The 57,671-nt window shown below is 43.2% G+C and carries 51 protein-coding genes, 7 tRNA genes, 1 rRNA gene and 2 pseudogenes (1 of these 61 running past the window's edge); 54 read left to right on the forward strand and 7 right to left on the reverse strand.

Features of this window, described 5'->3' with window-relative positions:
- The 19 genes from Selli1_RS08275 to Selli1_RS08365 form a co-directional block, all read left to right on the forward strand.
- A 23S ribosomal RNA gene (locus Selli1_RS08275) occupies positions 1 to 176 on the forward strand; the annotation flags it as partial.
- A 79-nt stretch (positions 177 to 255) separates the two neighbouring features.
- Positions 256 to 329 (forward strand) — tRNA-Asp (locus Selli1_RS08280).
- 4 nt (positions 330 to 333) lie between these two features.
- Positions 334 to 406: transfer RNA gene (locus Selli1_RS08285), tRNA-Val, on the forward strand.
- A gap of 44 nt (positions 407 to 450) precedes the next feature.
- Positions 451 to 523, forward strand: a tRNA-Thr gene (locus Selli1_RS08290).
- A gap of 22 nt (positions 524 to 545) precedes the next feature.
- A tRNA-Tyr gene (locus Selli1_RS08295) sits at positions 546 to 627 on the forward strand.
- A 51-nt stretch (positions 628 to 678) separates the two neighbouring features.
- Positions 679 to 752, forward strand: a tRNA-Met gene (locus Selli1_RS08300).
- A gap of 29 nt (positions 753 to 781) precedes the next feature.
- Positions 782 to 854: transfer RNA gene (locus Selli1_RS08305), tRNA-Phe, on the forward strand.
- Between the two features lie 16 nt (positions 855 to 870).
- Positions 871 to 943, forward strand: a tRNA-Lys gene (locus tag Selli1_RS08310).
- A 186-nt stretch (positions 944 to 1,129) separates the two neighbouring features.
- The gene (locus Selli1_RS08315) at positions 1,130 to 1,672 is read left to right on the forward strand and encodes a hypothetical protein (protein WP_087253941.1); all 543 of its coding nucleotides are present in this window, start codon (positions 1,130 to 1,132) and stop codon (positions 1,670 to 1,672) included.
- A gap of 70 nt (positions 1,673 to 1,742) precedes the next feature.
- The gene (locus Selli1_RS08320) at positions 1,743 to 3,152 is read left to right on the forward strand and encodes an aminotransferase class I/II-fold pyridoxal phosphate-dependent enzyme (RefSeq protein WP_087253939.1); all 1,410 of its coding nucleotides are present in this window, start codon (positions 1,743 to 1,745) and stop codon (positions 3,150 to 3,152) included.
- The gene (locus Selli1_RS08325) at positions 3,145 to 3,729 is read left to right on the forward strand and encodes a nucleoside/nucleotide kinase family protein (protein ID WP_087169564.1); all 585 of its coding nucleotides are present in this window, start codon (positions 3,145 to 3,147) and stop codon (positions 3,727 to 3,729) included. The genes Selli1_RS08320 and Selli1_RS08325 overlap by 8 nt, the downstream gene beginning before the upstream one ends.
- 64 nt (positions 3,730 to 3,793) lie before the next feature.
- Entirely contained in the window at positions 3,794 to 4,783 is a 990-nt protein-coding gene (gene holB / locus Selli1_RS08330; RefSeq protein WP_191434831.1) for a DNA polymerase III subunit delta', read from the forward strand.
- Positions 4,784 to 4,786: 3 nt separating this feature from the next.
- Positions 4,787 to 5,698 (forward strand): PSP1 domain-containing protein, encoded by a 912-nt coding sequence (locus Selli1_RS08335; RefSeq protein WP_087169566.1) that lies wholly within the window; start codon positions 4,787 to 4,789, stop codon positions 5,696 to 5,698.
- Positions 5,691 to 6,443 (forward strand): tRNA1(Val) (adenine(37)-N6)-methyltransferase, encoded by a 753-nt coding sequence (locus tag Selli1_RS08340; protein WP_087169567.1) that lies wholly within the window; start codon positions 5,691 to 5,693, stop codon positions 6,441 to 6,443. The genes Selli1_RS08335 and Selli1_RS08340 overlap by 8 nt, the downstream gene beginning before the upstream one ends.
- Positions 6,444 to 6,453: 10 nt before the next feature.
- Entirely contained in the window at positions 6,454 to 7,302 is an 849-nt protein-coding gene (rsmI, locus tag Selli1_RS08345) for a 16S rRNA (cytidine(1402)-2'-O)-methyltransferase (RefSeq protein WP_087169568.1), read from the forward strand.
- 141 nt (positions 7,303 to 7,443) lie between these two features.
- On the forward strand, positions 7,444 to 8,556 hold the full coding sequence (locus Selli1_RS08350) for an ABC transporter ATP-binding protein (protein WP_281872713.1): 1,113 nt from the start codon (positions 7,444 to 7,446) through the stop codon (positions 8,554 to 8,556).
- Between the two features lie 324 nt (positions 8,557 to 8,880).
- Entirely contained in the window at positions 8,881 to 11,487 is a 2,607-nt protein-coding gene (locus Selli1_RS08355) for a calcium-translocating P-type ATPase, PMCA-type (RefSeq protein WP_191427990.1), read from the forward strand.
- 12 nt (positions 11,488 to 11,499) lie between these two features.
- The gene (locus tag Selli1_RS08360) at positions 11,500 to 12,672 is read left to right on the forward strand and encodes an AI-2E family transporter (protein ID WP_138373950.1); all 1,173 of its coding nucleotides are present in this window, start codon (positions 11,500 to 11,502) and stop codon (positions 12,670 to 12,672) included.
- A gap of 47 nt (positions 12,673 to 12,719) precedes the next feature.
- Positions 12,720 to 13,307, forward strand: a complete 588-nt coding sequence (locus tag Selli1_RS08365; RefSeq protein WP_087169572.1) for a nucleoside recognition domain-containing protein — start codon at positions 12,720 to 12,722, stop codon at positions 13,305 to 13,307.
- Between the two features lie 15 nt (positions 13,308 to 13,322).
- On the opposite strand, the gene Selli1_RS08370 is transcribed toward Selli1_RS08365, so the two are convergent.
- The 3 genes from Selli1_RS08370 to Selli1_RS08380 all read right to left on the reverse strand — a co-directional run bounded on the left by Selli1_RS08370 (position 13,323) and on the right by Selli1_RS08380 (position 15,824).
- Entirely contained in the window at positions 13,323 to 14,585 is a 1,263-nt protein-coding gene (locus Selli1_RS08370) for a sensor histidine kinase (protein ID WP_281872717.1), read from the reverse strand.
- Positions 14,586 to 14,651: 66 nt separating this feature from the next.
- A complete protein-coding gene (locus Selli1_RS08375; protein WP_087169574.1) occupies positions 14,652 to 15,359 on the reverse strand; it encodes a LytR/AlgR family response regulator transcription factor in 708 nt (235 codons plus the stop codon).
- Between the two features lie 114 nt (positions 15,360 to 15,473).
- The gene (locus Selli1_RS08380) at positions 15,474 to 15,824 is read right to left on the reverse strand and encodes a helix-turn-helix domain-containing protein (protein ID WP_182466596.1); all 351 of its coding nucleotides are present in this window, start codon (positions 15,822 to 15,824) and stop codon (positions 15,474 to 15,476) included.
- A gap of 262 nt (positions 15,825 to 16,086) precedes the next feature.
- Between Selli1_RS08380 and Selli1_RS18670 the strand changes: the two genes are divergently transcribed.
- The 12 genes and pseudogenes from Selli1_RS18670 (at position 16,087) to Selli1_RS08435 (ending at position 27,334) form a co-directional block, all read left to right on the forward strand.
- Positions 16,087 to 16,278, forward strand: coding sequence for a cyclic lactone autoinducer peptide (locus tag Selli1_RS18670; RefSeq protein ID WP_182466597.1), 192 nt, complete (start codon positions 16,087 to 16,089; stop codon positions 16,276 to 16,278).
- Positions 16,247 to 16,819 (forward strand): annotated as a pseudogene (locus tag Selli1_RS08385) (accessory gene regulator B family protein). The gene Selli1_RS18670 and the pseudogene Selli1_RS08385 overlap by 32 nt, the downstream one beginning before the upstream one ends.
- 105 nt (positions 16,820 to 16,924) lie before the next feature.
- The gene (ccpM, locus tag Selli1_RS08390; protein WP_118637918.1) at positions 16,925 to 18,373 is read left to right on the forward strand and encodes a Cys-rich peptide radical SAM maturase CcpM; all 1,449 of its coding nucleotides are present in this window, start codon (positions 16,925 to 16,927) and stop codon (positions 18,371 to 18,373) included.
- On the forward strand, positions 18,360 to 19,055 hold the full coding sequence (locus Selli1_RS08395) for a hypothetical protein (protein ID WP_118637920.1): 696 nt from the start codon (positions 18,360 to 18,362) through the stop codon (positions 19,053 to 19,055). The genes ccpM and Selli1_RS08395 overlap by 14 nt, the downstream gene beginning before the upstream one ends.
- 5 nt (positions 19,056 to 19,060) lie before the next feature.
- Positions 19,061 to 19,318 carry a hypothetical protein gene (locus tag Selli1_RS08400; RefSeq protein WP_118637922.1) on the forward strand — a complete coding sequence of 86 codons (258 nt, stop codon included), beginning with the start codon at positions 19,061 to 19,063 and terminating at the stop codon, positions 19,316 to 19,318.
- A gap of 42 nt (positions 19,319 to 19,360) precedes the next feature.
- Positions 19,361 to 19,498, forward strand: coding sequence for a hypothetical protein (locus Selli1_RS08405; protein WP_182466598.1), 138 nt, complete (start codon positions 19,361 to 19,363; stop codon positions 19,496 to 19,498).
- Positions 19,499 to 19,567: 69 nt separating this feature from the next.
- Complete coding sequence (locus tag Selli1_RS08410) at positions 19,568 to 21,241, forward strand: ABC transporter ATP-binding protein (protein ID WP_087253925.1); 1,674 nt, start codon at positions 19,568 to 19,570, stop codon at positions 21,239 to 21,241.
- Entirely contained in the window at positions 21,238 to 23,874 is a 2,637-nt protein-coding gene (locus Selli1_RS08415; protein ID WP_087169575.1) for an FtsX-like permease family protein, read from the forward strand. The genes Selli1_RS08410 and Selli1_RS08415 overlap by 4 nt, the downstream gene beginning before the upstream one ends.
- Before the next feature lie 77 nt (positions 23,875 to 23,951).
- Positions 23,952 to 24,248, forward strand: a pseudogene (locus Selli1_RS08420) (nucleoside recognition protein); the annotation flags it as partial.
- Between the two features lie 101 nt (positions 24,249 to 24,349).
- Positions 24,350 to 24,565 (forward strand): helix-turn-helix domain-containing protein, encoded by a 216-nt coding sequence (locus Selli1_RS08425; RefSeq protein WP_087169588.1) that lies wholly within the window; start codon positions 24,350 to 24,352, stop codon positions 24,563 to 24,565.
- Between the two features lie 43 nt (positions 24,566 to 24,608).
- Positions 24,609 to 25,601: a PDDEXK nuclease domain-containing protein gene (locus tag Selli1_RS08430; RefSeq protein ID WP_087169576.1), complete on the forward strand. Its 993-nt coding sequence runs from the start codon at positions 24,609 to 24,611 to the stop codon at positions 25,599 to 25,601.
- 485 nt (positions 25,602 to 26,086) lie between these two features.
- Positions 26,087 to 27,334 (forward strand): ABC transporter substrate-binding protein, encoded by a 1,248-nt coding sequence (locus tag Selli1_RS08435; protein WP_281845867.1) that lies wholly within the window; start codon positions 26,087 to 26,089, stop codon positions 27,332 to 27,334.
- 81 nt (positions 27,335 to 27,415) lie between these two features.
- Here the strand turns inward: Selli1_RS08435 and Selli1_RS08440 are convergent, their stop codons facing one another.
- Entirely contained in the window at positions 27,416 to 28,738 is a 1,323-nt protein-coding gene (locus Selli1_RS08440) for an MATE family efflux transporter (protein WP_281872719.1), read from the reverse strand.
- 182 nt (positions 28,739 to 28,920) lie between these two features.
- On the opposite strand from Selli1_RS08440, the gene Selli1_RS08445 reads away from it, so the two are divergent.
- From Selli1_RS08445 to Selli1_RS08455, 3 genes are read left to right on the forward strand one after another with little or no spacing between them, the layout of a single operon-like run.
- The gene (locus Selli1_RS08445) at positions 28,921 to 29,403 is read left to right on the forward strand and encodes a GNAT family N-acetyltransferase (protein WP_281872721.1); all 483 of its coding nucleotides are present in this window, start codon (positions 28,921 to 28,923) and stop codon (positions 29,401 to 29,403) included.
- The gene (locus Selli1_RS08450; protein WP_204864452.1) at positions 29,400 to 30,908 is read left to right on the forward strand and encodes a glycoside hydrolase family 31 protein; all 1,509 of its coding nucleotides are present in this window, start codon (positions 29,400 to 29,402) and stop codon (positions 30,906 to 30,908) included. The genes Selli1_RS08445 and Selli1_RS08450 overlap by 4 nt, the downstream gene beginning before the upstream one ends.
- A gap of 21 nt (positions 30,909 to 30,929) precedes the next feature.
- Entirely contained in the window at positions 30,930 to 32,900 is a 1,971-nt protein-coding gene (locus Selli1_RS08455) for a hypothetical protein (RefSeq protein ID WP_204864453.1), read from the forward strand.
- A gap of 148 nt (positions 32,901 to 33,048) precedes the next feature.
- Here the strand turns inward: Selli1_RS08455 and Selli1_RS08460 are convergent, their stop codons facing one another.
- Positions 33,049 to 34,209, reverse strand: a complete 1,161-nt coding sequence (locus tag Selli1_RS08460) for an Rpn family recombination-promoting nuclease/putative transposase (RefSeq protein ID WP_281872724.1) — start codon at positions 34,207 to 34,209, stop codon at positions 33,049 to 33,051.
- Between the two features lie 570 nt (positions 34,210 to 34,779).
- Between Selli1_RS08460 and Selli1_RS08465 the strand changes: the two genes are divergently transcribed.
- The 7 genes from Selli1_RS08465 to Selli1_RS08495 all read left to right on the forward strand — a co-directional run bounded on the left by Selli1_RS08465 (position 34,780) and on the right by Selli1_RS08495 (position 43,154).
- Positions 34,780 to 35,082: a hypothetical protein gene (locus Selli1_RS08465; protein WP_281872725.1), complete on the forward strand. Its 303-nt coding sequence runs from the start codon at positions 34,780 to 34,782 to the stop codon at positions 35,080 to 35,082.
- A gap of 76 nt (positions 35,083 to 35,158) precedes the next feature.
- A complete protein-coding gene (locus tag Selli1_RS08470; protein WP_281872726.1) occupies positions 35,159 to 35,350 on the forward strand; it encodes a hypothetical protein in 192 nt (63 codons plus the stop codon).
- 35 nt (positions 35,351 to 35,385) lie between these two features.
- Positions 35,386 to 36,648, forward strand: coding sequence for a hypothetical protein (locus Selli1_RS08475; RefSeq protein ID WP_281872727.1), 1,263 nt, complete (start codon positions 35,386 to 35,388; stop codon positions 36,646 to 36,648).
- Positions 36,649 to 36,820: 172 nt separating this feature from the next.
- Positions 36,821 to 37,966 carry an MFS transporter gene (locus tag Selli1_RS08480; protein WP_281872736.1) on the forward strand — a complete coding sequence of 382 codons (1,146 nt, stop codon included), beginning with the start codon at positions 36,821 to 36,823 and terminating at the stop codon, positions 37,964 to 37,966.
- Positions 37,967 to 37,971: 5 nt separating this feature from the next.
- The gene (locus Selli1_RS08485; RefSeq protein ID WP_281872728.1) at positions 37,972 to 39,348 is read left to right on the forward strand and encodes a hypothetical protein; all 1,377 of its coding nucleotides are present in this window, start codon (positions 37,972 to 37,974) and stop codon (positions 39,346 to 39,348) included.
- Positions 39,349 to 39,350: 2 nt separating this feature from the next.
- Positions 39,351 to 40,397, forward strand: coding sequence for a glycosyltransferase family 4 protein (locus tag Selli1_RS08490; RefSeq protein WP_191427742.1), 1,047 nt, complete (start codon positions 39,351 to 39,353; stop codon positions 40,395 to 40,397).
- A gap of 513 nt (positions 40,398 to 40,910) precedes the next feature.
- The gene (locus Selli1_RS08495) at positions 40,911 to 43,154 is read left to right on the forward strand and encodes an alpha-galactosidase (RefSeq protein WP_118637179.1); all 2,244 of its coding nucleotides are present in this window, start codon (positions 40,911 to 40,913) and stop codon (positions 43,152 to 43,154) included.
- Here Selli1_RS08495 and Selli1_RS08500 read toward each other — a convergent pair.
- Positions 43,118 to 43,987 (reverse strand): AraC family transcriptional regulator, encoded by an 870-nt coding sequence (locus Selli1_RS08500; RefSeq protein ID WP_242960217.1) that lies wholly within the window; start codon positions 43,985 to 43,987, stop codon positions 43,118 to 43,120. The genes Selli1_RS08495 and Selli1_RS08500 overlap by 37 nt on opposite strands.
- A 145-nt stretch (positions 43,988 to 44,132) precedes the next feature.
- Between Selli1_RS08500 and Selli1_RS08505 the strand changes: the two genes are divergently transcribed.
- From Selli1_RS08505 to rd, 3 genes are all read left to right on the forward strand, one after another.
- Complete coding sequence (locus Selli1_RS08505; protein WP_087169019.1) at positions 44,133 to 45,482, forward strand: MATE family efflux transporter; 1,350 nt, start codon at positions 44,133 to 44,135, stop codon at positions 45,480 to 45,482.
- A 52-nt stretch (positions 45,483 to 45,534) separates the two neighbouring features.
- Positions 45,535 to 46,059 carry a spore maturation protein gene (locus Selli1_RS08510; RefSeq protein ID WP_087169020.1) on the forward strand — a complete coding sequence of 175 codons (525 nt, stop codon included), beginning with the start codon at positions 45,535 to 45,537 and terminating at the stop codon, positions 46,057 to 46,059.
- 115 nt (positions 46,060 to 46,174) lie between these two features.
- The gene (rd, locus tag Selli1_RS08515; protein WP_024733984.1) at positions 46,175 to 46,333 is read left to right on the forward strand and encodes a rubredoxin; all 159 of its coding nucleotides are present in this window, start codon (positions 46,175 to 46,177) and stop codon (positions 46,331 to 46,333) included.
- Between the two features lie 73 nt (positions 46,334 to 46,406).
- Here rd and Selli1_RS08520 read toward each other — a convergent pair whose 3' ends face one another.
- Entirely contained in the window at positions 46,407 to 48,203 is a 1,797-nt protein-coding gene (locus Selli1_RS08520; protein ID WP_191434375.1) for a DUF885 domain-containing protein, read from the reverse strand.
- A gap of 143 nt (positions 48,204 to 48,346) precedes the next feature.
- Here Selli1_RS08520 and Selli1_RS08525 point away from each other — a divergent pair, with 143 nt between their 5' ends.
- The 10 genes in view from Selli1_RS08525 to Selli1_RS08570 are tightly spaced (at most 33 nt apart) and all read left to right on the forward strand, a layout consistent with a single transcriptional unit that may run on beyond the window.
- Positions 48,347 to 48,658, forward strand: a complete 312-nt coding sequence (locus tag Selli1_RS08525; protein ID WP_087253885.1) for a hypothetical protein — start codon at positions 48,347 to 48,349, stop codon at positions 48,656 to 48,658.
- Between the two features lie 3 nt (positions 48,659 to 48,661).
- A complete protein-coding gene (locus tag Selli1_RS08530) occupies positions 48,662 to 49,708 on the forward strand; it encodes a V0D/AC39 family V-type ATPase subunit (protein ID WP_191434377.1) in 1,047 nt (348 codons plus the stop codon).
- A complete protein-coding gene (locus Selli1_RS08535) occupies positions 49,705 to 51,645 on the forward strand; it encodes a V-type ATP synthase subunit I (RefSeq protein ID WP_191434380.1) in 1,941 nt (646 codons plus the stop codon). The genes Selli1_RS08530 and Selli1_RS08535 overlap by 4 nt, the downstream gene beginning before the upstream one ends.
- A 14-nt stretch (positions 51,646 to 51,659) precedes the next feature.
- Positions 51,660 to 52,091 (forward strand): ATP synthase subunit C, encoded by a 432-nt coding sequence (locus Selli1_RS08540; RefSeq protein ID WP_087169025.1) that lies wholly within the window; start codon positions 51,660 to 51,662, stop codon positions 52,089 to 52,091.
- Between the two features lies 1 nt (position 52,092).
- Entirely contained in the window at positions 52,093 to 52,401 is a 309-nt protein-coding gene (locus Selli1_RS08545) for a V-type ATP synthase subunit F (protein WP_087169026.1), read from the forward strand.
- Between the two features lie 15 nt (positions 52,402 to 52,416).
- Complete coding sequence (locus tag Selli1_RS08550; RefSeq protein ID WP_242959050.1) at positions 52,417 to 53,004, forward strand: V-type ATP synthase subunit E; 588 nt, start codon at positions 52,417 to 52,419, stop codon at positions 53,002 to 53,004.
- Positions 52,997 to 54,763 carry a V-type ATP synthase subunit A gene (locus tag Selli1_RS08555; protein ID WP_330616830.1) on the forward strand — a complete coding sequence of 589 codons (1,767 nt, stop codon included), beginning with the start codon at positions 52,997 to 52,999 and terminating at the stop codon, positions 54,761 to 54,763. The genes Selli1_RS08550 and Selli1_RS08555 overlap by 8 nt, the downstream gene beginning before the upstream one ends.
- Positions 54,764 to 54,783: 20 nt before the next feature.
- A complete protein-coding gene (locus tag Selli1_RS08560; protein ID WP_191427737.1) occupies positions 54,784 to 56,220 on the forward strand; it encodes a V-type ATP synthase subunit B in 1,437 nt (478 codons plus the stop codon).
- Between the two features lie 13 nt (positions 56,221 to 56,233).
- On the forward strand, positions 56,234 to 56,851 hold the full coding sequence (locus Selli1_RS08565) for a V-type ATP synthase subunit D (RefSeq protein ID WP_087169029.1): 618 nt from the start codon (positions 56,234 to 56,236) through the stop codon (positions 56,849 to 56,851).
- A 33-nt stretch (positions 56,852 to 56,884) separates the two neighbouring features.
- Positions 56,885 to 57,671 carry the 5' portion of a DegV family protein gene (locus Selli1_RS08570; protein WP_087169030.1) on the forward strand. 86 nt of this gene lie beyond the right edge of the window, so the window shows 787 of its 873 coding nt (coding positions 1–787); it begins with the start codon at positions 56,885 to 56,887; the stop codon falls past the right edge of the window.

Raw genomic sequence — 57,671 nt, forward strand, 5'->3', positions numbered from 1 at the left:
GCCAAGCCGGGAAGGGATAAACGCTGAAGGCATCTAAGCGTGAAGCCCCCCTCAAGATGAGATATCCCATACGGAAGTAGTAAGACCCCTTGAAGACGACGAGGTAGATAGGGCAGAGGTGGAAGTGCAGTAATGCATGGAGCTGACTGTTACTAATAGGTCGAGGGCATAACCAAGGAATGGTGGATAGGAAAAAGCAGGATGACAAAGAAGTGGACTTATATGTGGTTTTGAAGGTACATGGAAGTATCAAATGGCCCGGTGGCTCAGTTGGTTAGAGCGCCGCCCTGTCACGGCGGAGGTCGTGGGTTCGAGTCCCATCCGGGTCGTTTTGGGATCTTAGCTCAGCTGGGAGAGCATCTGCCTTACAAGCAGAGGGTCATAGGTTCGAGCCCTATAGGTCCCATTGCCAATCTGGCATTTTGCCAACGTGGCATTTAAATTAAAAACGCCAACGTGGCTCAATTGGCAGAGCAGCTGATTTGTAATCAGCAGGTTATCGGTTCGAGTCCGATCGTTGGCTCTACCAGGTTAATTGGTATTCTGGATGGATTCCCGAGTGGCCAAAGGGGGCAGACTGTAAATCTGTTAGCAACGCTTTCGGTGGTTCGAATCCACCTCCATCCACTTGCATATTTCATAGGAAATGTGCTATAATATATAATAACTTCATAATAACGCGGGGTGGAGCAGTCTGGAAGCTCGTCGGGCTCATAACCCGAAGGTCGTAGGTTCAAATCCTGCCCCCGCAATTTTTTTTGTCCTTTTTTATTGAGGATAGGCCCAGATAGCTCAGTTGGTAGAGCAGAGGACTGAAAATCCTCGTGTCGCTGGTTCGATTCCGGCTTTGGGCATTGAAATTATATTTATGGAGCATTAGCTCAGTCGGTAGAGCACTTGACTTTTAATCAAGTTGTCCGGGGTTCGAATCCCCGATGCTTCACTGAAACAGACCTCATATGAGTAATAACTCATATGGGGTTTTTGTATTGCAGAATTTTCTGAAAGCCAGGATATGAAAGTGGGTTCTATTATAAAATATGTAAGATTTTAGTGAAAAAACTGAAATAAGTTTGACATGGAGGTCTTCTGACGATAAACTGAAATTAGGAAAAGAAGGAGAGAGAATATGAGGAGAATCTACGGTAAGATAAGGGCTGCGCTGATGATTGCCTGTTTCTTTGCCATAATTGCTGCAGGTGGATGTTCAGGCGGCGAAGAGACGGATCAGAGTATCATATCAGAAAATGTTTATAAGTTGGGGACTCAGGAAGTACAGATAGATTTGCCTGGAGATTTTGAGTGTACAGATCAGAGTGACGATAGTGTTGTACTGTCCGGAGATGTTGGAGAAGTCAGAATTGAATATAAAGAAGAAGGTGTATCCTCGGAGCAGTTTCCAAAAACAGAGCAGGAGTGTGCAGCCTTGTATGAAGAGATTATCGGAAATATGTCTTACCAGATTGAAGAGTTTCGCTCCTATGAAAGTGAAGGACTTTATTATGCTACGATTAGATATGATCTTGAAAATGAAATAAAATATCTGATTGCATCCGGAAACTTTGGAATGGAGTATGGATGTCAGATTTCAGCGGTTTTGAATACGGGAAACAGGGAAACTGCAGAGGAAATTCAAAATGCAGTTTATAATGTGAAGGTATTCGCAGAGTAAAAACAGGACCATGAATATGGAATGAAATCAGCTGCCCTTTAAGGAAGGGCAGCATTTTTTACAGGAGGGAATTATGACGTTGTATGAAAAGCTGGATGCATATGGAAAGTCGGATTATTACGCATTTCATATGCCGGGGCATAAGAGAAATGTAAACTTTATGGAGGAAAATCTTCCTTTTGGGATCGATATTACGGAGATAGAAGGATTTGATGATCTGCATCACTGTGAAGGAATTCTAAAGGATGCGCAGACGCGGGCGGCCTCTGTCTACGGGGCAGAAGAGACCCATTTTCTTGTAAATGGAAGTACGGTCGGCATTTTGAGTGCGCTGGCGGGGTGTACAAGAAGAGGAGATGAGGTGCTGATCGCGAGAAACTGTCACAAATCGGTTTATCATGCGGTGGAAATCTTCGGGATGAAGCCGGTCTATATTTATCCGAAAAAGCAGGAGAATGAGGAAGCAGTACTAAGCGGCTGTATTGATGCGGCAGATGTGGAGCAGATTTTGGAACAGAGGAGAGAGATCCGCGCGGTAATGATTGTTTCTCCCTCTTACGATGGTGTAGTTTCTGATATAAAAAAAATTGCCGGAATCGTACACAAATACGGGATTCCGCTGATTGTGGATGAAGCACACGGCGCACATTTTGGATTTCATGACTATTTTCCGGAAAATGCGAATAGACTAGGAGCAGATATTGTAATACACAGTGTACATAAGACGCTGCCTTCCCTGACACAGACGGCGTTGCTTCATATGAACGGATCAATAGTGGATCGTAAAAGAGTGGAGCGGTATCTTCACATACTGCAGTCAAGCAGTCCATCGTACGTTCTGATGGCCGGGATTGATGCATGCATTCATATGCTGGAGACAAGGAAGGACGAGGTTTTCGGTAATTATGCAGAAAATCTGGACAGCCTGCGGGAAAAGCTCCGGAAAATGACACATTTGAAATTGTGTGAATCCACATCGTATGACAGATCCAAAATTGTTATCTCTACAGAGGGGACGGACTGGTCAAGCAGAGAGCTTTCCGAAAAGCTTTTCCATACCTTCCATCTTCAGATGGAGATGACAGCAGGAAATTATATTCTTGCAATGACGTCTGTGGCGGATACAAAAGAAGGATTTGATCGTCTGGAGAAAGCGCTTCTTGAGATTGACAAACAGGTTAAAACCTGTCAGGATAGTAAAAAGATACGGACGGAAATTCCGAAAGCTGAGCAGGCCAGAATCCCGTGCTGGCGGGATGAGGTCAGCGAAGAAGAGAAAGAAAAAGTACGCTTTGAAGAGTGCGCAGGCAGGATTTCGCTTGACTTCGCATACCTGTATCCGCCGGGATGTCCGATCGTTGTTCCGGGAGAAAGAATTTCTGCCCGGGCGGCAGAGCTGCTCTGCCAGTACCGGGATATGGGATTTACTATTGAAGGAACAGAAGAGGAAAACAGAATAGGAGTGTGGATAAATGGGTAAGATTTTCTATCTGATGGGGAAAAGTTCCTCCGGAAAAGACACGATTTTTAAGGAACTGAAAAAGAGAATGCCATTTCTTCATACCGTGACGATTTATACGACAAGACCGATGCGTGAAAACGAACGGGACGGGGAGGAGTACTTTTTTGTAGATGATAAAGTTCTGGATGCGTTTCAGAAAGAAAACAGGGTGATTGAACTGCGGGAATACCATACTGTTCACGGCATCTGGAAGTATTTCACGGCTGATGACGGAAAAATCCGGCTGGAGGATCAGGATTATCTGATGATCGGAACGCTGGAATCATTTGAAAAGATGTGCGGTTATTTCGGGAAAGGGCAGATTGTACCCGTCTACGTGGAAGTGGAAGATGGAGAACGTCTTTTCAGGGCACTTTCAAGAGAGCGGATGCAGGAGAAGCCGAAATATGCGGAAATGTGCAGGAGATTTCTGGCAGATACAGAAGATTTCTCCGAGGAAAACCTCAGCAGATGCGGCATACAGAGGCGGTTTCAAAATATAGTACTGGAAGACTGCCTCAATGAAATAATGCTATATATTCAGAAATGTTTGTGATATAATTATATTGGATTAAATTTACCAGAATCGGGGATTGACATAGAAAAAGAAGGTGAAAATAATGACGGGATTTAAAGATGTTGTCGGGCGTAAGGATTTAGTATCTTATATTCAGAAAGCTATTACGCAGAACCAGATTTCCCACGCCTATATTTTAAATGGAGAGCGCGGATCAGGAAAAAAGATGTTTGCACAGCTGTTTGCGATGACGCTTCAATGTGAACGGGGCGGAGCAGAGCCGTGTAATGAGTGTCATTCCTGCCGTCAGGCTCTATCTGGAAATCATCCGGATATTATCAGGGTGGTTCACGAAAAGCCGAATACGATCAGCGTGGATGAGGTACGTGTACAGATTAATAATGATATTATGATCCGGCCTTACAATGGAAAATATAAGATCTATATTGTGCCGGATGCGGACATGATGACGCCTCAGGCACAGAATGCGTTGTTGAAAACCATAGAGGAGCCGCCGGAATATGCGGTGATTTTTCTTCTTACAGAAAATGCGGACAGCCTTCTGCCTACGATCTTATCACGGTGTGTTATTTTAAAGATCAAGAATGTAAAGGATGCGCTGATAAAAAAATATCTGATGGAGCAGATGGAGATACCGGATTATAAGGCGGACGTCTGCACTGCTTTTGCTCAGGGAAATATGGGAAGAGCGATCATGCTCGCGACCTCAGAGCATTTTAATGAGATCAAAGAAGAGACGCTCCAGATGATGAAATACATCAAGGACATGGAGCTTCCGGAGCTTTTGAAGGCGCTGAAAAGCCTCTCCTCGTACAAGATAGAGGTAGATGATATCCTGGATCTGATCAGTGTATGGTATCGGGACGTTCTGCTTTACAAGGCGACGAAAGATATCAACGGAGTGATATTCTCAGATCAGATGAAGTACATCAAAGAGAGGGCAAATACAAGCTCCTATGAAGGGATCGAGACGATTCTCAAGGCACTTGAGACAGCCAAGACAAGACTGAAAGCAAATGTAAATTTCGATCTGGTGATGGAGCTTCTGCTACTGACTATAAAGGAGAACTAAGATATGACAAGAATTATAGGAGTTCGATTCCGTCCGGCAGGGAAGGTTTATTACTTTGCTCCTGGAAAATTCCATATAAAAAAAGGTCAGCAGGTAATCGTTGAAACGGCTAGAGGAATCGAATTTGGAAATGTAGTGATCGGACCGAAAGAGGTGGAAGACGATCAGATTACACAGCCTTTAAAGTCTGTCATCCGCCTTGCGACGAATGAGGACCGGAGAATAGAAGAGCGAAACAGGGAAAAAGAAAAAGAAGCATTTCAGATCTGTCTGGAAAAAATCAGAAAGCATAAGCTTGAGATGAAGCTGATTGATGCAGAGTATACGTTTGATAATAATAAAGTGCTTTTCTACTTTACAGCAGATGGAAGAATTGACTTCAGAGAACTTGTAAAGGATCTGGCAGCGGTTTTCAGGACAAGGATTGAGCTGAGACAGATCGGAGTGCGTGATGAGACGAAGATCCGTGGAGGAATCGGAATCTGCGGAAGAGAGCTTTGCTGCCATACATATCTGTCGGAATTTGCTCCGGTATCGATCAAGATGGCAAAGGAGCAGAATCTTTCCCTTAATCCGACAAAGATTTCCGGAGTATGCGGAAGACTGATGTGCTGCCTTACAAACGAGCAGGAGACTTACGAAAAGCTGAACAGCAGACTTCCGTCTACAGGAGATACGGTAACGACTCCGGAGGGATTAAAAGGAGAAGTACAGAGCTTAAGCGTTCTGCGCCAGCTTGTCAAAGTCATTGTAACACTGGAGAATGATGAAAAGGAAATCCGGGAATACAAGGCTTCGGATCTGAGATTCAGACCAAGAAGAAAGAAGAGCGACATGAAATTGTCCAAAGAAGAAATGAAGGAACTTGCGGCACTTGAGAAAAATGAAGGAGCGTCGAAACTGGACAATGTGTAAGTTAAAAGAAGGCGAGAGACTGGACGATCTTCAGACACGTGGATATGAGATCATCCAACATCCGGGGAAATTCTGTTTTGGAATGGACGCGGTCCTTTTAGCCAGTTTTGCAAAAGTCAAGAAAGGTGAACGTGCTCTTGATATCGGAACCGGAACAGGCATTATTCCGATTCTGATGACAGTCAAGACTGACGGAGAAGACTTTACAGGGCTGGAGATCCAGGAGGAGAGTGCTGACATGGCAAGAAGAAGCGTAAAGCACAATCATCTGGAAGATAAAATCACTATAAAGACAGGCGATATCAAAGAAGCGGCAGACTATTTCAAAGCTGCTTCTTTTGACGTCATTACCACCAATCCGCCGTATATGATCGGGCAGCACGGGATTACAAACATAAACAGCGCGAAGACGATTGCCCGGCATGAGGTGCTCTGCACTCTGGATGACATTCTGCGCGAAAGCGCAAGACTTCTGAAATTCCACGGCAGATTTTATATGGTGCACCGGCCATTCCGGCTGGTGGAGATTTTCACCAAAATGGCGGCTTACGGCATTGAACCGAAGCGGATGCGCCTGGTTCATCCTTATGTGGACAAGGAGCCGAATATGGTTCTGATAGAGGGGAGCAATAAAGGAAAATCCAGAATTCAAATAGAGCCGCCTTTGATTGTCTACGAAAAAGATGGAAGCTATACAAGGGATCTTCTTCTCAACTACGGGATGGGAAGAGCAGGAGAAGAATAAAGGAGAAACCATGTCAGGAATATTATATTTGTGCGCTACTCCAATCGGAAATCTGGAGGATATGACGTTCCGGGTGATACGGACATTAAAAGAAGTGGATCTGATTGCAGCGGAAGATACGAGAAACAGTATTAAGCTCCTGAATCATTTTGAGATCCATACCCCTATGACGAGTTATCATGAATATAACAAGATCGAAAAGGGTCGAAAACTGGTGGAAAAGCTGCAGGAAGGAATGAATATCGCCCTGATTACAGATGCAGGGACACCGGGAATTTCGGATCCGGGAGAAGAGCTTGTAAAAATGTGCCGGGAGGAAGGAATTACTGTGACGTCTCTTCCGGGAGCGTGCGCGTGTATCACGGCTCTTACGATATCCGGCATGCCGACCAGAAGATTTGCATTTGAGGCGTTCCTGCCGCAGGATAAGAAGGAGCGGCAGCAGATTCTTTCGGAGATGAAGGAGGAGACAAGGACGATCATCCTCTATGAAGCGCCTCACAGGCTTGTAAAGACAATCAAAGAACTTGCGGAAACTCTCGGAGGGGACAGGAAAATCACGATATGCAGGGAACTCACGAAAAAACATGAAACTGCTTATATGGATACGCTCGACGGGGCATGCCGTTTTTATGAGGAGAATCCTCCGAAAGGCGAATGTGTGCTTGTTCTGGAAGGAAAAAGCCGCGAAGAGATGGAGGAAGCAAAAAAGGCCAGATGGCTTGCGCTTTCCGTAGAGGAGCATTTTCAGATCTATCTGGATCAGGGACTCGAAAAGAAGGAAGCGATGAAGCGGACGGCAAAAGACAGAGGAGTCAGTAAGCGTGATATTTATCAGAAACTTATCCGGAAAAACTGACAAAATATGTCAAAAAAGTGTTGGTCACCTTGTACAGAATCCTAAAAAATGTTTGTGCAATCATGCACTAGCGTTTTTTGGGATTTTTTTTTATACTAAATACATCGAAAAAAACGGTTTAAGATTTAGGAGGAAGCACCAATGGCAAGTTTATCATTGAGACATATCAATAAAGTTTATCCAAACGGCTTTGAAGCTGTAAAAGATTTCAACCTTGAAATCGAAGATAAAGAATTCATCATTTTCGTAGGACCTTCAGGATGTGGTAAATCTACTACACTTCGTATGGTTGCAGGTCTGGAAGAAATTTCTTCAGGAGAATTAAGAATCGGCGATAAAGTTGTAAACGATGTTGAGCCGAAAGACAGAGATATCGCGATGGTATTCCAGAACTACGCTCTGTATCCGCATATGACAGTTTACGATAACATGGCATTCGGACTGAAATTAAGAGAAGTTCCGAAACCGGAAATCGACAAAATGGTTCGTGAAGCAGCTAAGATCCTTGACCTTGAAAAACTGCTTGATCGTAAACCGAAGGCTCTTTCCGGTGGACAGAGACAGCGTGTTGCTATGGGACGTGCGATCGTTCGTAATCCTAAGGTATTCCTTATGGACGAACCTCTTTCCAACCTGGATGCAAAATTAAGAGGACAGATGCGTATCGAGATCTCCAAACTTCATCAGAGACTTGGTACTACAATCATCTATGTAACACATGACCAGACAGAAGCTATGACACTTGGTACAAGAATCGTAGTTATGAACGCTGGTGTTGTTCAGCAGGTAGATACTCCAAGAAAACTGTATGATGAACCATGCAACCTGTTTGTAGCTGGATTCATCGGATCTCCTCAGATGAACTTCCTTGATGCACAGTGTGAAGTTTCCGGAGACAAGGTTCTGTTAAATGTAGGACCTGCAAAGATCGAACTTCCGCCTGCAAAAGCTAAGAAACTCATCGATGGAGGATACGCAGGAAAGACAGTTGTACTTGGTATTCGTCCGGAAGACGTACATGATGAGCCAATGTTCATCGCATCTTCTCCGAATACAGTAATCGAAGCTACAATCCGTGTATACGAAATGCTTGGTGCAGAAGTTTACTTACACTTCGATTACGAAGGAGCAAACATGACAGCTCGTGTTGATCCAAGAACAACAGCAAGAAACGGAGATACAGTTAAATTCGCATTCGATGCTGAAAAGATCCACGTATTCGACAAAGAAACAGAAATGACAATTACAAACTAATCTGTTTTGAAAATAAGATTTCAGAGCGGCTGCCGTACAGATTTTGTGCGGTAGCCGTTTTTTCAAATTTGAAAAGAATAGTGGTTGACATTTCAAACAAAAATAGGTATATTATTAATTAATAAAAGGGAGTAACTGGCGCTTGGAAAGAGCGTTACAGGTTCGTCAGTACGGCAGATTATCTGCCCGGATCGAGTATGAAACAGTGAGACTTTTATTGCATGAGCGAAATGCAGTAAAAGCCTCTTTTTTTATACTTTATTTTTCTGCATGAATCGCGAAAGAAAAAATGGTACACCCTATAAGAAAGTAAGGAGGAAGAAAATGAAACAGTATTATCAGATGGGGTCTGATGAAACCAGGATGGACATCAACGGCTCACTGGAATCACTCTCCAGTGAGAAAGCCCGGGAAAATCAGAAAAAATATGGCCCAAATGAGCTACAGGAAGAGAAAAAGAAAAGTGTTGGAATGATCTTTCTGGAACAGTACAAGGATTTCCTTGTAATTATTCTGATTATCTCTGCAATTATTTCGGGATTTCTGGGTGACGCGGAGAGTGCGATCGTTATTCTGATCGTTATCACGATTAATGCAATTCTTGGAACGGTACAGACTGTCAAAGCAGAAAAGTCTCTGAACAGTCTGAAAAAGCTTTCCGGACCGGAAGCAAAGGTAGAGCGTGACGGGATTGTGACACAGATTCCGTCCAGAGAAGTAACAGTAGGAGATATCGTCATTCTGGAAGCAGGTGATCAGGTTCCGGCAGACGGAAGAATTATTGAGCAGGCAAGTCTGAAGATTGATGAAAGTGCACTGACAGGAGAAAGTATTCCTGTTGAGAAAAGTGAGGATACGATAGAAAAGGAAGTACCTCTTGGAGACAGAGTTAACATGGCATTCTCAGGAAGCTTTGTCACATACGGAAGAGGAAAATATGTTGTGACCGGAATCGGTATGGAAACGGAAGTCGGTAAGATTGCATCTTTGTTAAAGACGACATCAGAAAAGAAAACTCCTCTTCAGGTCAACCTGGATCAGTTCGGACAGAAGCTGTCCATCCTCATTCTGATTCTCTGTGCGATTTTGATGGGAATCAATGTATGGAGAGGAGAATCTTTTGGTGACGCATTTATGTTTGCGGTAGCACTTGCGGTAGCAGCAATCCCGGAGGCATTAAGCTCTATCGTGACGATCGTACTTTCTTTCGGTACTCAGAAAATGGCAAGGGAACATGCGATTATCAGAAAGCTGCAGGCTGTAGAAGGTCTGGGAAGCGTATCGGTTATCTGTTCTGATAAGACAGGAACACTGACACAGAACAAGATGACAGTAGAGGATTATTACGTTGCAGGACGAAGGATGGCAAAAAGTGAAGTATCCCGGGAAGATGCGGACACGAAAAAGCTGATGTTTGCAAGTATTCTCTGTAATGACGCAAAGAATGTCAATGGTGAGGAGATTGGGGATCCTACGGAGACAGCGCTTGTCACATTCGCGGGAAACTGCGGCATGGACGTGGAAAAAACCCGTGAAATATATGCAAGAATCTCTGAAGTTCCTTTTGACAGTGACAGAAAGCTAATGTCCACAGTACATGAAACAGAAGAAGGGACCATCATGCTTGTCAAAGGTGCGGTAGATGTCCTTTCACAGAGAATGGAACAGATCCGCAAAAACGGCGAGGAAAAGCCGATGACGGATAAAGACCGGGAAGACATCGCTGAAATGAACCAGGAATTTTCCAGACAGGGACTTCGTGTTCTTGGATTTGCATATAAGAAACTGGAAGGCAAGAAGGGAATTACAGCCGAAGATGAAGATCATCTGACATTCCTTGGACTGATCTCGATGATGGACCCGCCGCGTGAAGAGTCAAAAGATGCAGTAGCAGAATGTATCCGCGCAGGAATTAAACCTGTTATGATTACAGGTGACCATAAAGTAACGGCAGCAGCTATTGCAAAGAGAATCGGAATTCTCAAAGAAGAGTCCGAGGCATGTGAGGGTGCGGATATAGAAAATATGTCCGATGAAGAACTGAAAAACTTTGTAGAACATATTTCTGTTTATGCCCGTGTTTCACCGGAACACAAGATCCGGATCGTAAAAGCATGGCAGGAAAAAGGAAACATTGTTTCTATGACCGGTGACGGTGTCAATGATGCACCTGCTCTGAAACAGGCAGATGTCGGAGTGGCAATGGGAATCACAGGAACCGAGGTGGCAAAAGATGCAGCCTCCATGGTACTGACAGATGATAACTTTGCAACAATTGTCAAGGCAGTAGAAAACGGAAGAAATGTATACCGGAACATCAAGAGTTCCATTCAGTTCCTGTTGTCAGGAAACTTCGGAGCAATCCTTGCCGTTCTGTATGCGTCTATCGCAGGACTTCCGGTTCCGTTTGCACCGGTACATCTGTTGTTCATCAACCTGTTGACAGACAGTCTTCCGGCGATCGCTCTTGGACTGGAGCCTCACAGAAAAGATGTTATGGATGAGAAACCGAGAAAGAAAGACGAGTCGATTCTTACAAAAGACTTCCTTCTTAAGATTGTGACAGAAGGTCTTTCCATCGGTGTCATGACCATGATCGCGTTTATGATTGGATATACAAGCGAAGGCGCTCTTCTCGGAAGCACTATGGCATTCGGAACACTCTGTCTGTCCAGGCTGTTCCACGGATACAACTGTAAAGCCGACAAACCGGTTCTGTTTAAGAGAGGTTTCTTCAATAATATCTACCTTCAGGGAGCATTCCTGATCGGGTTTGTCCTGATTACAGCCGTATTGACAATACCGGCACTGGAAGGTATATTTAGTGTAACTTCATTAAGCATAACACAGCTTTTGACGGTTTATGGACTTGCAATTTTAAATATTCCGGTTATTCAGTGTATCAAAGCAATCCGTTTCGGAGTAAAATAAAGGGGACTTTATATGGAATTAAACAACGAGAATATGAAAAAAATAAGACACCTGATCGTTTTTACAGCACTTATTATTCTGTGCTTCTGGAAATATGAGATGGTGATTCAGGCAGTAAAATTTGTGATCAGTGTGCTGTTTCCTTTCATTCTCGGTGGTGCGATTGCATTTGTGTTTAATGTACCGATGCATTTTATTGAGAACCGGCTGATTCAGGAAAAGTGGAAAAAGAAATATAAAGCCGTGCGGAAGCTTGCAAGACCTGCCAGCCTGATTCTTACGATTATCTTTGTGATCGGCATTGTGGGAGGCGTTCTCTTTGGAGTCCTCCCGCAGCTGACCGGAACGATCGCAAAACTTGGCGCCAGCATCCAGGCGTTCATTCCGAAAGTACAGGAATGGGCAGATAACTGGTTCCACAACAATAAAGAAGTGATGGCCTATTTCAATCAGCTGGAGTTTAACTGGCAGAAGGTGATCGAGGTTGCTGTAGACTGGGTATCAAACGGCGCGGGAAACATCGTGGAATCCGGTGTGACGGCGGCAATGAGTATTGTAAGTGGGTTTACTACGTTTTTTATCGCGTTTGTATTTGCATGCTATATCCTTCTACAGAAGGAGAAGCTTTCTGTTCAGGCTAAGAAAGTGCTGTTTGCATTCGTGGAGAAAGGAAAGGCAGAAGCGGTCATTGAGGTCTGCTCGCTGACATACCGCACTTTTTCCAACTTCCTGACTGGACAGTGTGTGGAAGCAGTGATTCTCGGAACCATGTTTGTCATTGCAATGAGTATTTTCAAGATGCCGTACGCATGGCTGATCGGTATCCTGATTGCCTTTACGGCACTGATTCCGATTTTCGGAGCATTTATCGGATGCGCAATCGGAGCATTCCTGATCTTTATGATCGATCCGATTCAGGCATTCTGGTTTATTGTTCTCTTCCTTGTATTGCAGCAGATTGAAGGAAACCTGATCTATCCTCATGTAGTAGGAAATTCCGTGGGCCTGCCTTCGATCTGGGTACTGGCAGCAGTCAGTATCGGCGGAAGCCTGATGGGAATTGTCGGAATGTTGATCTTTATTCCGATTGTTTCTGTCCTTTATGCCCTGTTCAGGGAGGTTGTTTACCTGAAACTGAAGAAAAACAATATTAAAATGAAAGATATTCAGCAGAGCGGAAAATAATCTGCCGGATTCCCACATATAATGTGAAAAAAGAAGTGTGGGAATCGATGCTGAATTATTTATGGGCGGGGATGATTCTGATTGGAATCATCTTCGCTGCGTTTACAGGGAAAATACCGGACATTACAGACGCGGCGCTTGACTCTGCCGGGGAAGCTGTGACACTTTGCATTACCATGATGGGTGTGATGGCCTTCTGGATGGGGCTGATGGAGATTGCCACAAAGGCCGGCATGATCGAAAAAGGCGCAAAGATTCTGAAACCCTTTGTCCGGTTCCTGTTTCCGGAAGTACCGGGAGGACACAAGGCAGGAGAATACATTACGACGAATATCATCGCCAACTTTCTCGGCCTCGGATGGGCCGCGACACCCGCAGGTCTAAAAGCCATGGAGGAGCTTGGAAAACTGAATCACGGAAGTACATCGGCCAGCAACGCCATGTGTAACTTCCTCATCCTGAATATCTCGTCCCTTCAGCTGATCCCGGTCAACGTGATCGCCTTCCGCAGCCAGTACGGAAGCGTGGAGCCCACGGCGATCGTTGGGGCGGGAATTGTGGCGACGACGATCAGCACGGCAGCAGGAATTGTGTTTTGTAAAGTGATGGATCGGAAAAAGACCCGGAGAGCGTGAGGCTCTCCGGGATTTTTAATTTTCTTCCTTTGAATTCGTTAGTGTAATAACAGTAGAGAAAACATGACTCTGCTCATCGTAGGATAATTCGTAGTTTCCTTCATATTTTTTCACTACACGGAGAACACTTTTCAGTCCAGTACCGTGAATGCCATTTGGAGATTTTTGCGTTTTTAAACGGCCTTTTGTATCTATGGCCGGTTTCTGAATACACGAATTTTTCACGGAAAGCAGAAGCAGATTATGAGACTTTGAAAAACCAGCATATACTTCGATAAAAGAATCCGGGCAACCGGTGGCAGCTTCTACTGCATTATCAAGCAGGTTACAGAAAAGGGAAATCATGTCGTATTCATCCATAAACGACAAGGCCTGCTTTCGGATATCGATATCCAATGTAATATGGAGATGCTCACATCTTTGCAGATAACGGTTGAAAATTGCGTTCAGGAAGTCATTCTCGCAAACACGCATAGAAACCTTGAGTTGAGAAGAATGAGTAAGTCTTTCTATGTAGTCGCTGATTTTTTGATTTTCATGTTCATTATTCAATAAAGAAATCGCATAAAGGTGTTTCTTGATATCGTGAATCACAAGTTTCTGGGCATCTGTTTGTTCGGCCAGCATCTGATAAAAATGGACCAGATCGGATTCCTTTTGCATTTGTAGATGCATTTGTGTAAACTCCTCGTTTTTCCGCTGGGTGTAGGAGAAGAGGAAGTAGATGAAGATATTGACTATCAAAAGCAAAAGGCTGCTAAAAGCCATTAAGTATCCAAAATGAGAAGGTAATTCAACATAATATCCGATAACCAATAGTGTAGAAGTAACTCCAAAGCATAAAAAAGAAATCAAAATAAATGCGATAGAAATATTAGGTGGGATATTAGAAGACTTTGATTTATATATATGGGACAGGCCATATAATATAAAGAAATATAGTTGTTTGCTTACAACACCTAAAAGTATGACATTTTGCAGGCTGTTATTGGAAGTATATAGGTGCAGTGCAAGCTGATGGAAGGCATTTGAGACTATGAATTCACTTAATCCCATAATGGTAGTTACCATAACTGCATGAAAAAGGGCATAGTACCATCGTAGATTATAAGAAAATAAAATATAAATCCAGTTCATTAAGCAAAAGGCAAAAACATTAAGAAGAACATTTTTTGCAAAGGAGAGTAGGAATAAAATCATATAAAGTAAGAAAAGAACACTCCATTGCTTTGCCGCCGAGCGCCTTGGCACAAATAATGAGTTACAATATTGCTTCAAAATGCAGGCTTCTATACAGTAAATGAGAAAATAGAATAGAGAAATCAACATAGTAGTTTAAATCCTTTATTTAGTGCTATCTAGATATAATAAATAAGTGTTTTTAAATAATGTATATTTTCTTCGGGTTAAGTAAGCTTGAAAGCGGTTATCGTATAAATAAACTGTGTCGTGAGTAAAGTGACATACATATTTAAGATTGATGAGAAAACTTTTATGTGTTTGGAAAAAAGATAATCCATTTAATTTATTCACCCAATAATTCATAGAATGAATAGAACTATAAGAGCCATTAGTTGTATAAACAGTTATCTTGCGGTCACGAGCTTCAATAAAAATAATATCATTGGTATAAACAGTATAAACTTCCGATTTTGTTTCAATTGCTATCTGGAGAGATTGAGCATTATAAATGCGAAGCGCATCTTTTAAGTTGCGAAAAAGACGTAACTTGTCTATGGGCTTATTTAAGTATCGAAACACATGAATTTCCATTGCACTATCAAGATATTCCATAAAAGAAGTAACGATAAAAATAATAACACGCGGATTTAATTCTTTTAATTTGGCAGCGGTGGTAATTCCACTCATCCCCGGCATTTCAATATCGAGAAACACAATGTCAGGATGCTGCTGACTTGAAAGAAGAGTTTCACCTGAGCAGCAGGGAATAAGGGCAGGACACTTTAATTTGTTTTTTTTGAAATATTCCTGAATATAAGTAGAAAGCTGGTTAATGATATTTTCGTCATCGTCACATATAAAAATATTCATAATATCCTCAACCTTTCTGTGGTATCTGGATTTATTTTACATAAGTTTTTTTAAAATAGCAATTAAAAAGCGCAGACATAATGAAATGTTATTTTGTCTACGCTTTCTTTGAGTTTATAAAAGATTTCGATTGTTCCAGTCTTTATGGTTTCTCTTAATTAAAAGTTCTATCATATTACGAATTAAGAGGACGTCTTCCTCGGCACAGAGTCTTAAGCCGGTAAGAATGTCTTGAGAAATATCATTCGTATGCATATTTCCTAACAATAGATAATCAGGGGTTACATTTAATAATTCGCATATATTTAAGAGAAGTTCCAGACTTGGCTTTTCTCTTCCGTTCTCGACAGAAGACAAATGATTATTGGAAATATTCAGTTTTTCTGCAAGTTCATTTTGCTTGATATTTAGTTCTTTCCTTCTCAGCTTGATTCTTTTTCCAATAGATTTATATTGTACATCCATAATATCACATCCTTTGACTTATTCTAACAAGTTTTAAGAGAATTTGAAAGAATAAACTACAGAACTGATCAGGAATTATAGATAAATGAAAAGAGATAACCAATAAAATACATAGAAAATTCTGCATAATATTATTTTTTTGCACGATTTAGTGTGATTTTGCCAAAAAAGTAAAAGATTATACCTTAGAGCCTAAAGGTAAGATTTTAAGAATAAAATTTGATAGAATAAAATCAGAATTTAAAATGAGGAGTTGATAATTGTGAGACAAAATAATTTGAATGAAAGAATTTCACGGAGGATAAAAAAATGTTTGGATCAAGTGTTACATATTGAGGCAAACACTTCGTCATGTGCATATATTTTTCAACCGAAAGCCCCGGAAGAACTGAAGAACTTTAAGAGGCAGAGAAGGTGCAAAGATGAGAAAAAAAATTGTGACTTGGATGATTGATAATGGGAGCATAGATGAAGAAGAAAGAGAAATTTATGAATATGCGATTCAAAGCTTGAAGCTACTAATCATGCCAGTTTTTTATGCGGTATTTATGGGATATATACTACAGGAATGGAGGATTACAGCCTGTTTCGTTTTTGTATTTGCTATAGTACGAAAATTCAGTGGAGGTTATCATGCTAAAACGGAATTACAGTGTACTTTCTTTTCTATTTTATCAATTTTTGCGGGGGTTGAAATTACAAGAATGATAGTGCCAGGCTGAGGTTTGAGAATTGCTTTTTTAATTTCTGTATTAATTATTTTGATATTTAGTCCTATTGATTCACCAAATAAAAGAATAGATAGAAATGAAAAAAGAGATCTTTGTAAAATAGTATTTATAATAGAAATAATTATTTGTGTGACTGTTTTGATTTTAGAAAATAGCAAATGTGATAATTGTATGAAAAGTATTATGATAGCAAATATTTTTGTCGCATTATTTCAAGTGCTTCAAATAGTAATCAACATATTACAAAATACTATTTATAATTAAAAAATAATGAATTAAATATTATAAAATTATATATTGAAGAGATAAGTAAATATATAGAAAGATAAGAATAAATTTGAGCAATTAGTTAATGCAGAGGTAAAGGATATGGAAGTACAAAATTTTAGAAAGCCTTTTATTCATTTATTTTCCTGTTCCACAGGATATTATTTGTATGATGTAAATACGGATTCAATTTTAAAAATTAACAGTGATACGTATGATAAGCTAAAAATAGATGAAGGTGAGGCAGAAAATGAACAGATTCAAAAATTAAAAACTTGCGGATACTTAAAAAGTTCCCGTGTGCAGATCTCAGAACATCCAGCAACAAAACTTTTACCTTCACTTTATAAAAATCGTGTGGGAAATTTGACTCTGCAGGTTACACAACAGTGTAATTTAAGATGTGATTATTGTGTATATTCTGGAAAATATTATACGAGGACACACACGAATAAAAAAATGAGTTTTGAAACCGCAAAAAAGGGGATGGACTTTATTTTATCACATTCGGATTCTTGTGAGGAGCTCCGAGTTGGATTTTACGGAGGAGAGCCGCTATTAGAATTTGATCTGATAAAAAAATGCGTAGAATATTTGGAGGATAAGGTAAAAGATAAAGTAATTCATTTTCTTATTACAACTAATGGAACGTTACTAAAGGATGAAATCTTAAATTATCTTATCGAAAAAAAGTTTCGAATAACTATTAGTTTTGATGGTCCTAAAGAAATTCATGATAGATATAGAAGGTTTGCGGGAAGTGAAAAAGGAAGTTACGATATCGTTATGAAAAATGCTCGATATATAAAAGAGCATTATTGGGATTTCTTTATTTCTAATGTAGGATTTAATACAGTAATCAATCCAGAAGAAAGCTATGCGTGTATAGGAAACTATTTTAAGGGTGAAGAATTATTTCAGGATGTATATTTCACTTCTGGATTAGTCAGAGACGAGGGGAAAAAAGAAAAAACTACATCATCAGATCAATTTGTTGAAGAATATAATTATGAGTATTTTAAACTGTTAATGAACAAATTGGGCAAAATAAAAAAAGAAAATACTTCTGTAATTTGTAGAGACCAAATTGAGTATTTAAAATTATTGCGTGGAGGAAAGCAACAAAATGAAAATATAGAGTTACCAGCAAAATGGCATCATGGCGGACCTTGTCTTCCAGGGATAAGAAGCTTATTTTTGACAGTAGAAGGAGATTTATATCCATGTGAAAAGGTTTGTGAAAATGTGGAGTTGGCAAAATTAGGAACGATCGATTCTGGAATAGATATTCAGAAAGCCACTAGAATCTTAAATATTGAAGATTTAACATCTGATCAGTGTAAAGGATGCTGGGCATATCGTTACTGTGATTTTTGTATACGGTATGCGGAAAAAGACAAAAACGAATTAAAGCAATGTTTATTACAGAATTGTTCAAACGTAAGAAAAAAGATTGAAAATATTTTTAAAGATTATTGTATATTACGTGAACTGGGATATGATTTTGAAACAGAATCTTTGAGAAAGGGAAATCAAAATGAAAGAAGTTAATAGAGAGCTGTTTGATATTGATACTTCGATAGTATATGTGATAGGACTTTCTGAAGTACTATATAATTTCCAATTGTTATTTGATTTAAAAAATTGTTTTGAGGAGAAAGGGTATAAAGCAGCATTATTTACTGATACATTGACTAAAGATGAAATGGATGATGTATATAGTCTTCACGAATATTTAGATCCAGAAATATCATCTGAAAAATTAGTGATAGCGAATCGCTATATGAAAGAAATTGAAATAACCCATAATTATGATCTGTTTCTTGTTGGGATTGAAAAGGGAACCGTTTCATTTGGGAGAGAGATTTTAGAAGATATGGGGCTTACTGTGTATAGCATATCACGAATCCTTCATCCAGATTGTGTAGTGTTACAAATTTTTTGGGGAGATTATGAAAAAGAAGATATTAAAAAAATAGAACAAGAAACAGAACAAATATTAGGAGAGGAAATTGACTTTATTAATATAAGAAATAAAGCGGTAGATTTAAATGAATCTCTGAAAAAGAATGAAATTATTTCGTTTGAAATTGAAAAAAAATTGGTTGATTCTACGATGAGAGGACTAAAAAATGAATGTATTTTTGCATTAGATAGTCAAAACGAAATCGAAAGATTAACAGAAGCAATTATTACAAGACTGCAAAATTATGTGGAAATAGAGAGAGTATAAAGAAAATGAAAGAAAATATTAGTAATAAATTAAATGAGATTTTTCTTAAAAGAACAGGGATAAATTTCCAAAAACAGCCTCAATTAAAAGAGGAAAATTTGTTGGGGAAAAAATTGAGTATACCTCCAAGAGAGTTAGTTATGATTTGTGCTGATATAGAAAGGGAGTTTAATATCTATATACCGGAAACAGATTATATAGATGGAAATGTAAAAAATTATGCAAAAATAGAACGGATGATACGTAGACTGTTAAAATTCTAAGAATTAACAGTAGATAGCTAAAATAAAAAGGAGGTGAAAAGTATGGAAAAAAGATTAGGGAAAAAAGTATATCGTAAAATGCCAACGATGCAGGTTATGACAGGATGTTTGTGCATTACAGTATGCAATGATGCAGGAGTCGATATGGGTCAGTTGCTTTTTATCATGATTGCACCATAAGGCAAAAAGAAGAGGGGATTACAAATTTGTAATCTCCTCTTCTACACAAGGAGTAAAGGCATAGTATTTATGAATACATTAAAAATTGATTTAAAAAGAATTATTTTTATGTGCAAGAAGTACCTCTTGTTACTTTTGGCATGCATAATTATAGAAAGCATCATAACCTATATTCAACCGTTTTTAGTAACAAAAATTACAGATGATGGAATTATTAAAGGTAATTTTACAGTACTATTGTATTCTGTTATTTTATTTTTATTAGCTAAAGTCATAGGTGCCGGAAGTGGGGTACTGCGGTCATATGGATTTATGAAAATACATAACAAGATGTTTGCTTTATTAAATGAAAAAATGTTTCAAAAATTATATCGGTGCCCTATGAGTTTCTATAAAGACAAAAATGGAATGGAGATTATCAATGCGCTACAGACAGATATACAATATCTGTCTGCGATTTTTGATGAAATAGCAGCAGTTTCTGTAGGGGCAGTATTTCAAGTACTGGCAGGTGCGTTGGGTTTATCAGTTGTTAATAAAAATATGACAGTGCTTTTATTTGTAATGATTGGGGTCAAATATGGAATCGTCACTTTGTTTTCAAAAAGAAAAAGAGATATCCTAAGAGAAAACTTAATTGTAAATAATCAATTTATGTCTTGGTTAGAAGAACAAGTAAACGGAATGAGGGAAATGAAGTTATGGACGTTATATAACTTTAAAAATAAAGAGCTAAGGAAGGTACGGAAGATTCTGCTTGATTCTTATCAAAAAAATGTTATGTGGGATCAAAAATATTCTTTCTGTGGAAATATTCTAGACGCACTTGTAATAGGAATAATTTACCTAGTGGGAGGATATTTCGTAATACAAAGACAAATGACAGCTGGGAGTCTGTTAGCATTTGTTACATATTGTGGAACTATCAATTCGTCTATTACATTATTGATTGATGTTAAGTATTATTTTGCGAAGATAAGACCTTCTGCGGATAGATTTTATACTTTTTTAAATAGAGAAGAAGAACCTGCGCTCTTTACAAAAAGCGTAAATAACTATATGGATGAACAAGGAAAAACACCAATAATTGAATTTAAAGATGTGAAATTTTCATATGATAGACAAAAAAAAGTTATAGATGGTATATCATTTCAGATTTATGAAGGCGAAAAAGTCGCAATTATTGGAAAAAACGGAGCGGGTAAAACAACAATTTTTAATTTGATTACAGGTATATGCCATCCGGATTCAGGAGTAATTAAAATAGAAGGTCAAGAAATCCAGAAAATTGGAGTAGAAACCATTAGAAATAATATTGCTGTAGTAAGCCAGAATCCTTTCTTTTATAATGCATCAGTTTGGGATAATATAGACTTAGGTAGAAAATATAGCAAAGAAGAGATTGTAAGGAGTTGCCGGAAAAGTGGTGCAGATGATTTTGTTTCTCAAATGAAGGAAGGATATGAAACCATCCTTGGAAACGGTGGACAGAAGTTGTCGGGAGGAGAAAGGCAGAAAATTGCTGTTTCAAGAGCATTATTAAAAAAAGCTAAGATTGTGCTTCTGGATGAGGCGACAACAGGATATGATATGGAGTCACGTAAAGTATCAATGAAAGAACTATTCCCAAATCAGACTGTAATTGTTGTAACACATCATCAAGAAGAATTGGAAGGTATGGACACGATATATAGACTGCATCAAGGAGAAATAGAAAAATTGAACAGAGGTGGGGGGAAATGACGTTTCAGAAAAAAGAGAAACTGATTAAGCATATACAGATCGCCAGTGGGATTCTTACAATTCCGCCATTGTTTTTCATGAAATTTCGTGCCCCTGGGGAATCGCTTTACTGGTCGGGAATGATTATCAGGATGTTTAATGAAGAAGAGTTTCATCCGGAATATATAATTTTCATATTGGTTTCTCTTTATGTGTTCGCATCGGTCATTCGAACAACTTTTATTTTGCGTGGGAAAAAACAAGAGTGGTTAGAATATCTTCCTGCGATCAGTATGGTTTTGTATGGAGGGCTTCTTGCAGTACTTACTAATACTATGGATCTTACACTTTATGTCAATTTTCCATTATATTATATGGCAATTTCGGCAGTGGAATTTGTGAGTGTGAAATATCTGGAACAGCAGGAAGAAATCAATGAACGGTATGAGACGCTTAAGGAGGATGAACGAAAAGAAAGAGCCCATCGAAAGAAGGCAAATTATTTTCCGGGTAAATATCCAAAAGAATTTTATCAGGTTATTCGAAAGAATTTTCGTTATCGAGGAAAAAATCAGGTTATTTTTGTTATGGCAGCGATGCTGCTTGCAGCAATCTGTTACATTGTTTTTTCCATGTACCAAATGACAGATAAACTTTACGGAGGAAAGGAAGAGTCCGATTCTGCGTTGGCAAGTGTCATGTTTGGAGAGGGAATTCATGGACTTTTTCAGAGTCTGGCGTTGATCTTAGGAATTTTAAGCGTTTTGATGATGGTCATGGTCATTTCCTGGTACATAAAGGAACAGAAGAAAGAATACCGGTTGATGGTTATTCTTGGTATCCGGAAAAATACAGCGTATCTTATTTTCCTTGTGGAATTTTTTATCAACATTCTGATTGCGGCAATGATTGGAATTCCTGCCGGAGCTGTGGGAGCGGTTCTCATGAGAAGGGCATTTACAAAGAACTTTCATGGAAACGTAGATCTGCCGGGAGTGGTAAGTGCTCCGCAGATTTTCTTTGGCTTTTTGGTTTACCTTGTACTGATGCTTTTGGCGCTGGGATTTAATCAGGAGAATTTCATTGCACTTGGAAATTCGACTAATCTGACAGAAGAAAAGGCGAAGGAAAGAAGACCGAAAAGAAATCTGTTTTTACGTATCATGATTGGAATATTTCTCTATGTGCTTGGAATGGCATGGTTTTCCATTCGGGGATGGGCGGAAATGAAAGTGGTTTACTGTCTTCCGGTACTGGGAATCCTCTGCTTATTGATGGGAGGACTGGCGCTTTGGCTGCAAAAGCGAGAGCACAAGGCAGGATATTATCAGGGAATTTTCCGGTGGAATACATTTTATTACCGGTTCTGGAAAAATGTATGGCTGCTGTTCTATCTCTCTGTTGCTCAATTTTTGCTTCTGGCAGTATTTTCCCCAGCGTTTATCAGTTCTATGATGAAGCAAAATGTAGAAGGTATGTATCCATATGACATTGTATGCATGGCGTATGAGGCGGATATCCCTGATCTGGAAAAGATTGCAGGGGAAGCAGGGGCAGATATTATCGAGTACCCGATGGTAAGAATGACCTCTATTTATGGAAGTGATAAAATTCCTTCGTGGGCGGGAGGAATTCGACCGGTTCAATGGCCGCAGGGACAGCATATTGCAATTTCTGAAACATCTTATAATCAGATGAGAGAGGTCATGGGAAAAGAGAGAAGAAATCTGGAGCTTTCAGGAGAGAAGATGCATGTGGTCTATCAGCAGGATCTTTCAGTCAAGACCAATACGATTGACTGGGATACTACACGGATTGAAAAACATCTGCGTTTTGGACAGCCGCTTCAATATTATAATACAGCTGATTATCGGAATATCTTTCCGGAGAGAAATATTGTTAGTGAAGAGAGGGATAGCCTGATTGGGATTTTTCAGCAGGGGAAGCAGGAAAACCTGATTGTCCTGTCTGATGAATATTTTGAAAAGGCATGGAATGAAATTTCTGCCTATAATCGAGAAAATTGGAATGTACGGGAATCTATTACAGATGAAGAGTGGAAGCTTTATACAGTATCTCATGCAGGAAATCTGACAGAAGGTCCGACAGTACTGCTTTGCATGAATATTCCGGATGGAAAAACAAAGCAGGTTACAGATCAGCTTGAGTATTTGAAAGAAAAGAATCGATTTGATCAACTTTGGGATCGTTCTATCCAACCATTTTATGAGAAGTCGCAAATGATTCAGAATACAGAGTCTGAAATCCTTCTTACCCGGACAGCGAATGGATTTATCCTGCTGATTCTGATGATCATGGCAGTTTTTCAGTATTTTCTGTTTGTCAAGGAGGAGGAAAACAACTGGAAATGGGATAATGATTTTTTGGAAAAACTGGGTATGAAGGAAAAGGACAGAATGAAGAAAGTTGTATTTCAACTCCGTTTCTTTATACTTTTTCCTGCAATTCAAGCACTAATCGGAGGCATTCTATTTACCGCCCTGACATTAAAGACAAGATTGTTTACTGGAACAGAAATTATGCAGTTCAGTGGCATCATGGGAACCGTCTATAGTTTGTATGTATTGATCTGGTTTGTGATGTATGAAATTATGAAATGTGACGTCAAAAAACGGTTGATGAAGAAAAGATAAAAAATGTCTTTTGACAATAAAATGGTTGAAAAGATTGTTCTTATTTGTAAAAATATTTTAGTCCTAGCTTGACACCAGCCAACTTTCTCGGCCTCGGATGGGCCGCGACCCCCGCAGGCCTGAAAGCCATGGAGGAGCTTGGAAAACTGAATCATGGAAGTACATCGGCCAGCAACGCCATGTGCAACTTCCTCATTCTGAATATCTCGTCCCTTCAGCTGATCCCGGTCAATGTTATTGCCTTCCGTAGCCAGTACGGCAGCGTGGAGCCCACGGCAATCGTGGGAGCAGGGATTGTAGCGACGACGATCAGCACAGTGACGGCGATTATATTCTGTAAGATGATGGATCGTAAAAAGACCCGGAGAGCGTGAAGCTCTCCGGGATTTTTTTGTGGACTGGTTAGAAATGAGGATTTGTGGTATAATAAATTGAGTTATAAGTCAAATAATTGAGAAGAACAATGGAGAAAAATATGTTAAAGAACAATATCGAAATGGATATAAAGATGAGATGTATCGAGAAATCTACTACGCAGGCAAAGATTGCAGAGAATATCGGAACATCACCGTCATATGTGAATAAGATTATCCGCAGTAAAGAGCAGATCATGAATAAGACGTTTCTTGCTATGATGGAGGATCTTGGCTTTGACGTTGAACTGAATTATGTGGAGAGAAAGGAATCGTGATTTATGTCAACAGTGTTGTCACAAATTTGAAAGGCGGGAAAATATGAGTAATGAGATTACAGTCGCAGGCAGCCTTATTCAGATTATCAGCCAGTCAAGACAAAATGCATTGAAAAAGGTTAATGAAGAATTGATTAATATGTATTGGAAGATTGGAGAACATCTGAGCACAGAATCCGAGAAGGCTTCGTTTGGCGATGCCTATATCGATACTGTGGCGGAAGAAATACAGAATGCTTTTCCTGGCATAAAGGGGTTCAACAGACGTGGCTTATATCGGATGAAGAAATTTTATGAAACCTATAAGGACGATGAATTTGTGACAACACTGTTGACACAAATAAGCTGGTCAAATCATTTGGCTATTATTTCAAAAGCGAAAACAGTGGAAGAACGCCATTTTTATTTAGCCTTGTGTGTAAAAGAGAATTATTCAGCAAGAGAACTTTCACGTCAGATTGATAGCGGATACTATGAGAGATACATGCTGTCTCAGGAAAAGCTGTTGCCTGAACCGATAAAAGAGTTGAAGGAAAATCCGTTCCTGGATTCTTATGTAATAGAGTTTCTGGATCTTCCATCAAATTTTAAGGAAGCTGATCTGAGAAAGGGTCTTATCAGCAATATGAGGGACTTCATTTTGGAGGTTGGCAGAGACTTTACTTTTATAGATGATGAGGTCAGGGTGCAAGTGGGAGGAGAGGATTACAAAATTGATCTTTTATTCTTTCATCGCGGCTTACAGTGCTTAGTGGCTTTTGAACTAAAGATTGGCAGATTTAAGCCAGAATATATTTCCAAGATGGATTTCTATTTGGAGGCGCTTGATCGGCAGAAAAAAAAGAAACATGAGAATCCAAGTGTGGGGATGATCCTTTGTGCATCAAAGGATGATGAAGTAGTTGAGTATGCAATGAGCAGAACATTATCTCCGATGATGGTCGCAGAATACCAGCTACAGTTGCCTGATAAGAGTGTGTTACAGAAGAAATTACAGGAATTGATCAATATGCCTTTGATGGAGGGTGAAGATTAGCGACGACGATCAGTACAGTAACGGCGATTATATTCTGTAAGATGATGGATCGGAAAAAGACCCGGAGAGTGTGAAGCTCTCCGGGATTTTTTTGCTGTAAGTAACATTTGCGCAAAGAATCGTGACGTTTACGCAAGTGATATTGAGTTTGTCAGGTTAATAGAGTATAATTTGAAATGACAGAAAACAATAAAGAAAAATATAAAATAAATGAGAATTAAGAAATAAATACATAATAGATTGATAAAAATGATATGGCAGAGAAAAAAGGATTTGTTAGTTGAAGGCGCAACCCTGTATCGAAATGCAGATTATGAGGTTTATATAAGACAACCAGAAGAAACTCTAGTCTATGCAGATGTTTTAGGCGGCATATACTTATCTGCTGGATGATACATTTTGCTATAAGCTTTCAGAACTAGACAATAAAAATTTTTGAGCTTACTATCGAAAACAATGAAATTAACAAGAGGAGGTGCATCATTATGAAAAATATGGCGAGAAGAATCATTGCTTTGGGATGTGTTGGAATACTTTTTACAGGAATGAGCGGATGTGAGAAGCAAAATGGAAAAGAAAATGAAACTGTACTGACAGTGATCACGGACCCATCAATTCAGAAAGAAGTAAGCAGTGTAGCTGATTTTATGATGAAAACAGAAGACATTGAGATAAATGTAAAGGTACTTCCTACTGAGGAAAATGGACGGGATGCAGAGATTCAGAAGCTTCAGACACAAATTATGGCGGGAAAAGGAGCAGATGTATATTTGCTGGATACGAATCCAGATGCTGCAGAGGTGAAAACGGAGTTATTTGCAAATCCATATCAAACGATGCAAAGCGGAGCATTAGCATCATTAGATGAATATATGAAAACAGATTCTTATTGGAATGATACGACCTATAATAAGAAGATTTTAAATGCAGGACAATATGACGGAAAGCAATATATTATTCCGCTCTCCTGTTATTACTATGTACTATCAGGATCTAATGACATTGAGAAGGTGACAGAGGAGACTCTGGGGGAATGGTTGGAACAGGCGGAAAAAGAGGATGGCTCTGGATTGAAAGAGGAAATCGATGGGAGTTTATATTTGACAGCTGGAAGATGGTATCAGCCGGCAGCAGATTATGAAACACAACAAGTTTTGTTTGATAAAGAGAAATGGACAGCATTTGCAGAATCTTTCTTGTCACTTCAACAGGAATGGTTGGTAGATACGGTAGATAACATAGAAGAACAGTATCAAATACAGCCTATCGGTTCGTTGACAGGAGGAGAAGAGGTTTACGTTAAGACCATTCCGGAATTGGAAGGAAGAAAAATGGCATCCGTTATGACTTATGGGGCAGTTGGAATGTCCAGCGATCATAAAGAAAAAGCATATGAATTTTTAATGCTGTTTTTAAATGATAAGATGCAGGAAAAAGAGGATGGTATTGAGAACATAGGGCAGGTTTTTAGCACCACCGATGGAATCGCGGTAGAGAAAAGTGAGATCAGGAATTGGTTATCCGACTGTTCAGATGTAACAATTTCAGCAGTAGAAGAAAGTTTTGAGGAATTGGATGGAGCATATTTTATAACGGATGTTGAAAAGACTCTGACATCGGACATCCAGAAGGTTGTAGAATGGGGAGTAGAACCGGAAAATGGATGGGAAAAATTCGTGTCAGATTTGGCAGACAGAGTGTGGAAACAATACGAGATGCAGGTGAAAGAGTAGCTGCGAGGTTCCGAATATTCTGGTAAAAACAGGAGTTGGAGAAGGACATATTATTTTGTTTTTTAGAAGTAAATTTATTTTTTACCGCAAATCCGCATTCAGCCTTCTGCGGGACCGCTGATACAAAATCAAATATACGGCGGCATAGCCGATGCCTAAAAGGACGTATAGCATCAATAAGTTTTTTATCAGTACGCCGCACAGGCACAGTATGATCATATTGATAGTAAATGTTACATGCAGTGTGTAGCGGGACTCATTGATAGACTGCAGAGCTGACTTTTCGATATTGAGTCCATAGTTAAAGATCTGGGCAAGCAAAGCGGCAGGAAGGCAGAACTGTGCCAGGGACACGACTTCTGCTTCATCTGAGATAAAAGTAATAATATAAGAATCACAGTTTATCAGGACAAGAAACATCAAGGCGAAACAGCTTAAAGACAGTAGCGTGGCTGTATTTTTTATCTGTTTTGCCTTTTTATGGCTGCCATTTCCGAAAGCCTCACTTACTAAAGAAACCGTAGCTGTGGAATAGCCAAACATGGGCATTTGTATAATCGAAATGATCTGTAGAATCAGATTGTATGCTGACAATTCTACTGTGCCGATCCGGGCTACAATCATATTCAATCCCACTACAAATAAGATATCTTCCATGAATTCCTGAGCTAAAAATGGAATGGAAAAGCGGATCTTGTCTTTTATTTTCTTTAATATCTGAGGAATCCGCAGATCAATCTGAACAAGATGGCGTGCTGTATAACTATAGATGCCTAGATACACAATCAGAGACAGTATACTTCCTAATGCGGCACCTTTTGCTCCAAACGCAGGAAGGCCCAGTTTTCCATAAATCAAAATATAGTCTAAACACACACCCAGTATATTTATAAACAAGGTTGTGGCAAAGATATGGTTCGTTTTTTTAAATATTTTGAATACGCTTGAATACAGAAAGATGACTAAATTCAGTGGAATGGAAAAACTGAAAATCCTAAGATATTCTGACGCTTCCTGCAGAGTTTTACCAGTTAATCCGAAGCCTTTATGTAAAATCGGATTGCAGAATATATTAAACAGAATAAAAAGCCCGAATCCGATGCCTCCACACAGAATCAGGAGAAGGGAAAACTCTTCGCTGATACCTTTTAAATCATTTCTTCCTTTTAGATTAGAACCGCAAATATTAAAGACGATCGAAAATGCACCGAGAACACCTACGAGACTGTTGATGCAGGAATAGACAAGTCCGACACCGGCATATGCTTCTAAGGAAATGTGTCCGATAAAAGCCTGATCAATGATTCCCATCAAGATACTTGTGATGGAACCTGCGATCAACGGCAATGCCATTTTATTCAATTCTGTAATGCAGCTTTTTCTTTCTTTACTTATACAGTTCATATTTTTATTACCTTTTTAAATCTCATTCCACGATATAAATTAATTATAGAATTCCGGAAAATGTCTGGCAAGAGGAATATCACGAGCAGGAAAAAAGCAAGGTATGGGATTGGCATTTTCAACCTTTGCATATATACTTAACTCATGAGGAACGCGGAAAATATACAGGAAAGGAAAAGGTTATGGATTTGATTTTAGAAAAAGCCAATGTGGAACATGCAAAGGAAATATATGATTTGCAGAAGACATCATTCAAAAATCTGCTGGACAAGTATCAGGATTACGATACAAATCCTGGAGGAGAAAAACTGGAACGAACGATTGAGCGGCTGGAACAGCCATTTACAGACTTTTATTTTATTACTCTTGGAGAAAAACATATTGGAGCAGTTAGAATCTGTGATTTTGAAAAACGTTGTGTTTTGAAACAGATCTTTATTCTGCCAGAATATCAGGGGTACGGATATGCCCAGGAAGCTATCAAGATGGTCGAATCTTTTTATACAAAAGCAAAAAGATGGGAACTGGATACTATTTTACAGGAGAAAAAGCTCTGTTATCTATATGAAAAAATGGGATATCAAAAAACAGGAAAAACGGAAAAAATCAAAGATGGCATGGATCTGGTATATTACGCAAAAGAAAAACAGGGGGAGTTTAAATGAAGATTAAGTTTCAAGGAAATGAATTCTGGTATGGTACCTGTGTGAAATATGGGATGAGGATGCCGATTGGTCCGGATACGGAAACGGAGCTGGATTTGACCAGTAATCCAACGCCGAATCAGGAGATGCCTCTTCTGGTGTCGACAAAAGGGCGCTGCCTCTGGTCTGAGGAGGGATTTCACATCAGGATCAGAAGCGGCGTTATAGAGGTCCCGGATTCCTATCAGCTGGAAGAGACAGGAGGCGGCCTTCGGGAGGCCTATCTGCATGCCATGCAGAAGCATTTTCCATTTCGGGGAATGCCGGCGGAAAATCTGTTTGGGAGAATTATTTACAATACATGGATCGAGCTTACTTATCATCAGAATGAGGAGGATATTCTCGCATATGCCGGCCGGATTCTGGAAAGCAGGATGCCGCCCGGAGTTCTGATGATTGACGATGGCTGGGCGGAATGCTATGGAGACTGGAGATTTCACAGCGGAAAGTTTCCGCATCCGGAGCAGATGATAGAGAAGCTCCACGGGATGGGATATCAGGTTATGGTATGGGTCTGTCCGTATGTATCGCCGGATTCGCTGAAATACCGTGAGGCGAGGGATCAGGGAATTCTCATCCGGACGCCGGAAGGGGAGCCGTACATCGCAAAATGGTGGAATGGATATTCGGCAGTTCTGGATTTTTCCAATCCAAAGGCAGTACAATGGCTGAAATGTCAGCTCGATGCACTTACAGACATGGGGGTGGATGGATTTAAGTTTGATGCAGGGGACAGCATGTATTACCGGGATGATAATGTAACGTTCGGAAGGGTGACGCCGGATGAACAGTCCAGACTTTGGGCGGAGTTCGGGGAACAATATCCGTACAATGAGTACCGGGCATCTTTTCGGGCAGGGGGATATGCGCTTTTACAGCGGCTCTGCGACAAGGATCATTCCTGGGGAGAAAATGGAATTGCATCTTTGATTCCGGACACGCTGCTTCAGGGAATTACGGGGCATGCTTATGGGTGTCCGGATATGATCGGAGGGGGAGAATATCTGAATTTCCAGAACATGGAGAAAGCCGGACTGGATGAAGAACTGTTTGTCAGGCATTGCGAGATTGCCTGTCTGATGCCTGCCATGCAGTTTTCGGCGGCGCCGTTCAGGATCCTGAGCCGAAAAAATTTTGCATGCATTTTGAAAAGCATTGAGGTGCGGAAGAAATTTCTGCCGTATATTATGGAAGAACTCAGAAAGACCAGCGTTACAGGTGAACCGTTGATTCGATATCTGGCATATGAATTTCCGGAGGAACATGTGGAAAACGTGACGGATCAGTTCATGTTAGGAGGAAAATATCTGGTTTCGCCGGTTTATGAGAAAGGGAAAACCGGAAGGAGCCTTTACCTTCCAAAGGGAAAGTGGTATGATCGTGGAAGAGTATGGACGTCGCAGGGCGAAACCATATATTGCGAATCGGAACGAGGAATTCCGATTGCTTTTGAGAGAATAGGATAATAAATTCAGTGGGGGTAAGGAATGAAAAGAACAGCAGTATTGTTTTTGACGGCGGCACTGGCGGTATCCAGTGTGCCGCTTTCTGTCAATGCACAGGAAGATTACATTACAGCAGAGGAATCTGTGGAAAATGGACTGAAAAATACCGAAAGTGTGGAAAATGAAGAGGATATGAGTCAGCCGGAGGAAGGGGCAGAATCCGGAAAAGAGGAAGAGACCGGGGAAGATTCAGAAAAGGATGAACAGCTGGAAGAAGGAATGACACCGGATGAAGTCCCGGGAGAAGACCAGGATGAAACCGTAGAAGAAAATCCGGACAACATTCCGGGAGACGTTTTGGAAGAAGAACCGGCAAGTGAGGAAGGTAACATAACGGAAAATCCGTATACAGAGAAGGCACCTGAGAGTGAAGAGCCTGCGGAACAGGCAGTGACGGAGGTGCAGGAACTTCCGAAAGAAAAAGTAAGATCAGCGAAACCGGCACTTACGTATCAGGCACATGTCCAGAATGAGAGCTGGCAGAACTGGAGACAAGAGAGTGAACTGGCCGGTACTGAGGGAAAATACAGACGGATGGAAGCGCTCCGAATCAAACTGCAGGGCGGAGAAGATGCTGTTCAGGGAAGCGTGGAATACCGGGCACATGTACAGGATTACGGCTGGATGGATTGGAAGAAAGATGGAGAACTGGCTGGAACGCAGGGACAATCGAAGCGGATGGAAGCGATTGAGATCCGCCTGACGGGAGAGCTTGCCGAGCAGTATGATATTTATTATCGTGTACATATCCAAAATTATGGATGGCTGGACTGGGTGAAAAACGGCGCTCCGGCAGGAAGTTCTGCACTGAGTTCACGGATGGAAAGCTGTATGATCCGGCTTGTGGAAAAAGGCGATCCATCACCGGCAGCAGGAACAAGGGGATTTATCAAAGCATATACGAATATGGATTTGACTTATCGCGGGCATGTTCAAAAGATTGGAAATACAAATACATCCGTCAACGGGCAGATTATGGGAACAGTTGGAAAGAGTCTGAGGCTGGAAGCTATGACCATGTGGCTTGATACAGCGGATTCACAGAAACTTTCCGGCGGAATTGAATACTCGGCGCATGTCCAGAATATAGGCTGGCAGGGATTTAAGAAGAATGGACAGCAGGCAGGAACGCAGGCCAAAAGCCTGAGAATGGAGGCGGTTAAGATTCGCCTGACCGGAGAGGCTGCGAAGTGCTACGATATTTATTACCGGGCGCATGTCCAGAATTTCGGATGGCTTGGATGGGCGAAAAACGGACAGGCTTCTGGAAGTGAAGGATATGCTTACCGTATGGAAGCACTTCAAATTATGCTGGTTCCAAAAACAAAGGGAGCACCGGGAAGTACAAGTAATGCTTTCAAGAAAAAGCAGACAGTACCGGTGAAGAAGACAAAGTCTTTTTCCGAAGCACTTGGATTTGACGGAACAAAGATTGTAAAAGAACTGAGTGCACACCAAAATGATTCTTATTATCTGGGAACTCCGTATCAACCAATGAAAAACCCGTTGAATATGCACGAGATTCTTTACCCGAATGGTGACAGACGGGCTGATGGCTACAGTGGAATGAACTGTACCGGGTTTGTTGCCTATGTTACGCAGAAATGCGGAGGCAATCTTGCGCCAATTGGCAAGATGGGACTGTGGGGCGGAGCATGTAACGCATCAAACTGGTTTCGTTATTTCAAAAAAGCCAATGTGGAGTATTATACATACAATTCAGTATCTGCTCTTTTGAAATCCGGAAAAGCAGAACAGGGAGATATCATTTACTGTGAACCTGTAAACTGGAATCAGCCGGGAGCAGACTGCCACATCGGATTTTTCTGGGGAAGAACATCAAGTGAAAACCGGTTTTGGCATACATCGACATCTCCGAAAAATGGAAACCAGATTTCCAACATTGTTCCGGGAATTTATCCGTCCTATTTTCATCTGGTGAAGATGAAATAAAAAGCAACTTTCAGGCGGATGAAATAAAGACTTCAAAAAAGAATAGACAGTCCCAAGGAGAGCATAGTACTTGAAAAAGTCCAGACTCTCCGGGGCTGTCTTTTCTTATCAGAAAATAAAAATTGATATTAACCACCAACTGCTCTAATTAAAAGATCAGTTTTTGAAAATCTTCTGTCGACATACCATATGAGGATGCTGCCTGCTCTAGGTTAAGGAGACCTTTTTGATACAAATCGATAATCGCATCTTTACGTCCCTGATCGTGGGCAACGTCATTCTGTGCATGAGCCTCTGCGAGCTGTTTTTGAGTTTCAGAGAGTTGTTCCTGAGTTTCAGAGAGCTGTCCCCGAGTTTCAGAGAGTTGTCCCTGAGTTTTGGAGAGCTGTCCCCGAGTTTCAGAGAGCTGTCCCTGAGTTTCAGAGAGCTGTCCCTGAGTTTTGGAGAGCTGTCCCTGAGTTTTGGAGAGCTGTCCCTGAGTTTCAGAGAGTTGTCCCTTGGTTTCGGCAAGTGTGTCCTTAGCTTTATCTAATTCTCCTTGTACTTCTGCGATCTGCTGAAATATTTTTTCAGTCTGATGCTGCAAGGCAAGCTGATCGCGCAGGGCCCGTTCCCGGGCTTCATATGCCAGGCGTTTTTTCTCATCCTGACTCATCTCCATAAGATCTTCGTAGGCCGATTCAAGGTATGCATTTCCCTTTGCCATTTCTTCCATCTCCTTCTTATTGCCGCCGCGGAAGAATTTCATCCATGCAATAATGCCGTCAGGATGGTGGTACTCTTTTGGGATTTTGGGAAGTTCCAGTATCTGAAGCTCCAGCTTTTCGCTGTACAGATCTCCGGTTGCTTCATCATAGAACCGGACCCTTCTGTGACAGAAATTGTCTTTTTTAAAATAGGTAAAATTCAGGACGCCAACCTGTATACATTTTTGAAGTTTGTCATAAGATTCGCCCTTTTGGAGCTGGCTGGAAAACATTTTACTTAAATAAAAAAGACTTCGATCATCCCAGTATTCTATATAGAGAACCTGCATTTCGATATCCAGCTGAGTACCGCTTTCCAGAAGGACACGGACATCCAGAACACCTTGCTTTTCTTCCTCTGTTCTTTTGGAAAGCTCGTTTTCCAGGATCGTTGTCCTGCCGATCTGTTCCGGAGGAAGACGCAACAATGCAGCGATGAATCCGGTTCTTGTTTTTGGATTGCGCATCAACTCTTTGAAGCACCAGTCGATGTAAGGCTTCATAATAAATTCTTCTTCCGAAGTGGTTTGAATGGTTTTGATTTCGACTTCGTTTGTTTGCATAAACAGTCTCCTTCCTGTGGCGGTCCGGCACCTGTCAGAAGAAAACTGTTTCTGTTTCTTGTAGTCTAACATAATTTCAAACAGCAGAAAAGAGATGTCTCACAGAAAACGTATTCTTTACAGACAGAGATCCCGGCCATGTTTTTTGTTATGAATTGGATTGTTCGGCGAATGCCGTGAATGATAGAAAAGCAGACAGCTTTTCAGACGATCTCAGAATAGCATGAAAAGAAGGGCGAGGCAAGCCGGTGAAAGATAAAATTTTTCTGAAAAGACAAAGAGAGAGGACAATTTTCCGTTTTAGGATGCAAATAATAAATTGTTGATATATTAAGAATGCATAGATTGTAAATGTACAGAAAAAATGATATATTGAAACAAAATAACAGATAAATATGAAAGAAATAAAAACACAGCATTTTAGGGAGTGATACCAATGAGTTATAAAGAAGAGAATATGAGTGATTAATTAAAATTACTGGTACAAGTTCTGGAAAGTTAATCGGACTATTAGATATGGGTCACAGAACAGGGAGGGAATTTGTCAGGAAGACAGAGGAGGAAGGAGTTATGAAGAATCAGAGAGTAAAAGTGGGGATTATAGTTGTTTTATGTACTTTTTTGATTTGTATTGCAGGATGTTCGAAAGAGGAAAAGGAACAGGAATCACCGGAACAGAAAACGTTGACAACAGTGCTGGAAATGCTGTTTACCGTACCGGATCAAAAGCTGCAGGATGCTTATATGGAGGCGAAAGAGAAGGCGGAGCAGGAGGCTGCCGAAACAACAGAACCTGGAGCACATGGAGTATATGATTTTGAAGAATTATTAACAAAAATGTACGGCTCTTTTTTTTTCAGATCAGGGAATTGAGAGTATTCCGTACTGGATTTATACCAATCTGAACGCATACGCTGCGGATCGGGATGTAAAGGTAACATTTGAAAGCGTGAATATTCAGCCGGAAGAAAGCTCGGATGGAAATTATTATACTTTTACAGCCGCACTGAAGTATTCGATTGGCGGGGAAGAAGCAGAGTATGAGCAGACTGGAACCGCATTGTTTGAGGATGGAAAGATCCAGAATATAACGTTTACAGACGGGCTGATGACGGAGATTGAGAATCAGTTGTTTGTATAGAGAGCAGAGGGATAAAACAGGAGAGGAGGGGCGAGATGAAGAAGAAAAGATTTATTGCACTTTTATGTGCGGGTGCTTTGGCTTTAGGAATGGCCGGATGTGAGGAAAAAGGGGAATCCGGGGGAAAGAAAGAGATTGAGGTCATCACGGAGCCGGCTTTTCGGGAGCTTGTGGACAGCGCTGCGGATCAGATTATGGGATTTGAGGATGATCTTGATATCACCGTGACGGTATTTTCCACAAATGCAGAAAAACGGGAAAGAGAAATCCAGAAACTTCAGACGGAAATTATGGCAGGAAAAGGGCCGGATGTATATATTCTGGACACAGTGATAGAAAATGAGTCCGTATCTAATACGGCACTGTTTACCAATCCATACAAAACCATGCAGAGCGGGGCGCTGGCACTGCTGGATGAATATATGAAAGGAGACTCCTACTGGGAGGACAGCACCTACAAAAAAGAGCTGCTGGAAGCAGGACAATATGAGAAACGTCAGTATATAATCCCGTTTTCCTGTGATTACTTTGTATTTTGCGAACCTGCAGACGGTGAACAGATGACAGGCACTACAGTCGGAGAGTGGATCCAACAGGCAGAGAGTAGCCAGAATCAGGAGTTGTGGCAGGCGATGCAGGCTATAAGTGCCACAGCCGGGCGGTGGTTCGTTCCGGCAGTAGATTACGAGGCACAGGAAGTATTGTTTTCAAAAGACAGGTGGACAGAGCTGGCAACAGCGTATATCAGTATGTTAGAGCAGGGAAACGAGGAACAATGGCTGGAAAATAATCCTTATGAAATAAGTAATATTAATCATATTCTTGGCACGGAGAATAGACAGATGAAATTTATCCCGGATCAGGATGGGAAAAAGCTGGCAGCTGTGAGGGCGTATGGCGCTGTGAGCATGTCAAGTTCATACAAAAAAGAGGCCTATCAGTTTTTGATGCTGTTTTTGAATGATACGTTGGAAGTAGAGCGGGAAAAGATCAATATGGGAACCATGGTACGGGGACATGTAGATCCAGAGGGACTCCCGGTACAGGAAAGTGCAATCCGGACAAAGCTGGAAAATTCAGCTTCGCCGGAACTTATCGATAGCATATGCAGTACGTTTTCTGAAATCGAGGGATCTTATTTTGTGACCCAGGTAGAACACAATTTATATTCGGCCGTGGGAAATTTGCAAAGTCAGATTATAGGTGGCGAAGAGACAGATGAAAATCAGCTGCGGCAGGAAGCAGCAGCGGCAGCAGAGAAAGCGTGGAAAGATTATCGGACACAGATGGCAGAATAAAAGAGTGGATAATAGCAGGGTGGAGAAAGGGTGATTATGACCCTTTCTCCGTTTTTGGCTTATTTAGGTCGTTTTAACCGTTTCTCTACAAAGTATGTAACAGCTTTGATATAATGGTGATATATTCACATGTAAGGAAACATACAACAATGAAATCCAACAGAAATCTACTATACTATTATATTTATTCCATTACCAGTGCGGCGATTCTGACGCGGGGTATTTTTTGATTTATCTACAGCAAAAAGGGCTTTCGATCGTGGAAGTTTCGATGTATTCTGTCGTCTACAATATATGTACAGCGGTCAGCGAGGTGCCGACGGGATATATTGGAGACCGGATCGGAAGGAAAAATTCTATTATTACAGGAACGATATTGCTGGCATGTCAGGCGGGACTGATGGTAGCAGCGCAGGAGAAAGTCTGGCTGATATTGTTGGCAGGTCTGGAGGCGGTTGCATACACTTTTATTTCCGGCAGTGATTCGGCCTTACTTTATCAGATGCTTGCAAGTCGGAAGATGGAAGATCAGTATTTGAAGATTAATTCCAGAATTCTTGCGGCGCAGTCGGCTGTTATGGGCGGTGCAATTTTTATCGGAGCTCAGCTTGCGCAGTATTCCTGGAATCTTCCGTATCTTTTGACAATGCTGATTCTGATAGTGGCAGCAGGATTTATGTGCAGAGTGAAAGACATTATGCCGTTTGCAGAAAGAGAAAAAAGCACAGGAAAACTGATAAAAACGTTGAAAGACAATATTTTATACCGGCCGCTTGGAATGTTCCTCCTTTTCTTTATTGGCATCAGTATGATTGATGGAATAGCGTGCGGTTATTACAATCTGAATCAGCTGATTCTGGAATCAGTTGGGATCAGCGTGTCGGCGATCGGTTTGTTTTTCTCCCTATCGTACATAGGGAATTCGTTTGCCTATCTGGCAGTGAGTCCGCTGAATCGAATTTTTAACAGAAGCAGGATCATCTTTCTGGCTCTGATAACAGAGTGTTTGGGATTTTTATGGTTGTCCCAGGTTCAGAATAAGGGACTGTTTTTTGTGATTTCGTTAATTTTATGCTTTGTGCCAGAAATCATTTTTACTGTGGCGGACAGCATCATACAGGAATGGATTGTAGAGAGAAACAGGGCAACGATGTTATCCGTGATGTCCTTGATACGGTCGCTGTGTTCTGGAGTTATTTATGGTATTTTTGGAATTCTTCTGGAAATTGTGACAATAGAGCAGTTTTTAATTTTTCTGGCTGTTGGCTTTGGTGTGAGTGCGGTAAGTGTATTGATAGTACTAAGGAAAAGTAGGTGATGTATATGAGACATTTTGTTAATAAATTCAGTATTTTATTCCTGGTTTTTACTATCTTGGAACAGTTGATTGCCGCGGCATCCACCTATGCGATGATTGCATTGAGCTCGGAAATTCTGAAAGGGGAGGGAATGATCTGGTTTTGGATCTTTGTACTTTCTCTCGTCCTGGTATTTGTACCCCGGATTTTCAGTCAGAAATATATGGTAAAAGCGGAATATGCAACGTTTCAGAGATATCTTTCTCTTTATGAGAGTAATTTATATAATCAGCCGTCGTTAAAAACAAGTCATGCATTTGGAGGAGAGGGACAATCGTATTTCCAGAATCAGACGTGGCAGACTATTGAGAAAACATACGAATTCTTTGGAGATCTGATGGCGACGGTTTTGAATGTGGTTTTCAATGTCCTCGTCATTGGCTGGTCTTTGAGTCCGTGGTTTTTTGCTGCATATCTTTGTGCAGCAGCGGTGATTGCAGCGGGAATTCTGACGGCAAGGGGAAAAATTGTCCGTAAGAGTGCCGGAGCGCAGGAAGCACAGAGTGCTGTGCAGAATAGATTGTTTGACGGCTGGGATACTCTCCTGATTGGAAACCGCTATAACTGGAGCCGGTGGAAAGAGGTGTTTGGGCGGACAGTTACCAAAGCGGAGAAGACAGAGACACAGTACTGTTTCAGTAATAATGTACTGTCTCTTCTGATTATGGTTGGAAGTATCTTTCCGGTGATTCTGGTAGTGCTGTGGACGTTGGCGGACAGTGCAGGAAACGTGGGCCGGATGACGTCTGTCATTGTAACGCTTCCACGGCAGGTGAGCAACATTCAGTATCTGAGCGTCATAGTGGAATATGTTACCGAACTGGTCGGAATCCGGGAAAAGGTTCGGAACATCGATCATGCAGCATCAGCTGTGGAGAAAGAAAATCAATATCATGGGACGATCCGTTGGGAGAATCTCTGGTTTTCCTCAGGTGATGTGGAACTTCGCTTCGAGAATGCGGAAAACTTTCTGGAATTTTTGAAGGATTGTGCAGAAGAGGAAAGGTATGGGCGGATTCTGATTACCGGAACAAACGGAAGCGGGAAAACAACAGTTCTGATGCGGATCAAAGAGTATTTTGGAGATCGGGCTTATCTGTTTCCTAACCATACGAGATTGTTTTTTGAGGACAGTAATGAGAAGGAATATTCTACAGAACAACGTCTGCGGACGAATGTGGAGGAAGTGCTCGACCGGATGAAAGATCCGTCCGTGAGGCTGTTCCTTTTCGATGAGTGGAATGCCAATCTGGATGAGGAAAATCAGAAAGAGATTTCTGAATATATAGACCGGCTGGCAAAGAGAGGGCTGATCCTTGAAGTGCGGAATAAGGAGGTATAAAAATGGGACGCAGACTGATTTTTATTGATGATAAGCCGGGATACGGCGGGGTATCGACCTGCCTGATCTGTCTGGCAAATGAGCTTTGTAAGAGAGGATATGAAATTACGCTGATTGCCGCGAAAAAGAACGTCTATGAAACCCGTGTGGATGCATTGGTGCAGATTGAGGAATGTGATTTTACGGATGAGAAAGCGGTGGAGAGAATGATCAAGAGCTTGAATGACCGCTGCGCCGAAATCGTCAATTCTCATGCTGACAGCGGGATTCAGATCCGGCTTCTCAGGCAGAAAAACAGGACATATCAGTTATATCTCACCGAACATCTGGCGATTTTTGATGATCCGGAATATATCGAGCCGAGAAAAGAATATTTTTCACTGGCGAATCAGGCAGAAAAGGTGATCACCGTATCACTGGCGGGACGGAGAGCTTTTCAGGCAGCAGGTGTGGAGTATCAGAAGCTTGCCACAGTCTATAACGGAGTGAAAGCGAAACCGTACCGGGAAAGAACTTATGAAGAAATCCGCCTCATGTATGCCGGACGCCTGACGGAGACAAAAGGAATTTTTACACTTTTGAAGGCAATGGATCTGGTGCGGCAGCAGATACCGGAGGCAAAGGTGAACATTTACGGGACAGGCAGACAGGAACAGGAGGTCCGGGACTATATCAGGGAACATCATCTGGAAGAACAATGCATTTTGAAAGGATTCTGCGACTGCATGGAGAAGGCGTATCAGGAACATGAAATCGTCATTTCTCCATCCAGGACGGAGAGCTGTTCTTTTACGATCCTGGAGGCGATGAATGAGTCCTGCGTAGTACTGGCATCGGACGTGGACGGGACAAGAGAACTTGTTTATGATGGTGTAACAGGGCGGCTTCATCCGTTCGGGGATGCAAAAACACTGGCCGGACAGATCATTGAACTGATGAAAGAGCCTGAAAAACTCCGGATGCTGGCCCAGAATGGACATTATGAAGTGACCCATTCCTTCCGGCAGGAGGACAGCGTAAAAAAATATATCCAATGCCTGACAGAATAAAGAAAATTACGGACGGGATAGCAAAAAGAGAAACACAACCGTACGAAACAGGATGGCCGTACGGATTGGACATGAAAATAGGAAGATGTAACCGTACAAAAGAAGCCATCTGTGCGGTTATATCTTTAAAAGGGTAAAAAGCAGCGGTAGAGAATAAGACATCTGTACGGATCAAATGCCAGAAAAGAGAAAAGTAACCGTACGGACAGAGGATTCATACGGTTACAGGAGCAGATGCTCTGGTTCCAGCGGTAGAGAACGCTGGAAAGCCGGGAGACAAGGACAAGTTAAGATGAGGAGACTTCCAAAGAGGAGGGCGACATCAGGTTTGATGCTGTCTTCCTCTTTCTTGTTACGGCGGAAACATTTTTAGTACATAATCATTTACCTGACATTTGGACATATTTACCTGACATCTTGAACTGGCATAAAAGTGTGAAATGATTATAATTAGTTGTAGTAAAAACGAGAAGATTACGGATCGCAAGATCAGGGGAAAAAGGAGGAGCAGAGATGGCGGTTTGTTTTCACAAATCATCGATGGAATTTCATCTGTATAATCAGAACATCAGCTATATTTTGAATGTACTGGAGAATGGACAGATCGGACATATTTATTTTGGAAAGAAATTACGGGACAGGGAGAGTTTTGCGCATATGTTGAATTTCCGGGCAAGACCGATGTCTGTATGCCCGTTTGAAGGAAAACTGGAATTTTCCATGGAGCACATCAAGCAGGAATACCCGGTGTACGGATCAGGGGATATGAGATATCCGGCTCTTGAGATTCTTCAGGAAAACGGCAGCCGGATATCCGAGTTCCTTTACAAAGGACACAGCATTTATCAGGGAAAACCGGAGCTTTCCGGACTGCCGGCAACCTATGTAGAGAAAGAAGAGGAAGCGGATACACTCGAACTGTATCTGGAAGATCAGGTATCCGGTACGGAAATTACTTTATATTATACAATCTTTGCGAATGTTCCGGCAGTTGCACGTAGTGCGAAGATTACGCAGAAGGGAGATCAGGAAATTGTTCTGGACCGGGCAATGAGTATGAGTGTTGATCTTCCGGATATGGATTTTGAGATGATCGAGCTGACCGGAGCATGGGCAAGGGAACGTTCGGTCAAGGAGAGAAAGCTGGAGCATGGAGTGCAGGCAGTATACAGTCTGCGTGGATGCAGCAGCCACAATTATAATCCGTTTCTGGCTTTGAAGCGGGAGGAGACGACAGAGGGAAATGGAGAAGTCTATGGGTTCAGCCTGGTCTACAGCGGAAATTTCCTTGCGCAGGCGGATGTCGACACGTATGACACAACAAGAGTGACGATGGGAATTCATCCGGATACTTTTTCCTGGAATCTGAGACCGGGAGAGACCTTCCAGACTCCGGAGGCTGTGATGGTATATTCGGATCACGGACTGAATGGTATGAGCCAGGCATATCATACGCTTTACCGGAGCCGCCTTGCAAGAGGATTCTGGAGAGACCGGGAAAGACCGGTTCTCATCAACAACTGGGAAGCAACCTATTTTGATTTTGACGAGGACAAGATTCTTGAAATTGTAAAAACAGCAAAAGAGCTTGGAGTGGAACTGTTTGTGCTGGATGACGGATGGTTTGGAAAGCGTAATGACGACACCTCTTCTCTGGGCGACTGGTATCCGAATCTGGAAAAACTGCCGGACGGCATTACGGGAGTGGCCAGAAGGGTAGAGGAAATGGGACTGAAATTCGGACTCTGGTTTGAGCCGGAAATGACGAATAAAGAAAGCCGGCTTTACAGGGAGCATCCAGACTGGATTTTGTCAGTGCCGGGAAGAAAGGTGTCGGTGGGACGTAATCAGTATGTCCTTGATTTTTCCAGAGAAGAAGTTGTGAACGCGATCTTTGAACAGATGAAAAAGGTTTTGACAGAAGCTCCGATTTCCTATATTAAATGGGATATGAACCGGAGTATGTCTGAAGTGTATTCGGCGGGTGCCGGTGCAAAGGATCAGGGAAAAGTCATGCACAAGTACATACTGGGTGTGTACCGGCTTTACGATATGCTGACGAAGGAATTTCCGGAAATCCTGTTTGAGTCCTGCGCAAGCGGCGGGGCGAGATTTGATCCGGGACTCCTTTACTATGCGCCGCAGTGTTGGACATCTGATGATACGGATGCGGTAGAGCGATGCAAAATCCAGTACGGAACCTCTTTTGTCTATCCGGTCAGCAGCATGGGAGCCCATGTGTCTGCGGTGCCGAATCATCAGCTGCTTCGAAACACGTCTCTGGAAACACGTGCGAATGTGGCGTATTTTGGAACTTTTGGGTATGAGCTGGATCCGAACAGGCTGACAGAAGAAGAAAAAGAAGAGGTCAAAGCACAGATTGCGTTTATGAAACAATACCGCCACCTGATTCAGTACGGCACTTTTTACCGGCTGTTAAGTCCGTTTGAAGGAAATGAGACGGCGTGGATGGTCGTATCAGAAGATAAAACCCGGGCGATTGTCGGATATTACAAGGCCCTGCAGTCTGTGAACGGACCGTATAAAAAAGTCAGGCTTCAGGGGCTGGATCCGGACCGGAAGTATCATGTCACCGGGATGGAGCCAGGAAAGTACGAGGAAGATCTCTACGGAGATGAACTTCTCTGGTACGGCCTGAATGTGTCCGATGCCTCCTCCGGGGAGAATAAAGAGAAGTACAACGGAAAGAACGGGGACTATCAGTCCCGGCTGTATCTCTTAAGCTCCATCGAATAAGGATTCGTTTTCTTATCCTGGCGGTACCGGGAAGGGCTTGTTCCATTGACCTTCCGGAATGCCTTGGAGAAAGAGAAGGTGCTGGAGTATCCGCAGGAATAGGCAATGTGTTCAATGGGGAGACTGGTATTTTCCAGGAGTTCACACGCCTTGGTCATGCGGTATTTGACGAGAAACTGCTGTGGAGACAGGTGTACAGTCTTTAAGAACAGTTCCGTCAGATAACTCCGGTTGAGGGATAGAAAGTCTGCGATTTCCTGAACGGATACCGGGTTCTGGTAGTTCTTATATATATAGGAAATGGCCTGGCTGACATAGACGTCTGCAACCTTTTTACTGCTTTTGCTTTTGTAGCCGGAGCCTTCGATCAGGAGGGCCAGAAACTGCAGCAGAACCCCTTGAATATAAATTTCATTCTGGAAGCTCATCTTATGGTGGGCGATCATATCCAGGACATAGCTCTTTGCCTTCTCCGGGTCCGGGCAGGTAAAGACCGGGTGGTCCGGCGTGATTCCGATCAGCTCGAAGTAGCGGGCAATGTCGGTGCCGGCAACGGAAACCCAGACATAACTCCACGGATCCGTCTCATCGGCCTGATAGAAGGTGAGCCTGTCAGGCCGAATCAAAAAGCCCTGCCCCGTTTCGATGGAATAACTGTTTTCTCCGGAATAAAAAGTTCCCTTTCCTTTTGTGCATATATGAAATATGTAGGAGTCCCGGACAGCAGGTCCATAGGAATAAAGGGGCGGGCAATCCTGCATTCCGCAGAAAAGCATATAAATTTCCTGAAAAAGATTACTGTTAAATTCTGAAAAAGTCTGTATCTGGTCCATATAATCCCCTCCTCTGAGCGGTTTTTCTTGAGTGTAGCATGAGAAAAAAGAATTGTAAATAAAAAAGGGGATTGCGCGATTACATGCGGAGCGGTAGAATGAAAAAATATGAGTAAAAAAAGGAATGCGAGAAGGGAGAACAGCTATGGAAAACAATATGACAAAGGGAAGTCCCGGAAAGCTGATTGTCCGGTTTACGATGCCGGTTTTTATAGGAAATGTGTTCCAGCAGTTTTATAATATGGTGGATGCCGTGGTTGTCGGGAAATTTGTCGGGACAAAGGCACTTGCAGGAGTCGGGGCGACAGGGACGATCAATTTCCTGATTATCGGATTTCTGATCGGGCTGACTGCCGGGTTTACCGTGTTGACGGCGCAGAAATTCGGTGCAGGCGATATGAATGCAATGAGGAAAACAGTGGCGTCTGCCGCGATTCTGTCGTTGATTGTCTCCGTGGTGATGACAGCGGCCAGCGTGATCTTTATGAAAGACCTGTTGAGACTTCTGAATACGCCGGAAGACATTTTTGACTATGCGTACGAATATATTGTCATTATCTGTGCCGGGATTTTTGCCCAGGTACTTTATAATCTGCTTTCCAGTATTTTAAGAGCACTCGGCAACAGCCGGACACCGCTTTATTTTCTGATTCTGGCGGCGCTTCTGAACGTCGTGCTGGATCTGGTGTTCATCATCTGTTTTGGCATGGGACCGGCAGGGGCGGCTTATGCGACTGTCATTTCTCAGGGCGTGTCGGGGGCGGCATGTCTGATTTACATCTGGAAGGCGGTGCCGCATCTGCATCTCCACAAAGAAGACTGGAAAGTGGAAGGAGATCTTTTGAGGACACAGATGCGGATCGGATTTCCGATGGCGCTTCAGTATTCGATTACTGCTATCGGGACAATGATGGTGCAGTCCGCGCTGAATCTGCTCGGCTCCATCTCCGTTGCGGCCTTTACGGCAGCCAGCAAGATCGAGCAGATTGTAACTCAGGCCTATGTGGCTCTTGGAACGGCCATGGCGACCTATTGTGCCCAGAATATGGGAGCGGGAGATATCAAAAGAATCCGGCGGGGATTCCGCTCGGCAACCATCATCGGTTCCGTCTATTCGGTTGTGGTTGCGGTGCTGATGGTCCTGGGCGGACATTATCTTACGTATCTCTTTGTAGAAGCTGCGGATGTACCGCAGGTAATCGGCGGAGTCCGGACGTATCTGATCTGTGTGTCTGTATTCTTCATCCCGCTGACTGTGGTGAACCTGTACCGCAACGGAATTCAGGGAATGGGATACGGATTCCTCCCGATGACTGCGGGAATTGCCGAATTGATCGGAAGAGGTGTGGTGGCAATGATTGCCTCACGTCACAGAAGTTACGTGGGCGCCTGCCTTGCCAGTCCGATGGCATGGATTCTTGCGGGAAGCCTGCTTCTGGTCATGTACTTTAAAATCATGAAGGGACTGGAGCAAAACCGGGAAGCGGAATCATAAAACGGAACAGTGTGCGTATAATTAAGGGACGATATGCGAAGGAGCACAGAATATGCAGTTTGTTTTATTTCTGTCTCAGTACATCGTCCCTTTTCTGATTTTTACGATTGTTGTCTCCGGAATTCTGGAACGGGTACAGGTTTACGAGACATTTATCAAAGGGGCGAAGGATGGGTTTTATACGGTGTTGAAGATCATGCCGACACTCGTAGGGCTGATGGTGGCAGTGGGAGTACTCCGAGCCTCAGGTTTTCTGGAGTTTCTGTCCGGAATTCTGGGACAGTGGACGGAGAAAATCGGATTCCCGGGAGAGCTGGTACCTCTTTCTGTCGTCAAAATGTTTTCCTCGTCGGCGGCTACCGGACTTTTGACGGATATTTACAAGGAATTCGGGACAGACTCTTACATAGGGAGGATCGCCTCCATCTCCATGGCGTGTACGGAGACGATTTTTTATACGATGTCTGTGTATTTTATGACTGCAAAGGTGAAAAAGACAAGATATACACTGGCCGGAGCGATGATTGCGACGGCGGCCGGACTTGCGGCGAGTGTATGGCTTGCCGGAAAAATGTAAATAATTTATTAAAAAACAAATTTAGGGATAGATTTTTTTTGTAATATAGATTATACTGGTCATAAATAAAAATAGTAATTCTTACTATTTGCATAGGAAGAAAGGAGAATATAAAATGCAGAAATATGTTTGCGAACCATGCGGATATGTATATGACCCGGAAGTAGGTGATCCGGATAACGGAATTGCACCGGGAACAGCTTTTGAAGACCTTCCGGAAGACTGGGTATGCCCGATCTGCGGTATGGGAAAAGAAGTATTCGTAGCAGAATAATAGAAATGAAACGAAAGAGAAGACAGACCGGTCCGGGGCAGATGCCCTGTGTGACCGCTGTCTTCTCTTTTTTCTATGCGTCCGTTTTTTCCAGTTCTTCTCTGATCAGATCAAAAGGAGCCGGCCCGATATCCAGAACAAACTTATGAAACCGTTTCTGGGAAAAATTTTCGCCCCAGCGGGTCATGGCCTCTTTTTTCAGTTCCAGAAATTCCAGATAGCCGAAATAATATTTTGCGTAGTTGGCCGGATCCCCCAGAATCAGCTGATAGATTTCCGAAATGCTGTCTTTGTCACCGATACCGTATTGGAAGAAGAAAGCAAGCGTGTCTTCTTCCGACCAGCCTTTTTCATGGATTCCGATATCGGCCAGAGCATAGAGACCGAGGATGATAGAAGCGTTTTTCTGCTGGATAACGGCCTCTTCTTTGGAGATCGGCGCCAGATAGTAGGACATCATTTCTGTGTAGGTGGCCCATCCCTCCACATATCCGCCAAAGTTCAGGACGGTGCGGATCGGATCCGGATCCTGCGAAAGAAAATAGGTCGTCTGGTAGAGGTGGCCCGGATAGCCTTCATGGGCCAGTGTGGTGAAAAGGTTTAAGCCTTCCATTTCATGTCGCGGGTTGATGTAAATCGTATTTTGGGTACTGTCGTCGATGGGCGGGATGAGATAAAAGGCGGGGCTTAAATATTCCTGCGTGGATGTTGGCACCTGCTTGACGGTAAAGGAAACGTCCGGGATGTCAGGAAAGGACGGCTCCATTTTCTGTTTCAGTTCCAGGAGGATGGATTCCGGGGAGGATTCCTGAAGGACAACGTCCGACACGATTCCGGAGGCGGGAAGTGCCGCTTTCATCTCTTTCATATCAGAGATGATCTGGGAGGCGGCGAGCTGCTCAAGTTCCTCGACGGAACGGTCCGTTCCGATTTCCTGTTTCAGAAATGCTTCATAGCATTCTTTGCCGTCCGGGAGACTGCAAAGCCCCGTGTCGGAAGTGCCGGAACCTTTCAGTGAAGTCAGCCCGTCTATCAGAATCTGGTAGGCGGGAAAAATCTGAGTAGTCAGGAGATCTTTGCTTTTGGCTGTGTACAGAATTCGCTCGCTGTCCGATAGCGTACCCATCTCGTCAAGGCGTTCTTCAAAGGAGGAGAGAAGATAGTGATCTTCTCCCATGGAGACGAAGTCCTGACATTCCTGGATGACGGCGTCCGCTCTGTCGTCAGACATGAAAAGGCCAGCCTCGGATTTGGCCTGTTCGAAGTCAATCAGAGACTGAAAGTAATCCGGCATGGTAGAAAGAAGTGACAGGTATGTATCGATATCCTCTGTCGTCTCAAAAGTAAATTCAGAGAGCAGAACCGGAAGCTGGGACTGGGTTCCGGTGAGCGGACTTAACGGCTCTTCATATAGAAGATATTTGGAACAGGAAAGGGCGGTCTCAAGATAAGAATCCAGAATCCGCCAGGTGAGCTGATTTTCTTTGGACAGCTTTTTTGGCGAAAAGCGGTCAAATGCTGCCAGAGTATTTTCCAGAGATGCTCCGGAACTCTCGGGAGAGGATACAAAGGTACCGAAGGTGACAGGCGCGTCCAGAATCCCGTAGCTTTCCGGATCCTTTAAATTAAAGTGCAGGCTGATAGAATCGCCGGACACCTCCTGGCAGAAAAGTGTTTTTGTAAATGCTTCAAACTGTTCATCCGTGCTGTTTGAGGTGATCGTTCTGGAAAAGAAAGAATCCGGGTCCGAAGAGGGCGGAAGAAAGGAATAAATCAGCAGAGAGACAGCGGCCAGGCTGACCGCCGCCAGAAGGACAAACCGGACTTTTTTTCTGCGAAAACATGAGAAAACTGGGAGTGAAAATTTCATAAATTCAGGCTCCAGATAGAATTTGTCATATTATATGTGAAATAGTGCGGTCAAATGTTAAACTTTTGAAATAACCATTGCATTTTATTTTAAAAGTTGTATGATAAGAGATAATTGCAAATTATACAAAAAGGGGGCTTTCTATGGACTCTGTAATCAACAAATTGACGGAAATTGAGCAGACTGCATCGGCGATTGTAGCGCATGCAGAGGCTGAGAAAGAGAAACTCGACAGGGAATACGAAGAGAAGAGAAAGGTATTTGACCTTCGGATGGAGGAGGAGACAAAAGCCCGGATCGAAAAGATTCAGGAGGGGCTTGAGCATGATAAGGAGAACCTTCTTACCGGTCAGGAAAATACAAGTCGGGAGCTCATCGCATCCCTTCAAAAGGAGTATGAGGAGAAGCATACATTGTATGCAGAAGATATTTTAAAGCGGATCACAGAGGTGTAGCTTATGGGAAATTTACTTGCCTACAGTGGGATTGTCACGAAGCTAAGGGCAATGGAGGCCAAACTCCTTACGAAAGAGCAGTTTGATGAGATCATGCTCATGAGCAGTGTGCCGGAAGTGGTTTCTTACCTGATTCAGAATACTGTATACAGGGAAATCCTGGAGAATCTGGAGCCGTCCCTTGTACACAGGGGGAACATCGAGAAGCTTCTGGAACTGTCCTTGTACCATGATTACACGAAGATTTACCGTTTCTGCACACTGGAGCAGAGAAAGTTTTTAAAGCTTTATCTGAAGCGGTACGAAGTGGAGCTGATCAACTATTGCCTGAGGATCGTCATCAACCACTATCAGGAGCCTTTCGATCTGAACCATAAGAAAGCATTTTTTGACCGGTATTCGCAGATTTCCATCGAAAAGCTGGTTCATGCAAGAACGACGGACGAATTGATTGAGAACCTGAAGGGAACGGAATACTATGAAACGTTAAAGAAGCTGAGGGATTCAGGGAAGGCGACACTGTTTGATTATGATCTGGCACTGAATCTGTATTACTTTGTTTCCATGTGGAAGGATCACAAGAAGATCCTGAAGGACAAGGAACTGGAGCTTTTTGCGAGAGATTACGGGACCCAGATCAATATGCTGAATATTCAGTGGATTTACCGGGCCAAGAAATATTTCAGCCTGTCCCCGCCGGATATTTATGCGCTGCTGATTCCGATCCAGTACAAGATCAGCACCGGGCTGGTCAAGGAGATGGTGGAAGCGCCGACTTTGGAGGAATTTCAGAATGCCGTGCAGAAGACCTCGTACGCAAGACACTATGATTTTGGCCAGAATCTGACGGTGGAAAAGATGTACGCGGATTATCTGTATTATTTGTACACGACAGACCGGAGGAGAAATCCGTACTCTATTGCGTCGATCAATACCTACCTCTTTATGAAAGAGGAGGAGATCAAAAAGCTGACGACCGTGATAGAATGTGTGCGCTATGGTGTATCCTCGGATGAGATCATGGAGTATACAGGAGGGCAGAAAAAATGATTGTAAAAATGAAATTTGTCAATATCTCAGGGCCGCGCAGTGATATTGACCGTGTGATGGATCTGTATCTGTCACGATATGAAATCCAGCTGGAATCAGCGCTTTCTGAGCTGAAGACAGTGGACAATTTAAGGCCCTTTGTGGAAATGAATCCGTACAGGGATGCACTTCTTAAAGCGGTGCAGTTTGTGGGATTTTTGGAAGATCCGGATAAGACCTTACCGGATACGAAAATGGGGCTCAATGATATTTTTGAACTGATCCGGACAACAAATGAGGAATATTTAAAACTGCAGTCACAGCAGGATCAGTGGAAAAAGAAGAAAGAAGAGATTGCGGCCAGACAGAAAGTCATCGAGCCGTTCCGGCCGATGGGCGGTGATCTTGGAAAGATCCTGAATTATAAATATATTGCCTACCGTTTTGGCAAGATGCCGGTGGAGCAGTACCAGAAGCTGGAGAAATATCTCCTGAACGATCTGGATGCGGTCTTTGTAAAAGGAGCGCAGGACGGGACATCTGTCTATGGTGCTTATTTTGCCGCACCTGCGGATCTTCAGAAGACGGATGCGGTATTCCGTTCACTTCATTTTGAGCGGATTGAGATTCCGGCGCAGTACGAAGGATCGCCGGAGGAAGCAAGCCAGAAGCTTCTGAAGGAAATGTATGAAATCCAGAAGAAAATTGATGACCTGGATAAAGAAGCGGCGAAGATGCTGGAACAGAAAGCCTCGCAGCTTGTGTGGGCGAAGCAGAGGCTGGAAGAGCTTGCTCACAATTTCGATGTCCGTAAGATGGCGGCCAGGGTGGAAGATAAAAAAGAAGATTACTACATTCTCTGTGGATGGATGGCAGAAGAGGACGTCAAAAAGTTTATGGCGGAAGCGGAGCAGGACGACAAGGTTTTTGTTGTCGTGGAGGACGACCATGACAGCTACTTCGGAGAACCGCCGACAAAACTGGAAAACCCGAAGATTTTCAAGCCGTTCGAGATGTTCGTCGGTATGTACGGGCTGCCGTCCCACGATGAGATTGACCCGACCCTTTTTGTGGGAATCACCTATTCCTTCATCTTCGGAGTGATGTTCGGCGATGTAGGCCAGGGACTTCTGCTTGTCATTGTGGGAGCATTGATTTACCACTTTAAGAAACTCCCGCTTGCGGGAATCATTGCTACGGCAGGTGTATTCTCAACAATCTTCGGCTTCATGTTTGGAAGTGTGTTCGGATTTGAAGATATCATAGAGCCTCTGTGGCTTAGGCCCATCGACCATATGACGACACTCCCGTTTGTCGGGAAACTCAATACGGTATTTATCGTGTCGATTGCCTTTGGAATGCTGCTGATTCTGGTGGCGATGGTACTTCATATTATCAATGCGTTCCGGGGACACGATGTTCAGGGCGCATGGTTTGATCCGAACGGAGTGGCCGGACTTGTCTTTTACGGATCGATTGTGGCGGTTGTGGTTCTGTTCATGACCGGACACAAGACACCGGCAGGAATCGTGCTTCTTGTGATGTTCGGAGTGCCGCTTCTTCTGATTCTCTTTAAGGAGCCGTTGACAAACACGCTTCTGAAGAAGAAAGAGAAGATGAAAGAAGGAGCAGTGATGTTCCTGGTAGAAGGATTTTTTGAACTGTTCGAGATGCTCCTGAGCTATTTTTCGAACACTCTTTCTTTCGTGCGTATCGGAGCCTTTGCCGTCAGCCATGCGGCGATGATGGAGGTCGTACTGATGCTTGCCGGAGTAGAGGGCGGGCATACAAACTGGGTGGTGATCGTGCTTGGAAACCTGTTTGTCTGTCTGATGGAAGGACTTGTAGTCGGAATCCAGGTACTTCGTCTGGAATACTATGAGATGTTCAGCCGGTTCTATAAAGGAAGCGGAAGAAAGTTTGAGCCATATAACAAAAACAGAAAAATGGAAAAATAAAGGAGGACTTTATTATGACTCTTGCAGCGAGAATAGCGCTAATTGCAGCACTGATCTTAAGTATTATCATTCCGTTTGGATATTATCTGATCGGAGAGAAGAACAAAGGGCGTTACAAACGTGCCATTGGAGTGAATGTATTTTTCTTCTTCGGAGCATTCGTTCTGGCATCGATTATGATGTTTGCAGGACCGAATGTACAGGCGGCGGACGCGGCAGCCTCTGCCTCTACAGCAACGGGAATGGGCTATATCGCGGCCGCACTGGTTACCGGTTTATCCTGTATCGGCGGCGGTATCGCCGTGGCAAGTGCAGCGAGCGCGGCACTTGGCGCGATCAGCGAGGACTCCAGCGTCCTTGGTAAGTCGCTGATTTTCGTAGGACTTGCAGAAGGTGTCTGCCTGTACGGGCTGATCATCTCCTTCATGATCCTGGGACAGTTATAAGATGAAGATGTTTCTGATCAGTGATAATGTCGATACGTATACAGGAATGCGCCTTGCAGGCGTGGACGGAGTTGTCGTACACGAACGTGAGGAGCTCTATGAGGCGCTCCAGAATGTTCTGAAGGACAAGACTGTGGGGATTGTCCTTCTGACGGAGAAATTCGGGAAAGAATTTCCGGATCTCATCGACGAATTCCGTCTGGAGAGGAAAATGCCTCTGCTTGTGGAGATTCCTGACAGACACGGAACCGGACGGAGAAAAGACTTTATCACATCTTATATTACCGAAGCAATCGGACTGAAATTATAAAAGGAGGGATTCCTTTTGACATTAGATGAGAAAATTGCGAAGATTCAGACCTCCTCAATGGAGGCGGCCAGAGCAGAAGGAAATGAGATTATAACGAGTTACCGCGCGGCCCTCGACAAGGTGTTTGAGGATCATAAGCAGGAGGCCGTGCGCCAGATGGAGACCCGGATCAAAGCGGAGACAGTCAATGCCAGACAGCAGAAAAACCAGGCGATGGCAAAGGCACAGCTGGATCTGAAGAGGCAGGAAGGAAGAGTGCAGAAAGAACTAAAGGACAAGGTGTTCCGGGAGGTCATGGAGCTGGTGGCATCCTATATGAAAACAGAGAAGTACCGGGACTTTCTTCTGCGCTGTATTAGGAAGTCTGTAGAATTTGCGGGCGATGAAGGATTGACAATCTATATCAATCCTTCGGATCAGGAGATGAAAGAGGAGCTGGAATTAAAGTCCGGCACCATGCTGACGATCAGCAACGAAGACTTCATCGGAGGAGTCCGGGCAGTCATCCGCGGCAGAAATATTCTGATTGATCATTCTTTCAGGACCGCTCTGAGATCGGAGTATGATGAATTTGTATTCCTGGGAGGTGATGGAGTTGTCTAAGACTGGGAAAATCTATGGAATCAACGGGCCTGTCATCTATCTGAAAGGCAATACCGGATTCGGAATGTCCGAAATGGTTTATGTGGGAAGGGATCATCTGGTCGGAGAAGTCATTGCCCTCGATAAGGACCGGACAACTATTCAGGTGTACGAGGAGACATCGGGTCTTCGTCCGGGAGAAGAAGTGACCGCCTCTGGAAATGCAGTGTCGGTGACTCTGGCGCCCGGGATTCTGAACAATATATTTGACGGAATTGAGCGTCCGCTGGAAAAAATATCAGAGACGGGCGGAGCTTTTATTACAAAAGGAATTTCGGTCGACTCCCTCGACCGTGAAAAGAAATGGGACACCCATTTTACTGTGAAGAAAGGCGATTATGTCAACGGCGGCGATATTTTTGCGGAGGTACCGGAGACAAGAGCTATTGTCCATAAATGTATGATTCCGCCGCATCTGCACGGTACGGTCGTATCTGTGCGGGAGGACGGGCCGTACACGATCGAAGAGCCGCTTCTGACTCTGGATACAGAAAACGGACAAACGGTGGAGATTCCGATGGCCCAGAAGTGGCCGATCCGGACACCGCGCCCGGTGAGCCAGCGGTTTGCGGCATCGGTACCGCTTGTGACGGGACAGCGGATCATCGATACGATGTTCCCGATCGCAAAAGGCGGAACAGCTGCGATCCCGGGAGGATTCGGAACCGGAAAAACAATGACCCAGCATCAGATTGCCAAATGGTCCGATGCGGACATTATTATCTATATCGGATGCGGAGAGCGTGGAAATGAAATGACCCAGGTTCTGGAGGAGTTTGGGGAACTGACAGACCCGCGGACCGGAAACCCTCTGATGGACCGGACGACGCTGATTGCCAATACGTCCAACATGCCGGTGGCGGCCCGTGAGGCAAGTATCTATACGGGACTTACTCTGGCCGAGTATTACAGGGACATGGGATATGATGTGGCGATCATGGCGGACTCCACATCGAGATGGGCGGAGGCTCTTCGTGAACTTTCCGGACGTCTGGAGGAGATGCCGGCAGAAGAAGGATTCCCGGCTTACCTTGCATCCAGGCTGTCGGCTTTCTATGAGAGAGCGGGCATGATGCAGAACTTAAACGGTACGAGAGGATCAGTCAGCATTATCGGGGCGGTATCGCCTCAGGGCGGTGACTTCTCGGAGCCGGTCACACAGAATACGAAGCGGTTTGTGAGATGCTTCTGGGGACTGGACAAGAGCCTTGCCTACTCCAGACATTTCCCGGCCATCCACTGGCTTTCCAGTTACAGTGAATATTTGCAGGATCTGTCCCACTGGTATCAGGACAATGTTTCTCCGAAGTTTGTAGATTACCGGAACCGGCTGATGGCCCTTCTGAATCAGGAGAGCAGCCTTCTGGAAATCGTCAAGCTGATCGGAAGTGACGTTCTGCCGGATGACCAGAAGTTGATTCTGGAAATTGCAAGAGTCATCCGTCTGGGCTTCCTGCAGCAGAACGCTTTCCACAAAGATGATACGTGCGTCTCTCTGGAAAAGCAGTTCCTGATGATGGATACGATTTTATATCTGTACAAACAGGCACGGGCCCTTGTGACAATGGGGCATCCGATGTCGGTTTTGAAGTCGGAAAATATTTTTGAACGTGTCATTGCCATCAAGTACGATGTGCCGAATGACCGGCTGGAACTGTTTGCGCAGTACCGGCGGGACATTGATACCTTCTACCAGCGTGTGCTGGAGAAAAATGCATAAAAGGAGGGAACGAAACAGTTATGCCAATCGAATATCTTGGGCTTAGCAGCATTAACGGTCCCCTCATTGTACTGGAAGGGGTACAGGATGCGTTTTATGATGAAATTGTAGAATTTATTGTGGGAGGAAACGAGAAGCGGATTGGAAGAATCATTGAGCTTTATGGGGACAAGGCGGTCATCCAGGTCTTTGAAGGATCCGAGGGAATGTCCCTTGTCAACACCCACACCAGACTCACCGGGCATCCGATGGAGATCGGACTGTCCCGCGAGATGCTTGGAAGAACCTTTAACGGAATCGGACAGCCGATCGATGATCTGGGAACGATTGCCGCGCGAGTGAGGCGGGATGTCAATGGACTGCCGCTCAACCCGGTAAAACGGGAATATCCGAGGAACTATATTCGTACCGGGATTTCGGCAATCGATGGCCTGACTACGCTGATTCGAGGACAGAAGCTGCCGATCTTCTCCGGAAACGGACTGCCGCATGACCAGCTTGCAGCGCAGATCGTCAAGCAGGCGTCTCTGGGAGAGGATTCCGGTGAAGAGTTTGCCATTGTCTTTGCGGCCATGGGAGTCAAACACGACGTGGCGGACTTTTTCCGCAGAACTTTTGAGGAGAGCGGCGTGGCAGACCATGTGGCCATGTTCCTGAATCTGGCAAACGACCCGGTGGTGGAACGTCTGATTACGCCGAAAGTAGCGCTGACGGTTGCAGAGTATCTGGCCTTTGAGCAGAACATGCATATCCTTGTCATCCTGACGGATATGACATCCTTTGCCGAGGCCATGCGTGAGGTGTCCTCCTCCAAAGGAGAGATCCCAAGCCGGAAGGGCTTTCCGGGTTATCTGTACAGTGAACTTGCTGCAATCTATGAGAGAGCAGGCATCGTGGAGGGCGCAGGCGGTTCGGTAACGCAGATTCCGATTCTGACGATGCCGAACGATGATATTACCCACCCGATCCCGGACCTGACCGGATATATTACAGAAGGCCAGATAGTACTGGACCGGAACTTAAACGGTCAGTCCATTTATCCGCCGATCAGCGTCCTGCCGTCCCTGTCCCGTCTGATGAAAGACGGAATCGGAGAGGGTTACACAAGGGAGGATCATCAGGATCTGGCAAACCAGCTGTTTTCCGCCTACGCAAAAGTGGGGGACGCAAGAAATCTGGCATCGGTTATCGGAGAGGACGAACTTTCCCCGATCGATAAAGAATACCTTGCGTTTGGAAAGGAATTTGAAGAGAAATACATCGGTCAGGGTCCGGAGGAAAACCGTACCATCGAGGAGACACTGGATCTTGGATGGGAGCTTCTTGGACGGCTTCCGAGAGAGGAGCTGGACCGTGTTAATACGAAGATTCTGGACAAATACTATCATCCGACAAAACGGGATGAAGGTGTCACCACGAGTGCGAGTCCGGGCTCTGTAGCAAATAAAGAAATGTAAAGGGGTGAGGCTGTTGGATCCACGGACATTTCCGACAAAAGGCAACCTGATGCTTGCGAAGAATTCTCTTGCGCTTGCGAAGCAGGGATATGAACTGATGGATAAAAAGAGAAACATTCTGATCCGGGAACTGATGGATCTGATCGATCAGGCCCGCACCATTCAGGAGGAGATTGACAGCACATTTACCTATGCGTATCAATGTCTTCAGAAGGCAAATATTGAAAACGGGATCAATACGATCTCCCAGATCGCATATACGGTTCCGATCGAAGATTCGATCGTGATCCAGACAAGAAGTATCATGGGAACGGAGATCCCGCATGTGAAATATACACCGAAGACACCGGTTCCGACTTATGCGTTCAGCGCGACAAAAGAGTCCGCGGACCGGGCGGCGGAAGCTTTTCGGAAGGTGAAAGATTTGACGGTGAAGCTTTCCATGGTGGAGAATGCGGCTTACCGGCTTGCTTCCAATATTAAAAAGACGCAGAAGAGAGCCAATGCGCTGCAGAACATCACTATCCCGATGTATACACAGCTTGTATCAAGCATCAGCAACGCACTGGAAGAAAAAGACAGAGAAGAATTTACAAGGCTGAAAGTGATCAAGCGGAGAAAACAAAGTTAGAGAAAAGAGATGAAATGAGGAGGCAGAACAACGATGGACTACACGATTACAACAGATTCAAATTCGGATGTGCCGGCAGAGGTTTTGAAGAAATATGGAATCCCGGTGATTCCGCAGTACTACGCATTCGGAGATGAGGTTTACGGAGACGAAAAAAACATGTCCCCGCATGAATTTTATGAGACGATGAGGAAGGGAGAACTTCCGAAATCCATGGCAAACAATCCGGCAGTCATCCGGGAAAAATTTGAGACGGTTTTAAAAGAAGAAAAAGATATTCTCCACATCGCATTTTCCAGCGCATTGAGCGGCAGCTATAACAACGTGCGCATGGTGGCAAGGGAGCTGCTCGATGAGTATCCGGACAGGAAAATCGAGATCTTTGACTCCCTGAATGCATCCCTCGGCGAAGGTCTGTCAGTGTACCGGGCGGCAGAATTAAGGGAGCAGGGGAAAGCAATGCAGGAAGTCCTGACAGTACTGAATGAAGAACGAAGCCATATCAATGTCTGGTTTACCGTGGATGATCTGCACCATCTTCAAAGAGGAGGACGTGTCTCCAAAACGACTGCGATTGTCGGCAGCATGATCAACATCAAGCCGCTTCTTCGTATAACGGCATCAGGAGAACTGAAATCCGACGGCACTGTCCGCGGGCGGAAGAAGGCGCTGAAAACACTTGTCACCAACATGGAAAAGTCGCTGGATCCGGAACATTACGGAAAAGACCGCAAAGTGGCAATCCTTCACGGAGACTGCATGGAGGATGCCCTCGCAGTGAAGAAAATGGTAAACGATCTTGGATTTGAGGATGTCGTTA

The organism is Sellimonas catena (genome assembly GCF_027924685.1).
Taxonomy (GTDB): Bacteria; Bacillota; Clostridia; order Lachnospirales; family Lachnospiraceae; genus Sellimonas; species Sellimonas catena.

Excerpts from the sequence above, each read along its gene's own strand:
- Selli1_RS08315 (WP_087253941.1), top strand. The coding sequence starts at position 1,130 with ATGAGGAGAATCTACGGTAAGATAAGGGCTGCGCTGATGATTGCCTGT.
- Selli1_RS08325 (WP_087169564.1), top strand. The coding sequence starts at position 3,145 with ATGGGTAAGATTTTCTATCTGATGGGGAAAAGTTCCTCCGGAAAAGAC.
- holB (WP_191434831.1), top strand. The coding sequence starts at position 3,794 with ATGACGGGATTTAAAGATGTTGTCGGGCGTAAGGATTTAGTATCTTAT.
- Selli1_RS08335 (WP_087169566.1), top strand. The coding sequence starts at position 4,787 with ATGACAAGAATTATAGGAGTTCGATTCCGTCCGGCAGGGAAGGTTTAT.
- Selli1_RS08340 (WP_087169567.1), top strand. The coding sequence starts at position 5,691 with ATGTGTAAGTTAAAAGAAGGCGAGAGACTGGACGATCTTCAGACACGT.
- rsmI (WP_087169568.1), top strand. The coding sequence starts at position 6,454 with ATGTCAGGAATATTATATTTGTGCGCTACTCCAATCGGAAATCTGGAG.
- Selli1_RS08350 (WP_281872713.1), top strand. The coding sequence starts at position 7,444 with ATGGCAAGTTTATCATTGAGACATATCAATAAAGTTTATCCAAACGGC.
- Selli1_RS08355 (WP_191427990.1), top strand. The coding sequence starts at position 8,881 with ATGAAACAGTATTATCAGATGGGGTCTGATGAAACCAGGATGGACATC.
- Selli1_RS08360 (WP_138373950.1), top strand. The coding sequence starts at position 11,500 with ATGGAATTAAACAACGAGAATATGAAAAAAATAAGACACCTGATCGTT.
- Selli1_RS08365 (WP_087169572.1), top strand. The coding sequence starts at position 12,720 with ATGCTGAATTATTTATGGGCGGGGATGATTCTGATTGGAATCATCTTC.
- Selli1_RS08375 (WP_087169574.1), bottom strand. The coding sequence starts at position 15,359 with ATGAATATTTTTATATGTGACGATGACGAAAATATCATTAACCAGCTT.
- Selli1_RS08380 (WP_182466596.1), bottom strand. The coding sequence starts at position 15,824 with ATGGATGTACAATATAAATCTATTGGAAAAAGAATCAAGCTGAGAAGG.
- ccpM (WP_118637918.1), top strand. The coding sequence starts at position 16,925 with ATGGAAGTACAAAATTTTAGAAAGCCTTTTATTCATTTATTTTCCTGT.
- Selli1_RS08395 (WP_118637920.1), top strand. The coding sequence starts at position 18,360 with ATGAAAGAAGTTAATAGAGAGCTGTTTGATATTGATACTTCGATAGTA.
- Selli1_RS08400 (WP_118637922.1), top strand. The coding sequence starts at position 19,061 with ATGAAAGAAAATATTAGTAATAAATTAAATGAGATTTTTCTTAAAAGA.
- Selli1_RS08405 (WP_182466598.1), top strand. The coding sequence starts at position 19,361 with ATGGAAAAAAGATTAGGGAAAAAAGTATATCGTAAAATGCCAACGATG.
- Selli1_RS08410 (WP_087253925.1), top strand. The coding sequence starts at position 19,568 with ATGAATACATTAAAAATTGATTTAAAAAGAATTATTTTTATGTGCAAG.
- Selli1_RS08415 (WP_087169575.1), top strand. The coding sequence starts at position 21,238 with ATGACGTTTCAGAAAAAAGAGAAACTGATTAAGCATATACAGATCGCC.
- Selli1_RS08425 (WP_087169588.1), top strand. The coding sequence starts at position 24,350 with ATGTTAAAGAACAATATCGAAATGGATATAAAGATGAGATGTATCGAG.
- Selli1_RS08430 (WP_087169576.1), top strand. The coding sequence starts at position 24,609 with ATGAGTAATGAGATTACAGTCGCAGGCAGCCTTATTCAGATTATCAGC.
- Selli1_RS08435 (WP_281845867.1), top strand. The coding sequence starts at position 26,087 with ATGAAAAATATGGCGAGAAGAATCATTGCTTTGGGATGTGTTGGAATA.
- Selli1_RS08440 (WP_281872719.1), bottom strand. The coding sequence starts at position 28,738 with ATGAACTGTATAAGTAAAGAAAGAAAAAGCTGCATTACAGAATTGAAT.
- Selli1_RS08445 (WP_281872721.1), top strand. The coding sequence starts at position 28,921 with ATGGATTTGATTTTAGAAAAAGCCAATGTGGAACATGCAAAGGAAATA.
- Selli1_RS08450 (WP_204864452.1), top strand. The coding sequence starts at position 29,400 with ATGAAGATTAAGTTTCAAGGAAATGAATTCTGGTATGGTACCTGTGTG.
- Selli1_RS08455 (WP_204864453.1), top strand. The coding sequence starts at position 30,930 with ATGAAAAGAACAGCAGTATTGTTTTTGACGGCGGCACTGGCGGTATCC.
- Selli1_RS08460 (WP_281872724.1), bottom strand. The coding sequence starts at position 34,209 with ATGCAAACAAACGAAGTCGAAATCAAAACCATTCAAACCACTTCGGAA.
- Selli1_RS08465 (WP_281872725.1), top strand. The coding sequence starts at position 34,780 with ATGAAGAATCAGAGAGTAAAAGTGGGGATTATAGTTGTTTTATGTACT.
- Selli1_RS08475 (WP_281872727.1), top strand. The coding sequence starts at position 35,386 with ATGAAGAAGAAAAGATTTATTGCACTTTTATGTGCGGGTGCTTTGGCT.
- Selli1_RS08485 (WP_281872728.1), top strand. The coding sequence starts at position 37,972 with ATGAGACATTTTGTTAATAAATTCAGTATTTTATTCCTGGTTTTTACT.
- Selli1_RS08490 (WP_191427742.1), top strand. The coding sequence starts at position 39,351 with ATGGGACGCAGACTGATTTTTATTGATGATAAGCCGGGATACGGCGGG.
- Selli1_RS08495 (WP_118637179.1), top strand. The coding sequence starts at position 40,911 with ATGGCGGTTTGTTTTCACAAATCATCGATGGAATTTCATCTGTATAAT.
- Selli1_RS08500 (WP_242960217.1), bottom strand. The coding sequence starts at position 43,987 with ATGGACCAGATACAGACTTTTTCAGAATTTAACAGTAATCTTTTTCAG.
- Selli1_RS08505 (WP_087169019.1), top strand. The coding sequence starts at position 44,133 with ATGGAAAACAATATGACAAAGGGAAGTCCCGGAAAGCTGATTGTCCGG.
- Selli1_RS08510 (WP_087169020.1), top strand. The coding sequence starts at position 45,535 with ATGCAGTTTGTTTTATTTCTGTCTCAGTACATCGTCCCTTTTCTGATT.
- rd (WP_024733984.1), top strand. The coding sequence starts at position 46,175 with ATGCAGAAATATGTTTGCGAACCATGCGGATATGTATATGACCCGGAA.
- Selli1_RS08520 (WP_191434375.1), bottom strand. The coding sequence starts at position 48,203 with ATGAAATTTTCACTCCCAGTTTTCTCATGTTTTCGCAGAAAAAAAGTC.
- Selli1_RS08525 (WP_087253885.1), top strand. The coding sequence starts at position 48,347 with ATGGACTCTGTAATCAACAAATTGACGGAAATTGAGCAGACTGCATCG.
- Selli1_RS08530 (WP_191434377.1), top strand. The coding sequence starts at position 48,662 with ATGGGAAATTTACTTGCCTACAGTGGGATTGTCACGAAGCTAAGGGCA.
- Selli1_RS08535 (WP_191434380.1), top strand. The coding sequence starts at position 49,705 with ATGATTGTAAAAATGAAATTTGTCAATATCTCAGGGCCGCGCAGTGAT.
- Selli1_RS08540 (WP_087169025.1), top strand. The coding sequence starts at position 51,660 with ATGACTCTTGCAGCGAGAATAGCGCTAATTGCAGCACTGATCTTAAGT.
- Selli1_RS08545 (WP_087169026.1), top strand. The coding sequence starts at position 52,093 with ATGAAGATGTTTCTGATCAGTGATAATGTCGATACGTATACAGGAATG.
- Selli1_RS08560 (WP_191427737.1), top strand. The coding sequence starts at position 54,784 with ATGCCAATCGAATATCTTGGGCTTAGCAGCATTAACGGTCCCCTCATT.